This window comes from Dialister hominis (genome assembly GCF_007164725.1).
Taxonomy (GTDB): domain Bacteria; phylum Bacillota; class Negativicutes; order Veillonellales; family Dialisteraceae; genus Dialister; species Dialister hominis.
The window spans coordinates 406173-462638 of record NZ_AP019697.1; the positions used below are offsets into that span (position 1 = coordinate 406173).

The window sequence follows — 56466 nt, forward strand, 5'->3', positions numbered from 1 at the left end:
ATGGGATCAGATCAAATCATTTATTAAAGAAAACATGAAAGTACTATTTTAAGACGAAAGGAAAGATATCATGGAACAGAATGCATTCGCACGTTTTGGAGAAGCACACACAGACACATCCGATAAGGCTCTTGACTGGGACAGTGAGGTCGTAGACAGCGGGGAATCCTTCGTCATCCTCCCTCCCGGAACTTATGATTTCACGGTGCAGAAGCTGGAGAGAAAGCACTATGCCGGAGGGGCAAAGATGCCTCCCTGCCCACAGGCGCAGCTGACATTGACCGTTCACGGCGGGGATAAAGGAGAAGCGCATACCATCACGAATCTTTTCTTAACACAGAAGCAGGCCTGGAAACTGGCGCAGTTCTTTGTGTCGCTGGGGCTGGCGGAACCGGGCGGAAAGCTTCAGATGGACTGGAACAAAGTCATCGGATCATCGGGCAGGCTGGAACTTGCCAATAGAGAATATAACGGAAAATTATACAACGATGTAAGCCGGTTCCTTCCGCCGGGAAAAGCGCCCGCCGGTGCCGCGGGCGGATATAAAGCCGGGACGTTCTGACCATGGAACTGCGGCCGTATCAGAAAGAAGCCGTGCGCGCCGTTGAAAGGGAATGGGAGCAGAAGCATAAAAAGACCCTGCTCGTCATGCCTACGGGCGTAGGAAAGACCGTCGTCTTCGCCCATGTGGCAAAGAACGAGGTTAGGAACGGCTCAAAAGTGTTAATCCTTGCCCATCGGGATGAGTTGCTGACGCAGGCACAGGACAAGATCAAGTCGGCCACCGGCCTGATATGCGCAAAAGAAAAAGCGGATGAAACGAGCCTGGACAGCTGGTACCGGGTGGTAGTCGGGTCCGTGCAGACGATGATGAGAGAAAAACGCTTACAGAAATTTGCACCGGATGCGTTCGGGACCATCATCATTGACGAGGCGCACCACTGTCTGGCATCAAGCTATCAAAAGGTACTCAGCCACTTCCCGGAGGCAAGAGTCCTGGGCGTAACCGCTACACCGGAACGGAACAATCTGCAATGCCTGGGAGAATACTTTGACAGTCTGGCTTATGAGTACACGCTGCCTCAGGCGGTCAAAGAAGGGTACCTCTGCCGGATCAAAGCGCAGACCGTCCCCCTGTCTCTTGACCTGACGGGCGTGAAGATGTCTGCCGGAGATTATGCCGCAGGGAGCCTGGGCACTGCATTGGATCCTTATCTGGAACAGATTGCCGTTGAGATGAAGAAATACTGCGTCGACAGGAAAACAGTCGTCTTCCTCCCGCTGGTAGCCACGGCAAAAAAATTCAAGGCGATCCTTACGCACCACGGATTCCATGCGGCGGAGGTCAACGGCGACAGCAAGGACAGAGAACAGACGCTGAAGGATTTCGAAGCTGGGAAATATAACGTCCTCTGCAACGCCATGCTTCTTACGGAAGGATGGGACTGTCCCTCCGTCGACTGCGTGGTCATGCTTCGGCCGACGAAGATCCGAGCCCTGTACTGCCAGTGTATCGGACGGGGCACAAGGTTGTCCCCGGGGAAAAAGGACCTCCTGGTCCTGGATTTCCTCTGGAACACGGCAAGGCATGACCTATGCCGGCCAGCGTCGCTGATCTGCAAGTCAAAAGATGTGGCGGACCGTGTGACGAAGGACCTCGAAGAGTCCGGAGAGGCTGCCGATCTGGAAGAAGCGGAGCAGAAGGCCGCGGAAGAAGTCATCATCGAGCGGGAAGAGGCACTGGCGAAACAGCTCAAGGCGATGAAAGCCCGGAAACGGAAGCTGGTAGATCCCTTGCAGTTCGAGATGAGCATCCAGGCGGAAGATCTCTCAGGCTACGTTCCGTCTTTCGGATGGGAAATGGCACCCGCCAGCGAAAAGCAGCTGAAGGCTCTTGAACAGTACGGGATCTTCCCCGATCAGATTGAAAATTCGGGGAAGGCTGCCCTGCTTCTGAACCGGCTCGCCAAGCGGAGAAGCGCTGGCTTATCGACACCGAAACAGATCCGCTTCCTGGAAAACAGGGGGTTCCAGCATGTGGGTACCTGGGGATTCGATGCGGCAAACGGCATGATTTCCCGGATTGCTCATAACCGGTGGATGGTGCCGAAGGACATTCATCCGGCATCTTATGTACCGGAACCGGATCTTTTTATACCTGATGGGGGAGTCTTATGACGAAAGGGAATTTTGATCTGAGAGGCCCGCTTGCTTATATCGCTCCATCCACTTGCAGTTACACCGAGTGGCTGCAAGTGGGCATGGCTCTTTCCCATGAAGGCTATCCATGCAGTGTGTGGGAAGAGTGGTCCCGGGATGATCCTTCCCGATATCACGAAGGGGAGTGCGCAAGGAAATGGCAGTCTTTCCGAGAAGATGCTTCAACGATCGTCACGGGAGCCACCATCACGCAGATGGCCAAAGACAGGGGCTGGACGCCGAAGGCAAAAGCACAGGGCCCGGACCGTGCCTTGAACTGGGACGATGAAATATCGACGGACGTCCAGATCATAGACCGCCATTATCTGGAGGCGAAAAAGGAAATCAAGGAACCTGACAGCTGGGACCAGATTGGGGATATGATTGCCTACCTAGATACGGTTTTCCAGCCGGAAGATATCGTATCCCTGTCCATGCAGTCTTATGAAAAAGACGGCCGGATGGTACCTTCCGTAGGAGATGCCGGCATGACAGCCGGGCACTACATCGAGCAGCTCAAAAAGTATCGGCTAAAAGCGCAGGCCGGCGCGATATCGGTCAATGACGCCATTGGGTATGCTCTGGGGGATTACAACCCGGAAGCCGGCGCCTGGATCCGCTTTAATCCCTTCGATGGGCAGGGCGTGAAGAACGCCAATGTTGCCGATTTTCGGTATGCCCTGGTGGAGTCGGACGCTATGGAGCCAGGCCTACAGGAAGCCCTGATCCGTGAACTGGAGCTCCCGGTAGCGGTTCTTGTTTTCTCCGGAAAGAAGTCCGTCCACGCCATTGTCCACATCGATGCGGGAAGCATGGACGAATACAAGAAGCGCGTTCAGAAGCTGTATGAGATCTGCAAAAAGAACGGGCTCAAGGTGGACGATAATGACCGGAATCCCTCCCGGCTGTCCCGCCTTCCCGGTGTCTACCGAAACGGACACAAGCAGTTCCTTATGGCAACCAATATCGGGAAGAGGAATTACACCGAATGGCTGGAATGGGTGGAAGGACTCAATGATGACCTTCCGGATCCGGAGAGTTTGTCCAGCGTGTGGGACAACATGCCCGACCTGGCACCGGCTTTGATTGAAGGCGTGCTCAGAATGGGCCATAAACTGCTTTTAGCGGGCCCGTCAAAAGCAGGTAAGTCATTTGCCCTTATTGAGCTCTGCGTGGCCATAGCGGAGGGTTTGAAGTGGTTACAGACGTTTCAGTGCCGAAGGGGCAATGTACTCTACTGCAATCTGGAGCTGGACCGGGCGTCCTGCCTGCACCGTTTCAAGGATGTGTATACGGCGCTGGGCATTGCTCCGGAGCATCTACAGAATATTGATATATGGAACCTTCGAGGACAGGCGATCCCCATGGATAAGCTGGCGCCCAAGCTGATCCGCAGGGCGCAGAAGAAGAATTACACGGCGGTCATCATCGATCCGATCTACAAGGTCATCACCGGTGATGAAAACAGCGCCGATCAGATGGCGCATTTCTGCAACCAGTTCGACAAGATCGCCACCGAGCTTCACAGCGCCGTGATCTACTGCCATCACCATTCCAAAGGCGGGCAGGGCATGAAGCGATCCGTGGACCGGTCCTCCGGTTCCGGGGTCTTCGCCAGAGATCCGGATGCCATTCTGGACATGATCCCGCTCGTGGTGATGGATGAGAAAAAGACGCCTTTCGACAGGGAGGCAGACAGGGCAGCCGGCATCAAGTCAAAGCCGACCGCTTTCCGCATCACCGGCACGCTTCGGGAATTTCCATCTTTCGAGCCTGTCAATACCTGGTTCACGTACCCGATCCACATCCCCGACGAGGCAGGATTCCTTACCATGGCCGCCGAAGAAGGCAGCCTCGCAGATATCCAGGCGAAGGGAAGGAAGGCAGGGAACCTTGTGAAGAAGGCGGAAAAGGAAAGCCGTGTAGTGCAGGTAGACGAGGCTTATGAAGCTCTGTCGTTTGGCGGACAGGCGGTCACTATCGCTGACATGGCTTCCTACTTCGATGTGTCTGAAAAGTCGGTACGGAGGTATATTGCACAAAATGAAAAATATATTATCAAAACCGGAAATATTTTCCCGAAAGAAGTCGATAATTCGGTCTAATGGTTCTTTAATAAATCGGGACAAAATCGGGACAAACCAGTTTATATATATAGGTTTGTCCCTATGGAAAGTCTGAGGAATGAAAGGGGGAAGGGTGTGGCGAGAAGCTACGCCTCACACCCTCCCCTTTCCTTCCATTCCTATAGCAGGAATGGACAAAGATGAGTGAAAAATGTGTCCCTATGGTGTCCCTTTAACGAGGTGAAGAAAAATGAAGAAGACAATCAAGGACTATCCAAAGGAATTACAGACCAGGAATCATGAACTTATTATGGAAAGAGGTCGAGCAAAAGGACGCAAGGTAATGAGAGAAGCATTCCATGCCAGAATTAAGCACGTGAAGGATTTGCTGGATGGTAGCCTTGACCATTCAGTCCATGATATGGCAAAAGAAATGCATCTTTCTGAAAGGACTATCAAAAACTATATTCGTAGGTTGGGGTATTCAGTTGGCAGAGCAGGAATTCGGAAAAGAGAGGAAGCAGAGTAATGGCAATCAGTATGTTTCTTTCGATGCAGGTCCCTAAAAAGACGTTTCAGGAGAAAAAGGTGGCGGTGGTCAATGGGAAAGCCCGGATCTACAAACCGCCGGAGCTGGTGGAAATTGAGCAGAAGTATATTTCTTCTTTGTCGCCGCATGTTCCTGAAAGGCCTTTGGGCGGGCCGATCGCTTTGAAAACGGTGTTCTGCTTCAGGGCGGATGAAAAACATAAGGCCGGTACGCCGAAGGCCACGAAGCCAGATACGGACAATCTGGTAAAGATGCTGAAGGATTGTATGACGAAGTGCGGATTCTGGAAGGACGATGCGCAGGTCGCTTCCGAATCGATTACAAAGTGTTACGCAGACCATGAAGGGATTTATATTTTGATCAAACCGATAGGGGTGTAGCCAGCATGGCTAAGAACGGTATGAAAAGGGCTGTATTTTTTCAGGGGGACCCGACGTTCAATTCTGTATGGGCCCGGTGGCGGAAGGAGGAGCAGGAAGCAAGAAGGCAGAAAAGGGCCATGCTGCCTTTCCGGGTGATAGGGATCGTCAGAATGTTCATCAGGCGGGCCGGATATGAGCTCCTGTCGGATGTGGTCATCAGAGATAAGAAAAGCGGAGATGTGTACCGCTCTATTACAGAAAGGAGCAGATCATGATAGCCTTTATCGTAGGATTGTTTGTGGGAGCGGCGATTGGGATGCTTGTTTCTGCTTTGTGCGTAGTGGCAAAAAGGAGCGATGATGAGCGTTAAGCGGTTTTTGCAGAGTGTCAGAACACAGAACATTCTGCTTCGGGCCAAAGGAGGCAGGACAGCGCAGGCAAGGGCAAGAGCCAGGAAGGCGGCGCAGTGATGGAAGCGGTGTGGTTTATCTTCGGGGCATTCGTGGGGAGTATCGTAACAGTATTTACCATGAGCTTGTTCCTGGTGAATGGCAGGCATCGGTAATTAAATTTTCCGGCGGGGGGCAGTAAACCTGGAAAGGAGTGCGGGCGTGAGTTTTCAGGAGCTATTGAATCAAGCGTATGAAGAATATGAAATGTACGAACGCTACAAGAAGCAAAAAGAAATGGCTGTGGAAGATATTGCCGGGCCTAAAGGGATTTGCTATGAAGCGGTCAAGGTATCCGGAACAAAAGCTTCCGACCTTGCGGACATTGTAGAAAGGATTGAATCTAATACCGCAGGGATAGCAGAAATAATCAACAAGACACTGGACGAGCTTCAATGCCATAGAAGAAAAGCATATGAATGCCTGAAGTTGGCGCCTAACACTGTGGGCAAGCTGGCCGTGGAAGAACATTATCTCAAAAAGAAGCCATGGGAAGAAATAGCCTTGGAGCAGAACTATTCGAGGGAACATATCAAGAAGCTAGCTTATGAATGCATTCGCAGAGTAGAAGATGTAATGGATAAGGATGATGCGAAATGATGCGGGCAATCCTGCTATAATGATAGTGTGAGATTGAAGGAAGAGTTCATCGCACACGGTTGTCACATCCTTCTTTATTCAGGGTTTTCACGTAAGAGCACGAGCTGATGTCGATAGGCTCGTGCTCTTACGTATCAAAAACCATTTCGGAATTCCGGAATGGTTTTTCTTTTTGGAAATGGAATTCGGAAATGGCAAAGGATTTCTCAAAAGGTATTTACAATTCGAGGCGTTGGCGTGCGGTTGCCAGAGCGTATGCAGAGTCACAGCACTATATTTGCGAGCGCTGTCACAACCGGTCCTTTGCTGGAACAGGAAAGCCGGCGCATTTCATCGTCCATCACAAACGACATCTCAACCCGGAGAACGTGACGGACGATAGCACAGTTTACGGGTGGGATAATCTGGAGCTGCTGTGCATCTACTGCCACAACGCTGTGCACAGCCAGGGGCTGGACCGTGAGTGCCGCTTTGATGATGATGGGAATCCGATTGGAATCGTAAATCATAACAACGGATGACTACCCCCCCCACCTTGGGAAGTAAAAAGTTAACAAAAGTACTCCGGGGGCGGAGAAACGCGTAAAACGAACGCCGCACGCGAAGGGGGTGTAGTTAACAATATGCGCTTATAATGTTTTAAAAATTTAATAAAATTCTAAAGGGAGAAGGTGAAAGTAGTGAGAAGAATCAAGCCGGAAAACCAAATTAAACGAAGAATCAAAGAATTGAATGACATATTTTCAGCCATGGATGAGGATCACAAAAAAGTGGTTACGCCGCTCATTGATTTCGCGGCCCACATGGAAGTGAACCTCAGAAAACTGGATGAAGATCTTGAGAAAGTTGGATTCGTGGAGGAATATTCCAATGGAGAGAACCAGACTGGGAGAAAAGAGTCTACGGAGTCCAGAGCCTACTCCACCATGATAAAAAACTATACCGGTGTCCTCCGAACACTGCTTTCCTGCCTCCCTGAGTCTGCACAGCCTGCAGCAAAGGATGAGCTGGGAGAGTTTCTGAGGAGCCGGATGAAGCGATGAACTACATAGAGAAATACTATGGGCAGATTATCTCCGGTGAAGTGGTAGTCTCCGATAAAGTACGGCGAGTCATGAAGCACCTGGTGGATAAGCTGCACGACAAGAATTCCAAATACATCTACGATGACGACAAAGCGCAGTACGTGATTGATTTCATCCAGACATTCTGCAAGCACTCAAAAGGGCAGTGGGCAGGAAAACCTGTCATCCTGGAACTGTGGCAGAAGGCAATTACGGCGGCGCTTTTTGGGTTCGTTGATAAAAACACGGGGCTCCGTGAATACAAGCAGCTTATCCTTATCGTGGCCAGAAAAAATGGTAAATCCACCTTCGCATCCTGCCTTGGCCTCTACCTTCTGGTAGCTGATGGAGAAGCAGGGCCGGAAATCTACAGCGCCGCCACAAAGAGGGACCAGGCGAAAATCATCTGGAAGGAAGCATGTGCTATGGTGAAGAAGTCGCCGGCACTTCACAAGAAACTGGATCTTCGTGTATCCGTCATCCGGTCAAGGTTCAATGAAGGCTCCTTCGAAGCGCTGGGAAGTGATTCGGATAAGCTGGATGGCTTAAACGTTCATGGAGCGCTGATAGATGAACTGCACGCCCTGAAGGATAAGAACCTCTATGACGTCCTTATCGACGGTATGACTGCCAGGGAACAGCCGGTATGTATCATCACATCCACAGCCGGAACGGTTCGGGATAACATCTTCGACTTGAAATACGAAGAATGCGAAAGAATAATAAAAGGCTATGAGGATAAAGAAGGGTACAAAGATGAAACCATTCTTCCCTTCGTCTACGAACTGGACAAAAGGGGAGAGTGGACGGACCCCGCAAAATGGCAGAAAGCCAATCCGGGCCTGGGTAGCATCAAGAACACCCAGACACTGGCGCAGAAGGTCTACCAAGCGCAGCATGATGCGCTCAGAGTAAAAAATTTACTGTGTAAGGACTTCAACATCCGTGAAACCAGCGGAGAAGCATTCTTTACATTCGACCAGCTAAACAATGAAACCACCTATGACATGAAGGCTCTCAAGCCTAAGTATGGAATAGGTGGTTTTGATTTGTCCGAAACAACGGACCTGACCTGTGCGACAATGCTCTTTTGCGTCCGTGATGATCCGAACATCTATATCAAGCAGATGTACTGGATTCCCGAGGATTTACTGGAAAAACGTGTGCATGAAGACCAGGTCCCTTATGATATCTGGAAGAAGAAAGGATGGCTGCAGACTTCCCCAGGATTTCGCAATGACTACCGCCTTATCCTGCAGTGGTTCGTAGATGAAATGGAGAAGGATGATATCTACCTGTTCAAGTGCGGATATGACCGGTGGTCTGCCCAGTATCTGGTGCAGTCCATGACTGAACGATTCGGAGAAGATATCATGGTGCCTGTGGTCCAGGGGAAAAAGACACTCTCCGGGCCGATGAAGAACCTGGCGGCTGATTTGAAGGCCAAAAGGGTGATTTACAACAATAACCCTATCCTGAAATGGTGTATGGCCAATGTGGCCGTGGACGTGGACAGGAACGACAACATTCAGCCGTGCAAAACAAGCAACCCGAGAAAGCGCATCGACGGCTTTGCTTCACTGCTGGATGCCTACACTGCTTATGAAACTTACAAGGAAGACTACATGAATATGATATGAGAGGGGGTGAAGATTTGAGAAAAATCCAATTAAGAAGCATGATCCGGAACATCTTTGGCAGAATCACCGGCGGCCAGGATGGACTTACCAGGGCAAAGCTGCTGAACGGATGGTCCAATGACTACGTTCCTTTCGACGGAGAGGCCTACGACAACGCCACCGGAAGAAACTGCATTGATACTATTGCGCGCCATGCCGGAAAGCTCCATCCGCGCCACATTGTCCGGAAGAACGGAAACATTGTGAAGAATGCGGACAGTAAGCTGCAGTATCTCCTTTCCACCAGGCCGAACTGGCTCATGCCGGCATCGGAGTTCATTGAAAAGATTGTGGCCCAGTATTACTGCTACAATAACCTCTTCGTGTACATCCAGAGAGACATGAACGGGAATGTGGAGGCTCTTTGGCCGCTGAATTTCAACAATCTGGAGCTTTTTGAGGACAAGAAGGGAAACCTTTACTGCCGATTCACATTCGGAACCGGGGAACAGGCTACGGTTCCCTACGAAGAGATGATTCACATCCGGAGGCACTTCAACCGGGATGACGTTTTCGGAGACCCGGAAGGGAAGATTCTGAGGGAGGATATCAACCTCCTGAAGGCAGTGAAGACGGCAGTCATCAACGTGGTGAAGAATTTCCATAAGCTTCGAGGTATCATCCAGTGGACAGGAACCGTGAGACCGGAAGACCAGGAAAGCATGTGGCGAAAATTCGTGGACAGCTTTGCAGGACCGTCCAACGGTTCCGGCATCGGTTCACTGGATAACAGAGGCAAGTTCCAGCAGCTGACTACAGATACACAGACCTTCGAATCGGGGCAGATGAAGTTTGCCAGGGACAATCTGTATAAGTACTTTGGAGTTTCCGAAGAAATCGTCTCCGGAAAGTTTAAGGAAGAAGAGTATCAGGCATTCTATGAAAGCGTCATTGCCCCGATAGCAATCAAGCTGTCACAGGAATTCACGGAAAAAATCTTCACTCCCAAGGAAAGAGGATTCGGAAATGAAATCGTATTCGAGGGGAACCGCCTGGCCTACATGAGCACCACCTCTAAGGTAAAGATTGCGGAGGCCATGATTCCTGCAGGAGCCATTAAGCGGAATGAAATCCGAGAGTTATTCGGCTATGCCGGACTGCCTGGTAAGGAAGGCGAGGGAATTGTGGTCAGCTTGAACTATGTAAAGTCCAAGGACCAGTCTCTTTACCAGACGGGTAAAGACGATGATTTGAAGGGGGGTGATGGGGATGAGAAAGAAGATTAAGGTACGAAGCATGCAGCTCAGGGCGGTTGATGGTGCGGATGGGGAAAATCTTCATGTCGAGGGTTATGCACTGGTTTTCAATCAGAAAACACTGCTGTGGGAGAGTCCGTACTCCGGCACGAAATACTATGAAGTCATCGCACCCGGGGCCGTTGATGCCAATACGGACATGAGCGACGTCATCTTGCGGTATAACCACTCCGACTCCGCATTGATCCTGGCAAGGACTTCCAACGGAACCCTGCGTCTCAATGTGGATGAGAAGGGGCTCAAGATTGATGCGGATATTGCGCCTACCACGACAGGAAGGGACATTTATCAGCTGATTAAGCGGGGAGACATTTCCAAGATGTCATTTGCTTATACCAGTGATAAAGACTCCGGGGAAAATGATCCGGTGGCAAAGACACAGACAAGGACCATCGACCACATTGATTTCATCATGGACGTCAGTCCGGTGGATTTCCCTGCATACGACGGTACAAGCATTGAAGCCAGAGGCCATGATGCCATGATTGCCGAACTACAGGAGAAGGAAAAGAGTGAAGAACTTCGAAAGAAGCTCATTATAGAAACTTTTTTGTAAAATAAAAGGAGAGAAAAAATGAATAAGAGACTTCTTGAAATCAGAGCAAGAAAAATGGAAATCAGAAAAGCGCTGGAAGGCGAAGGTAAGGTGAACCTGAACGCGCTGCAGGAAGAACTGAAAAAACTGGATGCAGAACATGAGGAAATCGAAGAGCGTGAAAAGATTGCCCAGGGAATTCAGTTCGACAAGGAACCGGAAGGCGTGCAGAAAAGAAGCAAGCCCCAGGCCGCCGTAAAGAAAAATCCATATGAATCCGACGAATACCGTTCCGCATTCATGGAATATGTAACCAAGGGTACGCCGATTCCTGCTGAATTCCGCGATGCCGCTACAACCACAGATGCAGCCGCGCTGATTCCGCCGACTACCCTGAACCGCGTTATTGAAAAGGTTCGTACCTATGGCAATATTCTGCCCCTGGTAACCCGCACGGCCTATAAGACCGGCCTTGCCATCCCGACATCCAACGTAAAGCCGGTGGCTAAGTGGGTAGCAGAAGGGGCTACTTCCGAAAAGCAGAAAAAGGTGCTGGGCAGCATTACTTTCAGCCATTTCAAACTGCGCTGTGCTGTTGCTGTAACCCTTGAAACCGAGAACATGACGCTTTCCGCATTTGAAGATATCATTGTGAACAATGTGGCAGAGGCTATGGTGGTAGCTCTGGAAGAATCTATTATCAACGGCACCGGCTCCGGTCAGCCCACAGGCATCCTGGCGGATAAGTCTCAGGGCGTCACCATCAACGCCGCAAAGCTTGATTATAATACCCTCATCAAGGCAGAAGCCGCCATTCCCCAGGCATATGAAGCAGGTTCTGTATGGGTAATGAGCAAAGCTACTTTTATGTCTTTTATCGGTATGACCGACTCCAACGGCCAGCCCATTGCAAGAGTGACTGCAGGTATCAACGGTGTTCCTTCCAGAGTCCTCTTGGGCCGCAACGTAGAGCTCTGCGACTACCTGCCGGCATTTTCTACTACACTGAATAAAACCGACGTGTTCGCCTTCATTTACCGCATGAAGGACTACGTACTCAACAGCAACTACAGCGTGGCCATGAAGATATATGAAGACAATGACACCGACGATCTTGTAAGGAAGTCAATCATGATTGCCGATGGTAAACCGGTTGATTTCAAATCTCTGGTTATGCTGGCAGGCAATGCTACCGCCTGAGACGGGAGGGAATAAATCATGGCCGTAACACTGGAACAGGCAAAGAACTATCTCAAAGTCGATGAAGATATCACTGACGATGACGAACTGATTTCCTCCCTGATCAGTGCGGCCAGCGATTACGTCGAAAAGACCACCGGGAAGAGGGCGGACGGGAGTCCGCTCTGCGAGCTGTGTGTGAAGCAGCTGGTAGCTCACTGGTATGAGAACCGTGCTGTATACAGCTCTAAACCCGGGGCCATCAACGTTCTGCCGCACACAGTCACGGCGCTTCTTACACACATTGCCCAATGCGAGGCATATCCGGAGGCTGATAAGACATGATTAATGCTGAAATCGGCTCCATGGATAAAAAGATTCACATTCTGCAGTATGTGGACAAGGAAGACGAATACGGGTTGACGCACCAGGAGAAAGTAGATGTCATAGGGCATTCCATCTGGGCAAGGATGGAGCCTTTTCGTGGGAAAGAATACTATGAGCAGTTTAAGGACAAGGTACAGGAGACCATCAAGGTCACTATCCGCTACAGGAAAGGCCTTAACACGAACATGCTGATTTCCTACCAGGGCGTGCTGTATGAAATCCAGACCATCTCCGATGTCTATATGGCTCACGTGAAACTGGAAATCATGTGCCGGCGTCTGCAGAGAGGAGCGGAAGATGAGGATTGAGGAATACACCGCACTCATTGAGAAAGTGCAGAAGGAATTTCCGGAGGAAGCCGAAGCGGAGCTTCAGAGAGGGGCCAGAAAGCTCAGAAGGGAAATCAAAGCCGCGAGCCCGGTTGGACATGCCAAACATCCTCATAAGCTGAAGAACAGCTGGAAGATGGAAATAGCGGGAACATCCGCCAAAACGCTGGAAGCCCACATCTACAGCACGGCTCCTCACTTCCACCTGGTGGAGCGCGGTCACGTATGGAAGACGCCTCATGGCAAGATAAAAGGCTACAAGCAGGGCACCCACTTCATGGAAAAGACCGTGAATGCGGAAGGCCCTGGCATTTATGACGAAATGGGAAGAAGACTGGCGGAAAAGGTAGGTGTGGAACTTGGCTGAAATCGTAAAGATGATTGATATCGTAAAGACAGTGACGCAGATTCTGAAAGATGAATTCAAGTGCACAGTGTACTCCGATGAAGCATTGGAAAATTTCAAAAAGCCCTGTTTCTTTATCGCCGCCATCCCTGTTTCCATTCCGCAGACTACCAATTTCATGGAGAAACACATTTCCATCGTACTGACCTATTTCCCAAAGGACAGCATGAGGGATGAGGTGCATTATCTTGATGTTTTTGACAGAATTCAAAGTTATTTTGCTCTGGGAATGAAGGTGGGAGGCCGTTTCCTTCATGTTGACCGGGTTACTCCGGACAGAGTGGGGGAAGAACAGGATATCCTGCAGATAACCATTGAGATTATCTATCTGGAACAGACAGGGAAGTCGGAATCCGGAGCGGAAATGATGGAGGAAATCGAAGTGAACGGGCTCAATGGAGATGAGACCGTCCATGATTTCATTGATAAGAACAGTTAGGAGGAAATAACTCATGGCTAAACTTGGTATGCCCAGTATTAATATCAGCTTCATTGAAGCAGGTATTGAAGCTATCCAGAGGAGCCAGCGCGGCATTGTGGCGCTGATTCTGGAAGAAGCTGCTGATACCATTACAAATCTGAAGACCGACCACACGGTGGGAGACGATACGGTCAAGGCAATTGAAAATCCATTTACAATCTACACCACCGATGATATCCCGTCAGAACTGTCTGACGAAAACAAGGACTACATCACAAAGTGCTTAATCGGTTACACAAAAACACCGTACCGGGTCAAAGTGCTGCTGGTGGCGAAGAATGCGGAAAACGACACCAAGGCCGATAAATTCGCCGACGCTCTTTCCGTATTGGCAACAGAACGCTGGGACTATCTGGCCATTCCGACCATTACCGACGTCCAGTGTGAAGCTGTGGCCACTTGGGTGAAGACAAACCGAGAAAACAAATTTAAGAAGGTGAAGGCCGTCCTTCCAAACTATGCCGGAGACTATGAAGGCATTATTGATTTCGGCAATACATCAATCAAGACGAAGACCAAGACCTATTCACCGGCGGAATACACGGCGCGCATCGCGGGACTCATCGCAGGTACTCCAATGACCATATCCGCTACTTATGCGCCGCTCGCTGAAGTAATTGACTGCGACCGGCACACACTGGATGAAAACGACGAAAAAGTCAACAAGGGCGAATTCTTCATCTGGTTCGACGGAGAAAAATTCAAGATGTCCCGTGCTATGAACTCCCTGGTAACCACCACTCAGGGAAAGCTGGAGGCCTATCAGACCATCAAGACCGTGGATATCATGGATATGATTTACGACGACATCAGGAAGACCGCGCAGGACAGCTATATCGGTAAATATACCAATGACTACGACAACAAGTGCCTTCTGATTTCCGCTATCCAGGGATATTTCCTTGAATTGGAAAGAGGACGTCTGCTGCAGAAGGACTATTCTCAGGTGGATATCGACGTGGATGCGGTAAAGAATTACCAGATTGTCCATGGCCTTTATACCAAGGATGAACTGGCGAAGATGAGCGACCTTGAAATCAAGAAGCTGGATACCAAGAAGAAGGTATTCCTGACAGCAAAGATTAAGATTCTGGATGCTATGGAAGACATTGAACTTCCAATTAACATCTGAGGGAGGTTAGAAAATGGCAGAAGCATTTAACAGCCAGCAGGTCATGTCCGGCACCCAGGGTGAAGTGTGGATTAACGACAAATACATGGCCCAGGTTACTGCTTTCAAGGCAGAAGTTAATCTGACCAAGGAAGAAGTGAACCAGGTCAAGAAAATGGCTAAACAGTACAAAGTGACAGGATGGGAAGGAAAAGGCAACGTGAAGATGAACCACATGTCCTCCTTCTTCCTGAACCTTATGGCTGAAAACATCAAGAACGCCCATCAGACTGTCTGCACAATCGTAGCAAAACTGGATGATCCGGATGCCATTGGGTCAGAACGGGTAGTCATCAGGGATGCCACCTTTGACAAGATGACTCTCATGGACTGGGAGGCTAAAAAACTGGCCCAGGATGACTATGATTTCACTTTTACTGATTTCGACCTGCTGGATACGGCAGATGAATAGGAGGGGCCATGAATCTTACTGAAGCGCTGTTGAAGGCGGATGTTGCATCCGTCACAGAAGAAGCGACAAAGGACTATGAAATCCCGCGGCTCACGAAGAAATTCCAGACTCCGTTCATCCTGCATCTACAGGAAATCCCGCCCAAAAGGGTGGCTGAGATCCAGTCTCTTGCATTCGAAATGGACGGGAAAGGCAAACTCAGCCAGGGCGATTTATACGCCATGAACATGCTGTATGTATGCGAGGGCGTGACCAATCCGGAATTTGCGGACAAGGAAGTGCTGAAGCACTTTAAGGCGGCAACGAAAAAGGACCTTCTGGCAAAGCTGTTGAATGCCGGTGAGCTCTCAGACGCTTCCGGAGAAGTGCAGAAGCTTTCCGGATTCGATGATGGTGAAGACCAGGAAGATAAAGTAAAAAACTGATTGAAACTGACGGGGAAACGCAGCTGATGTACTGGCTCTATGCCAAACATCATATTCTCCCGTCAGTGTATGCCAACATGGACCTCGGGGAGAAAGTAGTGCTCCGGGCGTTCTATGCAAAAGAAATCGAAGAAACTTTGAAAGAACAGGCAAGGCTGAATAAGACCATGGGGAGGTGAGCTGATGGCAAAAATCATTGATGTCATTATGAGACTGCAGGACCAGGTATCCGGTACACTGGGTAGAATCAGAAGACAGATGGAAGAGACCGGACGGATGCACAGACGTCTGGGCGGAGAAATCAGCCGGACCGGAAGAAACATTGAGAACATTGGCCGGGCCATGCTCCCTATGGCTGAAGGAATGGCCGGAGCAGGAGCATTGGCGCTCAAGACCTTTGCGGACTTTGACTCTACTATCACTATGGCAGGGCTGAAAGCAGGAGCTACAGCAGAAGAAATGGAACAGATGAGGAAGGTGGCGGCTGAAGTGGGCCGCGACTTCCCGATTTCTGCCAATGACGCTGCCAAGGCCATGGATAGATTGGCCGCCAGCGGGCTCAATGCCAACCAAGCTACTGCGTCTCTGCCGGGAATCGTGACAGCGGCTGTGGCATCAGGGGAAGACCTTGGTGCAACGGCTGATGTAATTACATCCGCCATGTCAACATACAAGATGATGACAGGAGATATGGGTGCCAACGCCGCCAAGGTAGCGGATATTATTCAGATGGCTGCCAACAGGTCAAAACTGGATATGGCTGCTTTTGGGACTGCTATGCAGTATGCCGGAGCTCCGGCAAATGCCCTGGGCGTAGACATCGAATCGCTGGCAGCGGCTATGGGCATCATGGCTAATAATGGCATTGAAGCATCCACCATTGGGACATCTCTTAGATCTACCCTTTCAAGACTTGCTTCTCCGCCAAAAGAAGCGGCAAACGCCATTGCACTCCTGGGGCTCAAGACCAAAGATGCATCAGGGAACTTCGTGGGACTGGATAATATTATCGGGCAGATGAGGACTGCTATGAGCGGGATGAGCAACACGCAGCAGGTGGCACTGGCAAAAGCCATTGCCGGCGAAGATGCTTATTCCGGACTGCTGGCACTCATAAAGACTGCTCCAGAGGACTACAAAGCACTGGAAGATGCCATCCGGAATGCCAGCGGCTCATCCAAAGAGGCTTTCAACGTCATGAATAAAACTGCCAAGGGCTCGTTCATGTCCATGCTGGGCAGTGTGGAATCTCTTGCCATTTCCATAGGTGGATTACTGGCGCCAACAATGAAGCAGATAACCGATGTCATTAAAGGTGCCGCCGACTGGATTAATGGGTTGGATGATAGCCAGAAGCAGATGATTCTGAATGTTGGGAAAGCTGTTATAGGATTCGTGGCATTCAACATGGCAGCAGGTAAAGCCATCGGAGTGGCAGGGGAACTGGTCAAAGTCTATGGAGATATCGGTATCGCGCTTCATGGAGGAACCATCCAAAACCGGCTCCTTATGTACTCCGTGCGAGGACTTGCCAGGGTACTGCCGGTGGTAGGCTCCGGACTATTTTCCATTGTGAAAGTGCTGGGAGGCGCAGCATCTTCGGCTATCGTCGGAGCTGTACGACTGCTTACTGCTCTTAGTGGAGGGATACTTGCGGTTGCAAGGGCACTTATTACTGCTGCCATTGCAGGCGGGCCAGTGGTGTGGGCCATTATGACCATTGCGGCGGCCGCCGCATTAATCTATGCAAACTGGGACGCCATAGGGCCTTATTTCAGAAACCTTTTCAATGGCATCGTGAATTTCATCAATGGGCCATTCGCCAGCGCGTGGAATGCGGCGTGGGATGGAATTGTAAGTTTCTTCTCCGGAATTTTCAGCGGGATTGAAGAAGTGTGCTCTTCGGTTATGAATGGAATCAAGAGCGCCATCAATTCCGTAATTTCAGGAATCAACGGCATCAGCGTAGACATTCCGGACTGGGTGCCTGGAGTGGGTGGAGGTCATTTGGGATTTAATATCCCCATGCTCTATACCGGTACTCCAAACTGGAGAGGTGGACCTGCAGTTATCAACGACCGTGGTGGAGAAGTGGTGGACCTTCCATCCGGAGCGAGAGTGATTCCGCATGAGCAGTCTCTGAACCAGGCTTACAGGCAGGGAAGAATGGCCGGAACTAATTCCGGAAACGCCTCCATCACTGTAAATATTTACAATCCGCAGATTAACAGTCAGGGAGATATCAATGAAATGGCCAGAAGAATAGCAGAGCGCATTTACTACGAACTGGCGAAGAATTCCATCAACATGAATGAGGGGGCAGTCTAATGGCAAGCTTTATCGAAAGCGCACTGAGGGCGGTGAACAGCGTTTTCAACGCCCTGGGCTCATACTGCTCTTTCACACTTTACTGCGGAGGAGATGCGGTCATTTTTCCTGTCACTCCGGGTTCCTTCGAGGTTTCGCAGAAATTCAATAACTCTACAGTAACCATAAACTCCATCGGAGAAATCAACATGCTGGGGAAGCCGGGCCTCAGATCCGTAAAGTTTCAGGCCTTCTTCCCGAACAATGATTATGATTTCTCCCTGAACTACTCAATGAGCCCCTATGGTTACGTGGAGAAAATTGCGCAGATGGCCAAAGCAGGACAGCCATGTCGAATCAATATCACGGGAACAGCTATTTCCATGCCATGTACCATTGATGATTTCAGCTATTCCGAGAAAGATGGAACCGGAGATGTTTATTTCTCTATTGAACTGAAGGAATATCGGTATGTTCGGCCTGACTCCGACTTGATAAATGATGTTACTGGATTGAAGAGCCGTACTGAAGAAGCGGAGAAGACCAGAAGCGTCACAGCCTACTCGACGGATGCCATGGAAACTGCCCAGAAGGCCGTGCAGAAAATTCAGAAGGTAACCAGGACGGTGGGAAATGCCAGACGGCAGATAGAGACCTATAAGGCCATCGTAAAATCCGGCGGCATCACTGCAGGCGACGTTCTGACTATCACAGCATCTGAAGTCATGAAGAACGGGCAGCTAATCAAGAGGTTTGGAGGCTAGCATGCTGAAACTGTACTACACAGACCCACCGGGAACAGAGAACGCAGTAAGTTGCCAAGATATTTCCAACTACGTCATTCATGTCACCTGGAGTGGTGATACGGACCAGGCGGCACGAAAGCTTGAATTCACTATCGCATACAACACGGCGGAGAAAGATGCTGCATTTGTACAGCTGAATCTGCTGCTGGGAGGAACAATTGAAGCATCTGATATAGATGAAACGACGGAAACACCGATTTTCATCGGAAGAATTTTCTTCAGAAAGCGGGCATCCGATTCATTCACATTTGAATTTACCTGCTACGACACCATGGTTTATCTGGCCAAAAGCAACATCCGGGCTAACTTCAAAGACATTGATGTTACCAGCGCAGTGAAGCAGGTCTGCGGAAGCATCGGACTTGAAACAGCCGACAACATTCCGTCAATTCCGACCGTAGTGAATTTCATTGCAGATGACAAGAGCGGCACCGAAGTACTGCAGATGCTCTTTGATAAAGCCAAAGCGGAACAGGGGAAAAGCTACAGGGCAATTTCGATAGGCGGGAAAATCACAGTAGTGGAAAGAGGAGAGACCATAGAAAACTACATCGCTGACAGCTCCGTCAATGTGATTTCAGCAGAACACTCCGAGTCACTGGAAGACATGGTGGACAAAGTGGTGGCAGTCAACGATGATGGTTCAGTGGGGCAGATTTTCACAACGGACGATGAAATCGGAAAGTATGGCACAATCCAGAAGATTTATAAAATCCAGCCGCCGAAGAGCGGTGAATCTGTGGACAACGTAACTGCCGCAAAAGCTCTCCTCAAAGCGCCAAAGGAAGAATCTTCTTTGAAGGCCCTGGGAGATATCCAGTGTATTTCAGGGTATGCCATTACGGTTCAGGAAGAACAGCTCAAAGGTAAATTCACTATCAAATCGGATACCCACCATTTTGAAAACGGGATTCACACAATGGACCTGACATTGGAATACATCGGGGAGGCTGAGAAATGAAACTGACAGAAGATCCATACAAAGGTCTGATTGAGCTTCACCGGCGGATAGCCAAAAGAGCGGCTCTGCAGCCGACCGCAGGAATAGGGACAATCATTTCGCCGCCTCCAGGAATCCAAATCAGCTATCATAGATTCATCCTGGATAAAGAGAACATTTACATAGATGAATATTGGCTGCAGGGACATACAAGAACCCATAAAGGGCACATTGTAAGTGAGACACAGCCAAGGGCAGGAGGGAGCGGAGATGCTGAATTCGCTTCCCATACCCATGATATAGACAACGATTACACAGACACACAGACCAAGACTGACACATGGAAACCGGGGGACAAGGTTCTTCTGGTGCCGATTACCACAGAAGATGAAAAGACCACGGCACAGTTTGTGGTGCTGTGCAAACTGGTAAGATTGGACGGTAATTGACTATGGCTAATCCATTTATAGCGGGGCCTCAGAGTGATAACCTTATAAAAGCGTCTCATGAGACATTTCGGGAATTTGCATGGGATTTTGAAAGGAATGATTTCATCCGCGACGACAATGGGCAGTACATCATACTGGAAGGTAATGCAGCGCTGAAGGTGTGGATATATAAATGCCTAATGACAGAACGGTACAGATACCGGGCCTATTTCGATGATTACGGGGCCGAGCTGGAACAATTCATCGGGAAACCGAATGACGGGACAGAAGGGACGGAGCTTTACCGCTACGTGAAAGAAGCTCTTCAGGTAAATCCTCACATCCGTTCAGTTAATGATGTTTTCATGAAGCAGGATAAGAAAAAAGTCACGCTGACCGTTTCCCTTGATACGGATTATGAAAGCCAGTCAGTAGAAGTGGAGGTGTGAAATGGCATTTCAGGCAGAAGACCGGGAAGTAATCCTGGCAAGGCTCATTGAAGCCTATAAAAAATACAGAAAGAATAATGCCAGCGAAGTGGAAGGCACTTTTGCATTCGACGACCTGGCGGCCAACTCCGTAGAATTTCAGAACATCCAGGCAGAAATGGAGCTGCTGATAGAAGCAATGTTCCCGCAGTCATCCTGGGGGGAATACCTTGACCTTCTAGCAGATGAACTAGGGAACGGCATGAAGCGGAGAGCCGCGACAAAGGCCGTGGTAGTACTTACCCTTTCCGGAACGGCAGGGACCGAAGTGAACACAGGAGTACTTTTTGCGACAGACGGGAAAATCAACTTCATCACAACCGAGGCATGCACTATCGGAGAAGATGGCTTATGCACTGTAAAAGCAGAGGCCCAGACGGCTGGGAAAGAAGGGAATGTAAAGGCAGGAACTATCGTCAAAATCCCTGTTTCCATTTATGGTGTGAGCGCAGTCACTAATAAAGAAGACGCTTATAACGGCTATGACGAGGAGACGGACGATTCACTTAGAGAAAGACTTCTGTTCAGGCTGAGACATCCGGTTACGTCCGGGAATGCGAATGAATACGTTGACTGGGCTGAATCTGTCGGAGGAGTAGGTGCTGCAAAGTGCATCCCGCTTTGGAATGGGAATGGAACAGTCAAGGTTATCATCGTGGATGCGAACAATGAACAAGCTAATGATGAGTTACTGAATGCAGTAAAGAATTACATTGAAACAGTAAGGCCAATCGGGGCTTCAGTCACAGTTATAACGCCGGAAATTCTGAAGGTTAGCGTGGCAGCTGAAGTTACTGTAGCATCTGAAGATTATGTTGCTAAAATTACGGAAGCCATTAATGAATATTTCAGAAGAGAAGGGTTCAACTCGAATTATGTTTCCATTGCGCACATCGGGAAGATAATGCTTGAGACAGGAGCTATCAGCGACTATGAATCGCTCACAATTAACGGAGGAATCAGCAACATTAGTGTAGATGATAACCATGTTCCACGGCTTGGGACGCTTACACTGGAGGTAAAATGAATGAGTTTAATCAGAAGTAGGCCGGTAGACATTTCATTATATCTACCAGGATTCCTTACAAAAAGTGCCGAATATAAAGCCGGGCTGGATGCGGAAAGCGGAGAGCATGAAAGAATGCGAATTGTACTGCTTGACATAGAAAAGCAGTTTAATGTCAAAACAGTAGACTGGGGGATAAATCTCTGGGAAGACTTGTACGCGATCAATCAGGATAGAAGCAAAAGCAGCCTAATTAGCAGACGTGATGTTGTGCTTGCTAAAATGGTTCCTCCATCCGTTGTCAATGAGCCTTTTATGGACAGGCTGGTCAATGCTTATGTTGCTGATAAGAAAGCCGAAATCGTAAGCTACATAGACGAATACAGAATTGAGATCCTATATCACGGTGGGCAGATCCTTGATTATGATAATCTTCGGAAATCAATCAGAGAATATTTACCGGCGCATCTGGGATACAAACTGGTTACGTTCACTTCTGGAGATTTATATTTCCATGCAGCCGGAATTGTCCAGAACTATAAAAAGATTACAGTCGATATGGACAGCAGTGTCCATCTGGAGGCCGCTGACACCACAATCCATTATGCAGGACAAGTAGTCCATAATTATAGAAAATTATCTATTTCGGGGGGGTACTAAACCATGGCTAAATTTCCAAGTTTAACATTTACCGAAGCAGGCATGAAGATGCTGATTCAGTCCCAGAACGGGCACACACTCACTTTTACCAAAGGCAAGCTTGGCAGCGGCGTTCTGACAGACAGCGATGACATTACCAAATTTACCGACTTGAAGGCTCCCAAAATGGAGCTCCCGGTGGTAAAGAAAGATGATTCGGGTAAAGAAAAGATTTCCCTTACATTTAACACGTCAAACACGGCTCTTGAAGAAGGATTCGTCTCCAGAGAGCTGGGCGTGTTTGCAAAGCTGGACGACGGGGCCGAAACACTCTACGCATACAGTAACGCCGGAAACGATTATGATTACATCCCAAACAAGGACACACCGACAGATGAAAACAGGTTGGTTGTGAACCTCATCGTAAGCTCTTCTGCAAATATTGCTGTGCTGGTGGATGGCTCCATCGTTTACGCTCACATGAGCGACCTTGACGATAGACTGCAAGTGACCGCTACGGTAGGGAAGCCGGCAAGTATGGACGAAAAAGGCCTTTGGGTGGAAATCAAAGACGGGCTGAGATCTATTCTTCATCGGTGGAATAAGACAACGAATAGCTATGACACACTGCACCCTGAGACGGAATCTGCCCAGATTACCGACTGGCACTCTGGAATTATGGCAAGCCTCGCAAGCAAGACACTTGGGACCGTAGTGGATGCTATTACCACTGATTCAGTACTGGGAAAGCTTATAAAGCTGCTTTTAGATGCTAGCGGAGTAAAGTATTTAATTGATACAAATGGGTATGTATGCTTTGGCAGTCTGTTTGGCGGGCTAATTATACAGTGGGGATTCTACGTTTGTAATGCGAGTCAATCGTACCCGATAGCTTTTAGCATAAATCCATATTGTATTGCGGCGTCGGTGTTAGCTAGTACAACAGACTCAAATTATTACATCATTTCGGTTGATAATGATAGTAATAGATCATTTATCTTGAATGGCTGGAGAGATAACGTTAAACAGGGCGACATTTATGCTGCTGTTATAGCAATCGGGAAATAATGGACAGTGGGGAAATATCTACACGAGCAGTGATGGATTCGGAGCAGTTAATTTTCCTCTATCGTATACGCAAAATTGCTTTGGGATTTATGCCATGGCACAAGACACTGCAGAAACGCATGAACATGTTTCGTACTATCAATTGGGAAAATCTAGTTGTATGTTTTATACAGAAACAAATCAAAGCGGTGGGAAATCGCTGCATTGTTTATACTTTTCTGTCGGATATTAAGCCCAGATGTTCAACAGTGGGGACGTATAGTAAATTCTAATGGTAATACAAATACATATGTAACATTGCCAATCTCCGCAACACACGGCATAGGAGTTCTAAATGTATCTGATGCAGGAACTAGTGATGCCGTGTGGAATGGAGATTTAGTCTCCCAAAACATTATATTGATAACGACATATCGTCCTAATGGCATTTCGACTAAAGGAGTAATGGCAAAATGGATTTTGGTTTATTTTTGAGTAGACAACGTTAAATGGCTATTTCCCTATAGCAATCCAATAACTGCCCTTCGACTCTGTAGGCTGGCCATCGCTAATTATTTGGATTTGATTCTGAGATAGCACTTTTACTACTCTGATAGACCCAGAATTTGAAACTTCGCCATTTGCAGTGGCGACTAACGTATATCCGTTATTATTAAAAGCAATAGGTAAAGCAGTTAGCATACCATTGGATAAAAATCCCCACTGTTTAGTTACTGCCGATGATAAGGCATATACCAGTCACGTTATTGGTTTGAGCCTTAACCCCTATACGTAAAGAGCAGGTGGTCGCCGTAAAGTTTGTACAAGCGCAACTTGCTGGATTGGATACTGGTCCTCCTTGATGGAGGACTGTAACAGCAAGTGCATGTGCCATTTGTACTGGATAAGTTATTGTGGCATCAAAAATTTGTTCGCCGTTTAAGTGAAACGTATCTGTTGTTACCCACTGTAGAGGGATTGTTACGAAACAGGAGAAGTAGGTTAGAGTAAGCAGAGTATGCATGATTTTTTAAAAATAAAATCAATGAAAAACCCGCCAGAACATCAGATATCTACAATCGTAGAAGTGTAAATATATGCTAATCTGGCTGTTTTATCCAGTATCAATAGTAACAACCATCAAGCCACGGATAATGCAGATAATACGGTAATGCGTGCGATTGATTGAGTAGCGTACTAGTAACACTACTTTAGCAGCTCTATGCATTTTCGTAGCTGTCGCAAGCCCTTGTGTGTGTAAACCCTTTCAGTCACATCTCCTCCGGCATGACCTAATACACGCCGTTTTGCTGTTTCATTGGCTCCTGCATTGTCCAGCAGTGTTGCTACAGTATGGCGGCAGTCGTGGGTTGTATGACCATCAGCTTTGATGGAGTGCATGACATCACGCCAAAGCTGGCAATAGCGACTGTAGTCATATTGCTTTCCTTTGGAATCCGCTATCAGATGCACACCGATTGATTTCATACGGTTTGTAATGAGAGGGAAAATCCGATGATGGATGGGGATGGTTCTGATGCCGGAAACGGTCTTGCTTTTTGTAATACGCATGTATCCCTGCCGGAGGTTCACATCATTCTTCTGGAGTGCCAGCATCTCGCCAACACGCATACCGGTGTAAAGCAGAATGAGCACCGTATCAACACCGGGCTCATCGCAGTGTGCCCAAAGCCGATTAATTTTCTGCCGACTGAATGGATGGTGTGGATGTACAGCCTTATTCTTGCCGATTGATAGCAGGGGAGCGTAGCATTTATTTATCAACTCAATTTTCACAGCATATTTTTCAAGTAACGAAATCAAAGAGCGGACTTTCTTCAGAGAACTGTAAGACAGCCCGCTCTTTCGCATGGAATCAAGAATTTTCTGGTAGTCTGCATATTTTAGACTTTGGAATGGCTCATAGTGAAGAGGAACCAAGTGCTTGAATGAATTGGTGTAGCTGTCAAGTGTTGACTGCGATGGTGCGGTGTTGACCGTATGAGCAGGAAGCCAACGGTAATAGAGCTCAGCAAGCGTTATCTGATGACCTGGAAGGGAGCGATGGAAATGAAATTTATTGTAGTCAGCTTGAAAGATTTCAGCTTCAACCTGCGTGGAAAAGTACTCGACAGGCTTTTGCTTCCCATGAACGCTGATAACAAATACAAATGGCCTCCTCCGATTGCCGGAGAGCTTTTTGATTGAACCATATCCATTTGGTTTACGCATTTTAAAATCACCTCATTTTTATTGTTAAGGAGATAACTTATGAACGCAACAAATGTTGATTATTACATCGTCGGCTTTAAGTCGGACGGTAGCCGTGCCGCCGGTAAAATTTGTATGTTTGATCCAATTAAACATCCGGATAAGCTGGAAGCCGAAGCAGAAAAGATGAAAGCGGATAATGCCGATATTGTGACAGTAAAAGCCGTCACAACCGAAGATTACATGAACCTGCTTGGAAATAATACTAATGGGAAAGAGTACATCCTGAGCGGTGAAACCTTCGTGCCTAAGCCAGATTATGTACCCACCGAAGCCGAGGAAAAGCAGGCCGCCATCGCTACTATAAAAGCAAAGTATCATCCAACACTGGATAGTTTGGTAGAAGCTAGGGTAAAAGCGGCCATGCTGGGCGCCGACACCACTAAGATTGACAGCCAGTACAAAACTACCCTTGCCAACATGGCAACGGAAATCAAGAACGCATAGAGGAGGGATAAATCATGGAATTTTGCGAATATTGCGGTAACCTTTTAAATGAAGACGGGCGCTGCCCATGGGATGGATGCCCGCACAATGCTATTTTGGACGCCATGGCAGAAGCCAAAGCAGCCGATGAGAAGAAAGATAAGAGTGAGGACAAAACCTGATGGAATTCATGGGGCAGATTTACTGGTACGCTTACAAATCAATTTGCAACATTACAACAGGATGGCCATTCAAACTGGCTGGCGGAGCAGTGCTACTAGTCGTTGCACGGCATGCCGCCTTATTTACGGCTTTTTCACTGCTCGTTGTACTTGATTTATTCGCTAAATTCATTGCGTTGTCTTACGAGATGATAAAAACTCAGGGCACTGAAAGCCCATCGCTGCTGGAATCAATCAAAGCGATCCCAGAAGCACATCGGCAGCGGATTATCAACTCGCATGAGATGAAGACGCAGTTTTCCGGGAAAGTTATTGTCTACATCATTGCTGTTATGGCAGCTGGAATTGTAGATTTTATAGTTGGCCATGCAAACTTTAGTCAGATAGTCATCGCTTACCTGGCATCGACGGAGCTTCTGAGCATTATCGAAAATCTTGACGATGCAGGTGTATCCGCCGTGCATGATTTAGTCGGGTTAATCAAAAGAAAGAGGGCGTAAAGATGAATGTTATCGATTTATCAGACTGGAATGAAAATGTCGACTGGTCCCGTTTCATTGACCACGGCATTGGCGGTGTAATCGTGAAAATTTCAGAGGGCCGCACTCTTAGCGAACTGTTTGCAAAGAATATTGCGGGAGCCGCTGCTCGTGGGCTCCCGTGGGGCGTCTATTGTTTCTCTCATGCACAAACGACAGAACGGGCGAAAGAAGAAGCCCAGACAGTAATCGACGCATTGGATACTTTAGGATATGGAACACCGGACTTAGGAATCTGGCTCGACATCGAGGCTCCAGAAGTAGTAGGGCAGAATGCTGATGACGTGACCGCAATTTGCAGCGCATTCATATCCGCTTGCAATGCCGCCGGCTATAGCGCCGGGATCTATGCGAGCCTCTCAACATTGACAGACTGCATCAACGTTAATGATCTGGCAGACTATGTGCCGTACTGGTGCGCTCAGTATGCCGAAAAATGCGACTTCCTGGATTATTACCCTGACAATAGACTTACAGGGTGGCAGTGCACAGACAGCTACATTATAGACGGGAACACTTATGATCTGTCAGTTTGGTACTAGGGGAGGCTTGGAATTGTGGAAAATAAAAAACAGAAGCTGTGTGCTGCTACTCTTGCTTGCGTTGTGCTTCTTGCCGGCCTTGTGTGGTTCCTCTGTGCAGGCAGAAGCGATGTATCAGATATCAGAAGGGGAGCTCAATCAGTTACAGAGCAACTTGACCGAGCTGAAAGCGGACAACGAGAACAAGCAGGATCTCTTGACAGAGCAGCAGAAGCAGCTTCAGATAGTCAACGAGCAGCTGGAGAAATCCAGAGCATTGAACGAAGAGACGCAGACCTCATTAGCGGAAGCCAATCGATCATTGACAGAGTTAGAGAAAGAGGCACAGCACAAGATACAGGTGAAGACTAGACAGAGGAACCTGTGGATTTCTATTGCCGCCATCTGTGCTGTTGCGGCCATTGCTAAATAAAGGCAGAAGAAGAGCGGATGCAGAGATGCATCCGCTCTTTTTTAATGCTTCTAATCGAAATGATAAAATCAATATGTAACAGGCTATCAAAAAATCCTGTATTTATCGAATAATTGTGAAAACTGGCCTTACTATTTATATAGTTGGGGCTGATCGGGGTATGTATCTACCTGCATTGGGCCCATCGAAAACTAATGCCTCACCGCCTCCGATAAATGATAGGGTAAAAGTCGGCAACTCCTCAACGGTCAAAAGTCAAGAGGGGTATGGTGGCAAAAGGTGGCAGAAGAATACAAATTTTGTACTCTCCATGTCCCATGTCACTCACAAGTCAAGCACATGAGGATTCCCATGGCCTCTGCGTTATCCCGCTTTCAGTTCCAACGGTTAAGCACAGGTTACTCACACTTTATTGATGGCTTTCCTCAAATCCGCCAAGGTTTTATGTGTGTAAACGCCTTTCGTCACTCCCGTGCGGGCGTGTCCGAGTATCATCTTGACGGCCGTTTCATTGGCCCCTGATCTGTCGAGCATGGTGGCCAGCGTGTGGCGGCACTCATGGGGCGTGTGGTGCATGTTCAGCTCTTTTATGGCGTGGTCAAAGAGGCGGCTCTTTTCTTTTTACGGCAAAAAAACGGCAAAAATCTTATGATATTTTATAGTTTTTAATGGTAAATACGAAATGGCTGCAACCGCTGATTTTATCGGTAAATACTATTTTTATTGTAATTTGTGACGGTACACGGCATGCATAAAATAAGTTATACACTAATTGGACAGATTGTGGAATGAAAAAGGACGATATGATATAGGTTTCTTTTGTATTTTCAAAATAGAGGCCTTTTTAAGCAAAAATGAAACCGAATTTGATTAGTTGTATGATTCTTATTGTCAACTGTGTAAAAACGCGTTTAAATGGCTTTATAACGCATTTTATGGTATAATATAAACGTAAATCGTTTAATTTTTTTGAGGGCGCGGACTTTCCGCGTTCTTTTCATGGCATCTTTTTCAGATGCCGGAGCAAGGCAAAGGAGTTTTTATGGAGGATTGGAAAGAAGGTAAAATCATCTCGACGCCCCTTGAGGCGCAGATGAAAAATTCCTACATCGACTATGCGATGTCCGTCATCGTGACGCGCGCACTGCCTGATGTCAGGGATGGCTTGAAACCGGTTCACCGCCGCATCCTGTATGCGATGAATGAATCGGGCATGCTGCCGGGCAAGGCTTACAAGAAGTCCGCCCGTATCGTCGGCGATGTCCTCGGTAAGTATCACCCGCACGGCGACACAGCAGTGTATGAATCCGCTGTCCGCATGGCGCAGGATTTCTCTACCAGATATCCGCTGATCGACGGCCACGGCAACTTCGGTTCTGTCGACGGCGACTCCGCGGCTGCTATGCGTTATACCGAAATGCGTATGGCAAAGATCACGGTGGAAATGCTCCGCGACATTGATAAGAATACGGTCGATTTCGTACCGAACTACGATGGATCCCTGCAGGAACCAGTCGTTCTTCCGTCCAGAATTCCGAACCTTCTCGTCAATGGTTCTTACGGCATCGCTGTCGGCATGGCAACGAACATTCCGCCGCACAACTTGAATGAAGTCATCGACGGCCTCTGTGCTATGATCGACAATCCGGAAATCACGGTCGATGAGCTGATGAAGTACATCAAGGGCCCGGATTTCCCGACGGCTGCTATCATCCAGGGCCACAAGGGCATCGAAGACACGTACCGCACCGGCCGCGGCAGCATCACTGTCCGTGCCAGAACGGATATCGAAGAAATGCCGCATGGCAAGAACCGTATCGTCGTAACGGAAATTCCGTACCAGGTCAACAAGGCGCGCCTCATTGAGACAATCGCCGACCTGTCCAGACAGAAGGTCCTGGACGGCATCACGGCTCTGCGCGATGAATCCGACAGAACGGGCATGCGTATTGCTATCGAGCTCCGCGCTGACGTGAACCCGGAAATCATGCTGAACAATCTCTTCAAGCATACACAGATGCAGATCAACTTCGGTGCTATCATGCTGGCGCTCGTTGACGGACATCCGCGTATCCTGAATCTGCGCCAGATCCTGTACTACTACCTGAAGCATCAGGAAGAAGTCGTCACCAGAAGAACGCAGTATGAACTGGACAAGGCAAAGGCCAAAGCCCACATTTTGGAAGGCTTGCTGATCGCTCTTGATCATATCGATGAAGTCATCCGTACGATCAGAGAGTCCCGCACGGACGACATCGCAAGAGCTTCCCTGATGGAAAAATTCGGCCTTTCTGAAAAACAGGCTACCGCGATCCTCGATATGCGTCTCAGAAGACTGACCGGTCTGGAACGCGACAAGCTGGAACAGGATTATAAGGATGTGTTGGAAACGATTGATTACCTGACCGATCTCCTCTCCAGCCGTGACAAGCTGATGGGCGTAGTCAAGGATGAACTCCTCGATGAGAAGAAGAACTTCGGCGATGAACGCCGTACGGAAATCGCTGAAGCTTCGAACGATTTCACGATGACCGATCTCATCCCGGATGAACCGATGACGATTACGCTGACAAAGCAGAACTATATCAAACGCATGGATTCCGCTGATATCCGCGTCCAGAGAAAGGGCGGCCGCGGCGTATCCGGCATGAAGATGAAGGATGAGGACTATGTCTGGAAGCTCCTCAGCACCTCCACTCATAACAGGATCCTCCTCTTCACGAACAAGGGCAAAGTCTACATGAAGACAGCCGTCGAATTCCCGAAGTCGGGCAGAACGGCAAGAGGCAGCGCTCTCATCAACTTCATCCCGGGTCTTGCTCCGGATGAAAGGGTGACCGAGCTCCTCGATATCGATGCAGGCGATAAGGATATGAAGTACCTGCTCATGGTCACGAAGAAGGGCTATATCAAGAAGACGGAAATTTCCGAATACAAGAACATCAACAAGAACGGCCTGATCGCTGTCCGTCTGAATGATGGCGACCGTCTCGTCACTGTCCTTGCTGTCAAGGGTGATGAGGAAATCATCATCGGCACCCGTCAGGGCATGGCTATCCGCTTCTCCATCGGAGACGATGAAGTCCGCACGATGGGCCGCGCTACCGCAGGTGTCCATGCAATCCGCCTCTCTGATGACGACGGCGAGCTCGACGAAGTCGTAGGCGCAGTTCTTGCTACGGATAAGGATATCTTCACGATTTCCGCTGACGGCAATGCGAAGAGAAACAAGTCCTCCGCATACCATCTCCAGGGAAGAAACGGACGCGGTGTCCGCAACTTCAAGAAGGGGTACGAAGTCGTCGCTCTCGTAGCCGCTGATGACAATGATGAACTCGTCGGTGTATCCGAACAGGGCATCACCATCAAGACAAAGGCCAGTCAGATCTCCAGCAAGAAGGCAAGAGCCGGCCAGGGCGTCATCCTCCAGAGACTGGAAGACGGCGACCGCATCGCATCGATCGATGTCATTTCCAGCGATGACGACGTCGATGAAGACGAAGAATAATCTTTTCATATAGTATAAAGAGACAGATGTGAGATACTGCAAATGGTATTTCACATCTGTTTTTTTATTGTCATTGCTGCCTTGTCAGCTGTCTTTTGCCGTTTGTCCTTCTCATTTAAAAAATATTTAGGAAAATTTTCATAAAAATGCGCTTCTGGAAATGCCCATAAAAAGGGAAGAAATGAGGTCTCATGTTTCATTTTCTTCGATATAACAGGCCTTCCGGGGCATGCATTTCCGCCACGCCCGATTCTATCGGGAACTTGATAGTTCTTATGCATAACTACCATATATAGGATGCAATTAATGAATTTGACACCATATAAAGTATTTGGTACTATAGTCATGCACTAAGAAATACATATCCCAGACACCCGGGCGTCTGGTCAGAAACATCTGAAATTATCTTATAAAAAATATCCATTAAAGTGGGGGATCGTTATGAATCACTGGTACGATAATGAAATCAGCCAAGGCATCTTGAGAGAGAAGTATTATCACAAGGGTGAAACAAACCCTGAACAGTTCATGGACCGCGTCAGTTCTATTTTTGATGATGACCTGCGTCCAAGAGTGAGAGGATATCTGGAAGAAGCTTCCTTCTGTCCGGCAGGCCGCGCTCTCTATGCTGCAGGCTCCAAGGGCAAGTTCAAAGTTTCCCTTTCCAACTGCTATATCCTTCCTTCTCCGAAGGATGATCTGGAATCGATCTTCAAGTCCAACTACGAGATCGCCCGCATTTTCTCTTACGGCGGCGGCATCGGCATCAACATTTCCGGCCTTCGTCCAAAGGGCAGTGAAGTAAGAAACGTTGCAAGAACTTCTACAGGCGCTGTTTCCTTCATGAAGATTTTCAACGTGACTGGCGAAGTCATCAGCCAGAACGGCAGAAGAGGCGCTATGATGGTCGGACTGAACTGCGATCATCCGGACATCTATGAATTCCTGCATATCAAACAGAATGAAGAAAAGCTGTCTTCTATGAACATTTCCATCCTCTTCACGGATGAATTCATGGAAGCTGTCAAGAATGATACAGACTACACTCTCCGCTACCATGTAGAATCCACCGGCGAAAATATCGAACGCGTCATCCGCGCAAGAGATTTCTTCATGGAATTCTGCGAAACCCAGTGGGACTGGGGTGATCCGGGCGCGCTTTTCTCTGACCGCCTGAATGATTACCATCTGCTGGCCGGCTATCCGGAATACAAGATTGAAATCACCAACCCATGCGGCGAATTCGGCGGCAATGCTTACAACGCATGCAACCTGGCAAGCATCAATCTCTACAGCATGATCGATGACAAGTTCAGCGATGAACCGAAGCTGAATGAAGAAAAATTCCGTCAGACTGTTTATGACGGCATCGCAGCTCTCGATGAAATTGTTTCCTATGGCTATGACATTCAACCGCTCGATGAAAACAGAACCTGCATCGACGACTGGAGATCCCTGGGACTTGGCCTCTTCGGCGTAGCAGATGCTCTCGTTGCCATGAAACTGAAATATGGCAGCGAAAAGGCAAATGCATTCATGGGCGAAGTCATGAAGATGATGCTCCTGACAGCTCTCCGCTCTTCCTGCGACAGAGCCAAGAAGCTCGGCACCTTCGGCAAGTACCGCTGGGAAGCTACCAAGCAGTCCCCAGTCATGGATCTTGTGAAGGAACTGGATCCGGAGCTGTATGAAGACATTCATCAGCATGGCCTCAGAAACGGCACACTGCTTGCCATTGCTCCTACCGGCACCATCTCCCTCCTGATGGGCAGCTATTCTGGTGGATGCGAACCGCTCTACAAGATTTCCTACGAAAGAACCACGCATAAGATGGAAGATGTACACGGCAGCTTCCGCGTCTATGCGCACAGCGTCAAGGACCTCCTTGAATACCACAACCTTCCGCTCAACCTGACCGATGAAGAAATCATCGAACGTTTCCCGTGGATCGTAGAAAGCCATGAAGTGCCTTTCGATGACCGCGTGAAGCTCCAGGCAGTCATGCAGAAGTATGTAGACAACTCCATTTCCAGTACCGTCAACCTGAAGCACGATGCAACTCCGGAAGATATCTTCCAGATCTACATGGATGCATGGGAAAGCGGATGCAAGGGCATCACAGCATTCCGCGACGGCTGCCGCCGCGGCAACATCCTGGGCGTCGATGAAAACGCCAAGGCTGATGAAAAGAAAGCTGACGGCAAGGTAGAAAAGGTTAATTTCGAACCTAAGAAACAGGAACCGACCTGCCCGCACTGCGGATCCCACCAGATCCACGTCGAAGGCCACTGCACCACCTGCAACGAATGCGGATGGTCCACCTGCAGCCTCGTCGAAGGAGCTTGATGAATAACTAAACAAAAAAGGGGCTGTGACAAAATGGTTAATCATTTTGTTGCAGCCTCTTTTTTGCGTCTTTATTTCATCATTTTTAGCTCTGCTGTAAGCCTTTTACGTAAAAATGCGCGTAAGCCCCCTTACCCCCATAAGACTTTTAATTATATTGTCTTAGGCGGCAATCCTTATACGCATTATTTTTGTGATGTATTTCCTTAAATTATAGCCAAGTGCTACCAGGTATAACTCGGCTTTTACAGAATCTATCCCTTTTCTGACGATTCTTTTGTACCATCTGTCATGTTTCATGATTCCAAAAGTTCCTTCAGCCTGGATTGACCGGTTCATTCTTAGCAGGGCTCCATGGATGCTTTCCAGATTATCCTGAACCTCCTGGTACATGTTATTCCGTTCTCTGCTCAATGAGATTCTTTTGTTCTTCGGGGTCTTTTTACATTGCTCTGCCAGCGGGCATCCTTGGCAGTCTTCGCATTCAAATACTTCCTCCTGCCTGCCGTATAAGTTCCCTCTGACCAGATGTCTATAGATAAATTTGAAAGCCCTGTCATTTGGACAACGGATGGTTCCATTCTCATCAACTCTAAAGTTTATTGGCCGAAACGGATTGGTATGGTATTTCTTGTCTTTCGTTTCTTTCTTGTACATGGGGAATTTCATATACTTTTCCATACCGTGCTGCTCGCAATAGATGTAATTGTTGAAAGATCCATATCCTGCATCTGCCACAGGATACTTAGGATAAGCCCCATAGACTTCGTGGAATTCCTCCATCAGCGGTACGAAGCAATCCATATCTGAACGATACTGGTTAACATCAATTACGGCAATAAATTCATCGGCAACACCTATTTGGACATTGTATGCAGGCAGAAGCTGATCATTTCCCATGTAGTCCGACTTGATTCGCATGAATGTTGCATCCGTATCGGTCTTCGAATAACTGTTTCTGGAAGTACCGCATATCTGTATCTTCTCAACATATTCTTCAAGTTTTGATGTATATGCCTTAAGCTGCTCATACTTGCGTTGATGATCGGACTTGCGATGCCCGCTTCCATGAACAAAGGCCGTCTCATCAATCTGCCAGATTTCTTTTAATTTATCCAATACCAGACGCAGATAGTCCGGAGCGTATTCTGTATTGATGTTTACACTCATATGGTCATACTTAAGATCATCATTGAGTAACTCAAAAAGGCTGGTAATCTTGGCAAAAAGCTTGTAGCGGGATTTTTCAGCGGATTTCTTCCATACCCAGCTGTATTTATTTGCGTTCGCTTCAAACTTGGAACCGTCAATATATATATGCTGCAAATCCACGTTGAGTTTGCCGCAGAGTTCTTTCGTAATTGAATAAAAGATATCCTTGAGAGAATACTTAAGAAAGCCCTTCACGAAATGACAGAATGTCCGATAGGATGGGGCTTCATAATTCATCAGGTACATATATCTGATATTAACCCTGCAATTATCTTCAAGTTTTCTAAAAGAGCAATATCCTTCTTCTGCGAAACCATAGATGATCGTTTTCAGCATGTTGACGGGATTATACCTGGGTCTGCCAGCGCCACGCGTCGGTATGTAACGAAGGTACTTTTTAAGATCGATTTCCTCCATAAATCTGTCATACATTAAAACAGGATCATCGACATTGAGAATCTCAGAGGGAAACATTGGCAAAATGCCTTGTTCTGCGGTAAAATGATTGCTAGTGTTGTTATTTTTCATTGTAAAAAATTATAACACGAAAGGCTCTGCCCCGGACCAAATGATCCGGGGCAGAGCCCTTTTTGTTGGGATGAATTTTGTCACATCCCCTTTTTATATTGTCACATACGGATCAGCGGAATTATTTCAGCATCTGATCGAAATCATTATTCAGTTTCTTCTCGGACTGGCTCAGCTGGTTTTCTGTGGATGCAACCCATGCTTCGTTGTTGGCAAGGTCCTTCTTTGCCATCTCGATCATCTTATTGAGTTCAGATGGCTGCGGCCCGCCTTTGACGGCGCGGTTGTGAACGATAGCAACGGGATCCTTTGCATTCTTCCATTCTTCTGCTGTCATCGGGAAGGTCTTCGGGATGGATGGGTCTTCCTTGGCAACATCGGCTACGGATTTAGCATAGATGGTCTTGGCATCTTCATAGGAGAAGTCAGCCGGAGTGATGTTGTTGGCTCTTGCATAGGTAACGACATCAGAAGCGAAGTGGTGGCCTACGCGGAAGGGGATGCCGTATTTCTTCATGAGCTGGTCGGCAATTTCCTGCGAGCAGGTCCAGTCAAGATTCAGTTCTTCGAGCGAACGGTCCGGATGGATGACAAGGTTGTTCAGGATGCGGTCGAATTCGGAGAGGACTTTCGTTGCCTGCGGTACGATGTCCATTCTTCCACTCAGACGTCCGTCAGCCATGCCGGCAGGAATGTTGTGGGAGCGGAATGCTGCTTCGACAGACATGCCAAGGAGCGTGGAAGCGTCAGTGCGGCAGGAGTTCAGGATGCCGGGATTTCTCTTCTGCGGCATAGCGGAGGAGACATATGTATTTCCGCCGCCTTCTTTAAGAAGAATCCACGGACGCGGCTGTGCGTACTGCTGCATGATTTCTTCAATGAAGCTTGTCGTGTGGATGGCGATGGCATTCGTGATACCGCCTGTTTCAATCGGCGCTTCCTGCGGGAAAATCTGTCCTGCATCGTACGTATTGTAGGCGATGGAGTCAAAGCCGAGGTAATCGGCCATGCGGTCGCGGTCAAGCGGCCAGCCGGTGCCGTTCAGGACCATGGAGCCCATCGGAGAGCGATTGAGGCGGGCATAATATTCTCTGACACGCTGCATGTCGCGGTTGTATGCATTGGCATAAGCGATGAGGTGGTGAGCCAGGCTGTTTGGCTGGGCAGCGACGCCGTTCGTATAGTTCGGGATGATGGTGTCCTTGTTTTCTTCAGCCAGCTTGATCAGGGAACGCTGCACGTTGTCGAGCTCTTTGGCCATGGCCATGAGATGTTCTCTCTGTTCCATGATGCCGACGGTCGTCAGCATATCCTGGGAAGAACGGCCGGCATGGATCTTCGTGACTTCCGGGCCTGCTGCCTGGATGAGGTATGGTTCGAAAGCGACGACATTCGTCGGACGCGGGCCGCCCGGCTTGTTTCCTTCATCAAGGACCTTCTGGATGCCATGGGCAATGTTCTTGCCTTCAGCAGGGGTCAGGAGCCCTTCATCGGTATTGATGATATCAGAAGCTTTATTGATCTGGCCGAGCCAGTAAAAGTTGTCTCTGGGTGTCTGGTCAGCAGCAAAAATGATCGAGCCGGACATCAGCGCGCAGAGCGTGAGCGCCATCAATGATTTTTTCATAGAATCTCCTTTCAAAACAGCAGGCATGAGCCTCGATGTAAACAAAATCTGTACTTATTATAACAACGGTAGACGTGTACTAAGTCAATGAAAGTATTTATAAGAAGAGATAGAAGAAATAGTTATATATGGTAATATAATGTAATAATATATAAAACCAATATGTAAAACGACAGGGAAATTTTCCGGTGAGTTTCAGAAGATTTCCCGCTCCATTTTCGTGGCTTTTGCGGCCTTAAAAAGAAATTTCAAAAAAGATGAGGATGTAAAGTTATTTTGCTTGACATGGCACTCTCCTCCCTGTATAATGATAAACGTTATGGTGATGCTATGTCTTTAGAAAATGTAGTTCAGAACGGCGAGCTCCTTGATTGTTACGGCGAGCTCCTGACGCCAAGGCAGCGTGAATGCCTGGACTTGTATTACAATGAGAATCTCACGTTGGCTGAGATTGCGGAATATTTTCATATTTCCCGCCAGGCGGTGCATGATGCCATGCGCCATGGCGAGGAGCAGCTCCGGACGTATGAGTCCGCCCTTCATCTGGCGGAGGCAAGGATCCGGAGACAGAAAGCGGCCGAATCGCTGGAGGGTATGATCCCTGAAGCGAAGAAGAGCGAAGCGGAACCGCTGCTGCGGATTTTGACGGAATGAAGGTGACCAGATGCCATTTGAAGGTTTAGGAGATAAGCTGCAGTTGGCTTTTAAGGATCTCCGCGGGAAGGGCAAACTTTCCGAGAGTGATATCGACGCGGCGCTCCGCGAAGTCAGAAGGGCTCTTCTGGAAGCGGACGTCAATTTCAAGGTAGCGAAGGATTTCATTGCTCATGTGCGTGAAAAAGCGATGGGCGAGGAGGTCTTCGGCAGCCTGAAGCCAGACCAGACGGTTATCAAAATCGTCAGGGATGAGCTGACAGAGCTTCTGGGCGGGACCCAGAGCAAGATCACGCTCTCCTCTACGGGCATGACGGTGATCATGCTTGTCGGGCTGCAGGGCGCCGGCAAGACGACGACCGCCGGCAAGCTTGCGCTGATGTTCAAGAAGAAGGGACATCGTCCGATGCTGGCAGCCTGCGACGTATATCGTCCGGCAGCTATTAAACAGCTCGAAGTCCTTGGTGAACAGACGGATGTGCCGGTTTACCGCATGCCTCCGAATGTGGATCCTGTCCACATCGCAAGGTACGCTGTCGACACGGCTAAGTCATACAACCGCGATATCGTCATTCTCGATACCGCAGGGCGCTTAACGATCGATGAAAAGCTGATGGCCGAGCTGAGAAATATCAAGGCTGAGGTTCATCCGCAGGAGATCCTTCTGGTGCTCGACTCCATGACTGGTCAGGACGCTGTCAATACGGCAAAGGCTTTCGATGAGAGCCTGGGCATTGACGGGACCATCCTGACGAAGATGGATGGCGATGCCAGAGGCGGCGCTGCTCTTTCCATTAAGAGCGTAACGGGCAAACCGATCAAGATGATCGGCGTATCCGAAAAGCTCGACGGCGGGCTGGAAGATTTCCATCCGGACCGTATGGCAGGACGTATCCTCGATCTGGGCGATCTCGAGACTTTGATCGAAACCGCACAGAGAAATATGGATCAGGATTCGCTGAAGGATGCAGCAGGAAAGATCAGGAAGGGTGAGTTCACTCTCGATGATTTCCTGAAGCAGCTCAAGCAGATCAGAAAGCTCGGCTCTTTCCAGAGCATTCTGGGCATGATCCCGGGGATGGGCAAGTTCAAGGATCAGCTGAAGGATGTCGATCTTGACGGCAAGGAAGTCAAGCACATCGAAGCTATCATCCTTTCCATGACACCGGAGGAAAGGGCGAATGTCAAGATTCTGAACGGCAGCCGCAGAAAGCGTATCGCTGACGGCGCTGGCGTGAAGATCCAGGACGTCAACCGTATGATGAAGCAATTCCAGGAAATGCAGAAAACCATGAAGAAAATGAAGAATAAGAAGATAAATCCATCCAAGATGGGCGGCCTCGGTGGTCTCCCCGGGATGTTCCATAAATAATCGAGATCATTTCAAGGAGGTGAAATTATGTTAAAAATTCGTTTGACCCGTATGGGCGCTAAGAAGAATCCTTTCTACCGCATCATCGTCATCGACTCCAAGGAAGCTAGAAACGGCGCTCCGACCGATACCATCGGCTGGTACGATCCGGCTAAACTCGACGCTCCGGTAAAGATTGATGAAGAAAAGACTCTGTCCTGGCTTGGTAAAGGCGCTCAGCCGACCGACACTGTTCGTTCCATTCTGAGAAAGAACGGCATCCTCGCTAAGTTTGCTGAAGCAAAGAAATAAGGGGGACGCACCATGAAAGAATTAGTGGAAACACTCGTCAAGGCTCTTGTAAAGAACCCTGACGCCGTCTCTGTCACCGTAGTCGAAAAGGGCAGCCTGGAAATTTATCAGGTCCATGTTGCCCCGGAAGACATGGGCAAGGTCATCGGCAGAAAAGGACGCATTGCCAATGCGATCCGTACCGTTGTCAAGGCAGGTGCTTTGCGTGAAAACCGCAGAGTGGCTGTCGATATTATCTAAGAGGTGTCGCAATGGATGAAATGCAGATTCTTGTCCCTGTAGCCGTTAAGTCAAAGCTGACTGAACAGCTGAAGGCAACGCTCCTCGCTGAGATCGAACAGAATCTCAAGCGTGTAGACCATGATATGTCCCAGCTGGATTTCGAAGCTAATGGAAAACTGGCAGAACAGGCAAAGATTAACGTACAGGCCGTAGCACCCCTTCGTGCTCAGTACGAGGCTCAGAAGGTCCAGATGCAGCAGATGAAGGATAAATTCCTTGCTGATAAGGATCATCTCGAAAGACTCACCATCGGCGCAGAACTCAACCGTGCTCCGATGAACCGTCTGGTTACCATTCATATCGGTGACGACATGAATGAACTGCTCGACGGTGAAATCCTGGTTGAAGACGGAAAGATCGTTGAATTCCGCAACTGATATGAAACCCGATGAACTGATAGTTGTCGGCCGAATCGTAGCCCCGCATGGTGTGCGGGGTGATTTGCGTATTCTTCCCGATACGGACCGGCCGGAAATCTTCAAGACGCTCAAGCGTCTCAAAATCGGCGGGAAGTTTTATAAGCTGCTTTCGGGACGTCCGCATAAGAATGTATACATTCTTCATGTGGAAGGTGTGGACGACAGGAACATGGCCGAAACGCTGATCGACAAGATCGTCGAAGTGCCGTTTTCTGAACTGCCGGAAAGACCGGAGGGCACGTACTACTATTTCCAGCTCGTAGGGCTTGAAGTAGTGGATGAAGCGGGCTCTCACGTCGGAAAGCTCAAGGAAATCCTCGAGACCGGAGCTAACAACGTCTATGGCGTTGAAACACCGGACGGCAAGGAAATCTATCTTCCGGCCATCCCTTCATGCATCCTTAAAGTCGACCTCGACGAAGGACGCATGACAGTGGCTATGCCGGAATGGGAATAAGCGGACTCCCCCTCTCTGGGGAAGACGCTGTCTTCCCGAAATAGAGGGCGAGAATGAAAATAGATATATTATCCTTATTTCCCGAGTTCGTTCAGGCGTTCTTCGACCAAAGTATCATCAAGAGAGCGCTGGATGCGGGACGTATGGAGATGGCGGTCACGAATCCCCGTGACTATACCATGTACCGCCACCGTCAGGTGGACGATACGATCTACGGAGGCGGGGCGGGCATGCTCATGATGTGCCAGCCCATTTTTGACGCAGTGCATCATGTGCTTCCTGAGAAAGGCCCCCGCGACCGGGTGATTTTCCTGTCACCTGCGGGAAAGACTTTCAATCAGGAAAAAGCCAAGGAACTATACCGTGATTATGACCATCTGGTGCTCATCTGCGGGCACTATGAAGGCGTGGATCACAGGGTCGAGGAGTATCTGGCAGACGAACTGATTTCGATCGGAGATTACGTTCTGACCGGCGGAGAGCTGGGTGCCATGGTCATCAGCGACGCAGTGGCCCGCATGATACCGGGAGTCCTTGGAGATGCGGGAAGCGCAGCAACCGATTCGTTCTATGAACCGATTCTGGAATATCCGCAGTATACGAAACCGGCTGACTACAACGGCTGGAAGGTCCCTGAAGTGCTCCTTTCCGGGCATCACGCAAATATTGCGCGATGGAGGAGGAAAGAGGCGCTTCGCCGCACCCTCGAATGCCGTCCGGATCTTTTAAGCGGGCTCAAGATGACCGCGGAAGATAAGAAGCTGCTGGCGGAGATCAAACGCGAGAAGGAGGATCAGTGATGGCACCTGTATATATAGGACTGATACACTATCCGATTTATAACAAACATATGGAAGTAGTCACTACGGCTCTTACCAACTATGACCTTCATGATATTGCCAGAACGGCCAAGACGTATGACGTGAAACGCTATTTCATCGTGCATCCGGTGGAAGCACAGCGTGAAATGGCAAACCGCATCATGAACCACTGGAAGACCGGCGGCGGTGTGAAGTACAATGTGAACAGGAAAGAAGCTTTCGAAGAGACGGAACTGGTTCCCACCCTCGAAGAAGCGATTTCCCGCATCGAAAGCGAGACAGGCAAAAAGCCTGCCATCGTCACCACCGATGCCCGTGTGTATCCGAATACGGTCTCCTACTGTGAAATGCGCAGGAAAATCCACGAAGAAGATACACCGATTTTCATCCTTTTCGGGACAGGCTTCGGCATGACCAAGGAAATGATGAAGCAGTTCGATTACATTGTGGAACCAATTTACGGGGCAGGCACGTACAATCATCTGTGCGTACGCAGCGCCGTAGCCATCATCCTCGACCGCCTTCTGGGCGAACCCTGGTGGAATAAAAAGGAGGAATAATTTTATGTCCGGACATTCTAAGTGGGAAAACATTAAGCGCAAGAAAGGCAAAACAGACGCCATCCGCGCAAGAATCACCACTAAAATTTCCAAGGAAATTACAATCGCAGCCCGCATGGGCGGCGGTGATCCAGTCGGCAACATGCGTCTGAAACTGGCTTTGACAAAAGCTAAGCAGAACAATGTACCGAAGGAAAACATTCAGCGCGCTATCGATAAGGGCGTTGGCGCTGCCAGCGGCGCAGGCTTCGATGAAGTAACCTATGAAGGTTACGGACCCGGAGGCGCTGCTGTCATCGTCGAATGCAACACCGATAACCGCAATCGCGCTGCAGCTGATATCCGTCACGCATTCACCCATCATGGCGGTTCCGTAGGAACCCCGGGCTGCGTATCCTGGATGTTCAAGAAGAAAGGCACCATCTTCGTCAGCAAAGAAGCTGCTGATGAAGACACCGTCATGATGGTAGCACTCGATGCAGGCGCTGAAGACGTAGCAGTCAATGAAGACTCTTACGAAATCACAACCGCTCCGGAAGACTTCCTGACCGTATCCGATGCTCTTGAAAAAGAAGGCATTGCGGCAGAAGCATCCGAAGTCGCTATGGTTCCGGACAACTACGTCAAGCTGGAAGGCGATGCAGCCCAGACAATGGCCCGCCTCACCGGCGAACTGGAAGAACTCGATGATGTACAGGAAGTGTACACCAACGCAGAACTTCCGGAAGACATGGAATAATCCGCAAAGAAAGAACCGTGAAAATGATCCGTCATTTTCACGTTCTTTTTTTTATGCCGGGATTCCCAAATCGAACCGGCCGCCCGCAGCAGCCTGGCAAAGAGAAGCTGTTTCAAATCTTCCTCCCTCTATTTTGAAAATTTTCAAAATATTTTTGATGTAACTATTGACGTTACAGCTAAATGGTGGTATATTTAATGTAACAAAGATAGTTACATCAAATATTTCAAACATTCAAGGAGAAACTCAAAATGAAATTAGCAGTTGTTGCAGCAAATGGTAAAAGCGGTCGTCTTATTGTGAAGGAAGCTGTCGCACGCGGACTTGACGTTACCGCAGTCGTACGCGGAGAGAACGAGACAGAAGCTCTGCATACTTTGAAGAAGGATATCATGGATCTCACAAAAGAAGATCTGGCAGGTTTTGATGTCGTCATCGATGCTTTCGGCATCTGGGATCCGAATAAGATGGATCAGCACAGCGCGACGCTCGGCCATCTTTCTGATATCCTTTCCGGCAGCAAGACAAGACTTCTGGTCGTCGGCGGGGCAGGCAGTCTCTATGTCGATAAAGATCACAAGACCATGATTTCCGATCTCCCGGATTTCTCAGAAGCGTATCTTCCAACTGCAGTCGGCATGAAGAATTCTCTCAATGCTTTGAGAAAACGTGACGATGTCAGATGGACATATGTCAGCCCGGCTGCTGAATTCATCGCTGACGGAGAAAGAACGGGGAAATACATCCTTGCCGGCGAAGAATTCACCACCAACGAAAAGGGCGAAAGCAAGATCTCCTATGCAGACTATACGCTCGCCATGGTCGATGAAGCTGTCAGCGGCAGCCACATCCATCAGAGGATCAGCGTACTTGGAAAGTAAGACAGTAAAATAAGGAAATAAGGATGGCTGAACAAGGCCATCTTTATTTTTTAAAATCAGTAGCTAAAAATAAAAATGCATTTCGACAGATATAAAAATATTCTAAGGCAGGATCGTTGACTCGGAAATAGGGCGGTGCTATGATAAATGTAACAAGAGATGTTACAGCATCAGAAGGGGAAGGCTCCTGCTTCGTCTCTCTGGCACCTTTTCTATTTCCGGCTGGTTTCCAGTCTTTAGAATCATTTCTTATGTATTCATTGATCAAGAAAAGGAGAACATCATGAAAATCACAATTTTTGGCAAAGGCAACATGGGCAAGGCAATCGGAGACAATTTCGATGCATGCGGCAATGAAGTAGAGTATGCAGGCCGCGAGTTTATCGGTGAACTGGGCGATATCATCGTTCTGGCTGTTCCATACACGGCAGTGGACGGGATTCTCAGAAAATGGGGTCCGAAGATGAAGGATAAGGTACTCATCGACATCACCAATCCGGTTGATTTTGAAACAATGGATCATAAGCTCGTTCCGGACGGCACTTCCGCTGCTGAACTGATCCAGGAAAAAGCACCGGGCGCATTTGTCGTCAAAGCATTCAACACGAATTTCGCTAATACACTGGCTACCGGCAAGGTAGGCTTCCATGAACAGACTGTCGTTCTCATGGCTTCCGATTTCCTGAATGCAAAGGATAAGGTCGCAGAGGCTTTGACTGGCTGCCGTCTGAAACTGATGGATGCCGGCAAGCTTCGCCGCGCAAGAGAAATGGAAGCTATGGGTTTCCTGCAGATTTCCCTGGCTTCTGCCGGAAAACTGTTATGGACCAGAGGCTTTGCCATCATCGACTGATCAGGGGATTGATATCATCCACGGGACAGTGTACACTAGCAGGACATGGAGGAGGTAACTGAACATGCAGATATCCAGCCGCTTCACCATTGCTGTCCATATGCTGTGCTATATCGCACTGTTTCAGGATAAGGAGAAAGTGACCAGTGACATCATGGCAGGAAGCATTAATGCGAATCCGGTCGTGGTGAGAAGGCTGCTTTCGCAGCTCAAACAGCGCGGGATGGTCACAGTCAACCGCGGCAGCGGCGGAGCTTTTCTGGCAATGAAGCCGGAAGACATTGATTTTCTTCAGATTTACAGGACGGTGGAAACAGTGAAAAAGGAAGGTATCTTCCATTTCCACGAAAACCCGAATCCCAACTGTCCGGTGGGACGGGGGATCCATCAGGCGCTCGACTCGAAACTGATGCGTGTCCAGGAAGCTATGGCGCGCGAAATGAAGTCGATCACGCTTGCTGATGTGCTGAAGGATTTTCCAATCGAAAAATAAAAGAAAAAGAGTTGTTCATGCAATTGCATGGGCAGCTCCTTTTTGCATTTAGGACACAAATATCGCACTATTTTCGCATTTGATCAATAAGATTGTCATTTTCTTTACAAAATCGGGTTGTTAAATGATAAAAACTCATTTATAAAGCGGAGTTTATACTTTTTTAGAAAGTATATATAAGAATCACGAATTATGTTGTATACTATTCTTGTGGCAGACACTTTATATGACGGATTTATGAAATAAGCATACACATAAAACCGCTGACTGCCCGAATTCAGGAAACTGTAATAGAGTGGGAGGAGATTCAATATGTTTCGTTTTACATTACCGAGAGATATCTATGTAGGCCATGGCGCTATTGAACAGCTGTCCGTTTTAGAAGGACATAAAAAAGCTTTCATCTGCACCGGTGGTCATTCCATGCGCCGTGGTGGTTTCCTGCAGAAGACTGAGGAAGCACTGCACAAGGCTGGCATTGAAACATACACCATGGAAGGTATCGATCCAGATCCGTCCATTGAAAAAGTAAGAGAAGGCGCTAAGGCCATGGAAGAATTCGGCCCGGACGTTATCATTGCTATCGGCGGTGGTTCCCCAATCGACGCTGCTAAAGCTATGTGGGTTTTCTATGAATACCCGGAATTGACATTCGAAGAAGTACAGAAACCATTCTCCCTGCCAACTCTCCGTCAGAAAGCTATTTTCGTTGCTATTCCGTCCACATCCGGCACCGCATCTGAAGTCACTTCCTTCTCTGTTATCACGGACTACTCCACCGGCATCAAATATCCGCTGGCTGACTTCAACCTGACACCAGATCTTGCTATCCTCGACCTGGACCTGCCGCAGACAATGCCGAAGAAGCTCTGCGCTCATACTGGCATGGACGCTCTGACACATGCAACTGAAGCATATGTATCCAAATTTGCCAACGGCTTCACCGATCCGCTTGCTAAGCAGGCTGTATCCGATATTTTTGACAGCATCATCGATTCCTACAATGAAGATACCGATGCACGCGACAAGATGCACATCGCACAGTGCATGGCTGGTATGGCTTTCTCCAACGGCCTCCTCGGCATCACGCACTCCCTGGCACATAAGATCGGCGCCGTATTCCATATTCCGCATGGCTGCGCAAACGCAATCCTGATGCCGTATGTCATCCAGTTCAACAAGAAGGCATGCCTTGCCCGTTATGCTGACCTTGCACGTGTAGCAGGACTTCCGGGACACACAGACGCTCAGCTCGTTCAGTCCTATGAAGAAGCTATCCGCTGCCTGAACCGCAAGATGAATATTCCGCTGAATATCCATGACTATGGTGTTCCGGAAGAACTGTATCTGGAAAAGAAAGAAGCCATCGCTCACAACGCAGTCCTCGATGCATGCACACCAGAAAACCCGAGAGAAGTCGACGACGCTCTCATGGGCTGCATCCTCGAATGCGCTTACTATGGCAAACCGGTCAACTTCTAATCCCATTCGATGGAATAATGAACATAAAGGGGCTGTGACAAAATCCAACAAAATGCTGTTTTTGCTTTTCTTCGAACGAAGTTCGGCTTAAGGGTGTTAACCTTGCTCCGAAGGAGAAGGTCCCGGCGAAGCCGGGGAATACAGTAGTTCTCGAGCAAAGCGAGGTTTTGAGGTTTTCAGATAAAACAGATAGATAAATATGTTGGATAATCCCCCAAAATCGAATATAACAATGCAAAAGGGGCTGTGGCAAAATGAGGCTTATAGGACATTTCGTGTTGTTTTTATAGTCGATGAGCCCTGCGTTTATCGGGCTCCATCGGCATTTTAAGACTTTCAGTAATTCTTAAAGGGTGGACAAAACGTGTTGGTAAAAAGCCTCAAACCCCTGAAAAATACAGGCTAAAATGGGATTTTATCTTTTCAGTGTGAATAATCTTCTGGAAAGATTATCGTTATGAAAAATAGATGCCCTTATTGTGTCTTTATCTGCTGCTGATGCGGAAAAGTGCGCATTTGAACACAAACCTGGAAGTGCTGAGAATATGGGCGCTTTTACGCTTCCTGCTAATTGTGATGAGATGGATTACAGTGCAGCTCGGGCGTATTTCAGTATGCCCCGTATTCTGCCCTTAATACAAGCATAATATAAATTTTTACCAACACGTTTTGTCCTATAACCCCAAAATGATTACACATTTTGTCATAGCCCTTTTTTTGTCTGTAATTCGCCCGTGAAAAAATCCCTGCCGGAAGGCAGGGATTCTGGTGCGAGCGAAGGGACTCGAACCCTTATGCACGGGGCGCAGGATCCTAAATCCTGTGCGTCTACCAATTCCGCCACGCTCGCATGATATGCTTTCTATTATAAATCAGGAGAGTGAAAAAGGTCAATAGGACAGGCTTTTCCGAAGGATTTCTGCATAAGCAGTAGAAAAGAATACGAATTTTTTCTATCGAAATTGATTTATATAGAATGAGATTATGGTATAATAGGAACAGGAAGTTTTTTAGGAAAGGGTTTAAGGAACGGAGGCTTTTAAAATGAAAAAATACGTTTGCAAAGTTTGCGGCTGGATTTATGATGAAGCTTTAGGTGATCCGGACAATGGAATCGCTCCGGGAACCAAATTCGAAGACCTGCCGGCTGACTTCGTCTGCCCGCTGTGCGGTGTAGGCAAGGATGAATTCGAAGAAATCGAATAATTTTTGCTGGTGAAGAGCGGCGTCCTTACGGGCGCTGCTTTTTAGCTATCTTGATTGTCAATGATTGTTATTTTATTTCACAAAATTACTTGACAATAATTGTTAATGGCGCTATTATAATAACGTAAACAAAAGAGAGGCCGTCAAGGCCGTGATGACCTCACTCATTGTTGCCGTTCTTTCTCAACAAGTCAACACCTCGGAAAAGCCTCCTGCCAGGAGGTTTTTTCAATGCCTGAAAACAGAAGATCCAATCAAAAAAGAGGCTATAGCAAAATGATTCTTCATTCTGCTATGGCCTCTTTTACGTTCAAGTCCGCCTCCTGTGCATGGCAGAGGAGGTATCAGGATTCCGCTGGGAAGGGGAATTCATAGACTATTATCATCTTATTTTTGCGATTTGTCAATCTCAAGAAGGAGCTGCGTCCTGCTGTGGACGTGGAATTTCTTGTACAGCTCTGTCAGATGTTTCTTGATTGTAGTGAGTTCATCGGCGATTTCCTTGTTCGTCCAGCCATCCCTGACGCGGCTGATGATCAATTGTTCTCTTGGTGTCAGCGTCGTCTCCTCCAGTGCTTTTTCTGAGATCGGAGTGATTGCCATTTTCCTTGCCTGCTGCAGGAATTGGGCGTAGACAGGATCAGAAGCGAGCGGAAGGAGCAGGGGCTTCAGTATGTTGTAATGTTCAATGAAAGGCATGATGAAGTAGTCCTGCAGGGACTCATGCAGAGCGGACTTCAGGAGCGCTGATGCTTCCTGTGCTTTCCCGAAGTACTGGAGCGCACCGATGCATGCAATGGCATCGTAGCAGCGGCTCATCTGCGAAGCATTCGCTGACGGATAGGGATCCTTCGTTTCTGTCGTATGGAGGATCAGATTATACTTCTTGAGGCTCAGATTCAGCCTGTGACGGACAGACTGTCGCATCGTCCGCAGGGCATTGTACTCAGGGAGCTCATTGATGGTGTCGATCAGGCGCTCCTGCTTGGGAGACGGTTCTTCCAGAAGCGATGACATATGGATGGCAACCATATCGAGGGATGTTTTCGTCAGGTCATCAGAGATAGCAGCTTTGAGCTTCTTGTACAGCTTCTTCCAGTCCTTGAATTCATAAGCTGTTTTTCGGATGAGAGCAACGCGCGGGTAAAGGAACAGGGCTATAATGGCGCGCTGCTGCCGATCGATGGTATTCCAGGGAGACTTGAGGAAATGAAGAAGGATTTCGTCAGCTGTATCAATATTTCCCTGCATATAGTTCAGTTCGGCTTCAGCGGAAGAGTGCCAGAGTCGTCCGTCGCAGTCTTTGATGATAAGGCCGCAGATATCATAGATGCTCTGCAGTGTGTGGACATTTTCCAAAAGTGTGCCGCTCCTCCTGTAATAAAAGCCAAGCTGTCCCACGACGCCCCTGAAAATGCCCTGGAAGTAGTCGCGCGGCAGCTTCACTTCATTTTCCTTGCAGAAGGAAAGGAGTTTTCGAAGATCAGCTTCTACCATACCTGAATCAGGCAGGGAATCGAGAGCTTCCAGGAAGAGGAAGCGTGCATTTTCTTCCGATGATGGTTCCCAGTCTGCCGGGAGATTGATCATCAGGATGTCTCTTTCTTCGCGGGCATCCTGCTGCGAAGCGATCAGGTTGATAGCCAGGAGGATGAGAGCGCAGGCATTGAAATTCCTTGCTCTTTCAACAGGCGTCGCATTGCGAAGAATTTGACGAAGTTCCTGCGGAGAATGTTTGTATAGGACAGAAAGCCCGCCTTCTGAAATGATGCGGAGCGCCGTGGGATAAGCTTTCCCCTTAAGCGCCAGTGTCAGTGCATAGCCGTAATTCTTTTCATGCAGTTCCCATTTGGCTGCCCGCATGTATGCGTTCTTCTGCCAGTGCCAGGATTCAGCCTTGAATTTTCCCTGCAGGTACTCGGGGAAGACGGGATGGAAAGCGTACGTTCCTTTGGAATGCTCGTAAGCCATGAACGGATTTCTTGCCCAGTGGACGAGAAGACGCTTCATCGTCTTTGCATTCTGGCAGATGAATTCAGCCTGCGTCTTGGAGAATCTGGGGAAAAGGGAAAAAATCGTGCAGACTTCCTGCTCCTTCTTTGAGAGAGAGAGGGATGTCTGTTCAATCAGGTGGTAAAGGGTATCCTTATCCTTGGAAGAAAAGAGAGAAATATCAGGCGTGCGAAGTTTCCTGAAATTTCTGATGCCTTTGCTGATTGCGAAAAGTTCATTGTCCTTGACAGCTTCATAGGCAATAGAATGGTTCAGATAAGCGATTTCCCATTTTCCTTCAGAATTTTTGCGGAAGACAAAAGCGCAGCGCTGGTAAGCCCGCAGGTACATTTTATAGGATGGGTCTGTTTCCTCAAGAGCAGAAATCTGGACAAGCCAGAGTTTTTCATCAAGAGGATAAATCAATTCCCTTTCTTCGCTCATGTGGCAGGGAATCAGCTGGTCTTTTCCCTGACGGAAAATGCGAGCGACGGTGTCCCGGCCGACCGCATTCATTTCACGTCCGGCGCCAAGCCAGACGACATCGGGTGCAAGATGGTCTATGAGCGGTTCTATATCCATGTCCTCGATATAGGCATGAAGGATATGCCTGCCAAGGATTAGAACTTCTTCAGAGGTATCCATGAGTCCTCCTTTTTGCCATAAGTCTGGTCATTCATTGAGAGAGCAATCGTGCTCTATTCTAAAAGTGTATACTAAGGTATACTACCTAAGTACTTTTTCTCTTTATATACTATAAATGGAAAACTAGGCTTTGTCTACAAATTATATGTTTTGTATGACTAAAAAGTTTTAGTACTTATCAAAAAATCAATTGGAGGAGTGATTTTTTACGATAAGTCAAGTGGGGGGACGGAGGATGCGGCAATAAAAAAAGATGATCTCTGGAAGTGGATCATCTTTTTTTATTGTATTGATTGTATGAACTGCAGGAAAAAACCGCCCTGGCCTGGGCGGTTTCAATGTTTCAATTATTTTGCAGCTGCTGCATCATCAATGACAGCGGTGCAGTGCGGGCAGCGGGTAGCATCGTCAGCGATAGCTTCGCGGCAGAACGGGCACTTGCGGACTTCCTTGGCCGGAGCCTTCGGGAAGAAGTGATTCATCTGCTTGATGATGAGGAAAATAACGAATGCAACGATCAGGAAGTCAATGACGGAATTAATGAATTCGCCATAAGCGATGACCGGAACGCCAAGTTCCTTTGCTTCTGCTACGGTGGAAACCGGAATCGAGCTCAGCGGGATGAAGAGATTGGAGAAATCAATCCCTCCCAGAAGATAGCCGATTGGCGGCATAATCACGTTTGTCACCAAGGACGAAACGATTTTCCCGAAAGCGGCACCAATAACAACGCCGACAGCCATATCGACTACATTGCCGCGGAGTGCGAACTCCTTAAATTCTTTGAGCATACCCATGAGGGAAACATCTCCTTTCACTCTTCTAGAGCGCATTGATATTGTTAAATTTATTGTAGCATACTTTTTTACAACATAGTAATAGAAAAATTGAAAAAATTCGAACAAGTTTTTAGTTATTTTTATGAAGTACAATAAAAAACGCATAAGTTGACAAATTTTCAACACGAAAGTTATTATTTATTAGAAAATAATGTGAATGAGGGTGGAGGGCAATGGATAAATCAGGATAAGATGTCTTGTAAAACCGCCTCAAAAGGTTGAAACGATTTATTGTAACTTATGAATCACGCAATCCATAAATGCATATCCATAAAAATGCATCAATTCATATTGAACACTAAATATTATTTTCATATATATTATTTATTAAAATGGAAATTAATACCAATTTATCACAGGCTATTGAATTTAGCGTTTTGAGTGGGTAAAATGTGAACATAAGCCGTGCACAAAAGGAGTGAAAGATCAACCGGTGCACAGCAGGCCGTCCGGAGGAATGGACGGCTCTGCCTTTTGTTGATCACGAGGGAGGACTCTATGAAACATATACGCAAAGTATTGGTAGCAAACAGAGGCGAAATCGCCATTCGAGCGTTCCGAGCCTGCAGGGAACTTGGCATCCGCACGGTAGCCATTTATTCCAAGGAAGATATTCTGTCCCTGCACAGAAACCGCGCTGATGAAGCATACCTGGTAGGCGCTGGCGATAAGCCGGTCGATGCTTACCTGGATATTGAAGATATCATCCGCATCTGCAAGGAACACAATGTAGATGCTGTCCATCCGGGCTACGGCTTCCTTGCTGAAAATGCGAAACTGGCTCAGCGCTGCGAAGAAGAAGGCATTACATTCATCGGACCGCACGTAGAACACCTCATCATGTTCGGCGACAAGGTCAATGCCCGCATCCAGGCTGAAAAAGCAGGCATCCCGATGATTCCGGGTACCAAGGGCGCTGTCCATGATTTCTCTGAAGTCAAGGAATTTGCTGAGAAGTACGGTCTGCCTGTCATGATCAAAGCTGTCAATGGCGGCGGCGGACGCGGCATGCGTAATGTCGACAGGATGGAAGATCTGGAAGAAGCGTACAACCGCGCTCGTTCCGAAGCGAAGATGGCATTCGGTGATGATGAAGTCTATGTAGAAAAATGCATCATGAACCCGAAGCACATCGAAGTCCAGATTCTTGGTGATGAACACGGCCATGTCGTTCATCTTTTCGAAAGAGACTGCTCCATCCAGCGCCGTCATCAGAAGGTCATTGAAATGGCTCCTGCATGGTCTCTTCCGCAGAGCCTGCGCGACAAGATCAATGAAGCAGCTGTCAAACTGATGAAGAATGTCAATTATGTCAATGCAGGCACTGTTGAATTCCTCGTCGACCAGGATGAAAAGCATTTCTACTTCATCGAAGTCAATCCGCGTGTACAGGTAGAACATACCGTCACTGAAATGATCACGGACGTCGATATCGTAAAGACACAGATCCTGATTGCAGAAGGCTACTCTCTGGAAAGTCCGGAAATCGGCATCGGCAAGCAGAGTGAAATCTGGTTCAAGGGCGTTGCCATCCAGTGTCGTATTACGACCGAAGATCCGCAGAACAACTTCATGCCGGACACAGGCAAGATCATTGCATACCGTTCCGGCGGCGGCCCGGGCATCCGTCTCGATGCCGGCACCGCATATACAGGCGCAGTCATTACGCCGTATTATGATTCCCTCCTCGTAAAAGTCACCGCGCATTCCCTCCATGCAAAGGACACGATTCACAAAATGCTCCGCTGCCTGGATGAATTCCGCATTTCAGGCGTCAAGACAAATATTTACTTCCTGCAGAATATGCTCCGTACCCGCGATTTCCAGGAAGGTCTCTGCGACGTCAACTACATCGACAGAAACCCATGGCTGCTGCAGGAACCGGATACCGTTTCCGACAGAGGCACAAGACTTCTGACCTACATCGGCGATATCACGGTCAATGGCTATGCAGGCGCAGGCCATCAGGACAAACCGGACTTCGCTCCTGCTCCGGTGCTCGATGCTTCTCATGAAACTGCACCGAAGGGCACCCGCCAGCTCCTTGATGAACTGGGACCGGAAAAATTCGCTAAATGGGTCATGGACCGCAAGGAAGTCATGTTCATGGATACCACCTACAGAGATGCGCACCAGTCTCTGCTCGCTACCCGCGTAAGAACGCATGATATCATGAACGCCATCCATTACACCGCTGTCCATGTACCGCAGCTTTTCTCCTTTGAAAACTGGGGCGGCGCTACATTCGACGTAGCTTACCGTTTCCTCGATGAAAGCCCTTGGGACAGACTGCGCCAGATGAGAGAAGCAGCTCCGAACATTCTCTTCCAGATGCTGATACGCGGCGCCAACACGGTCGGATATACGAACTATCCGGAAAATGTTGTCCGTCACTTCATCGACCAGGCTGCTGATGCAGGCGTCGACGTATTCCGCGTATTCGACTGCCTGAACCAACTGAACCACATGACCGTCTCCATCGATGAAGTCAGAAAGAAAGGCAAGCTCGCAGAAGCATGCTTCTGCTACACCGGCGATATCATGGATCCGAACCGTCAGAAGTACTCCCTGAAGTACTATACGGATCTCGCCAAGGAAATGGAAAAAGCCGGCGCAAACATCATTGCTATCAAAGATATGGCAGGCCTCCTCAAACCGGAAGCTTCTTATGCCCTGATTTCCGCACTGAAGGATGCAGTAGACCTTCCGATCCACCTCCACAGCCATGAAGGCGGCGGATGCACGCTCTACTCTTATGCAAAGGCCGTCGATGCCGGCGTAGATATCGTCGACGTCGCAACAGGCGCTCTTTCCGGCGGCACAAGCCAGCCGTCCATGACATCCATGTACTATGCGCTGCAGGATAACCCGCGCCAGCCGCACCTGGATATCGATGCACTCGAAACCATCGATCGTTACTGGCAGGGAGTACGCCCGTACTATGCAGGCGTCGATTCCAAGATGTGCAGCCCGAACACCACACTCTACCAGCATGAAATGCCTGGCGGACAGTTCAGCAACCTGCGCCAGCAGGCAACCGCTGTAGGCCTCGGCGAACGCTGGCCGGAAGTCTGCCGCATGTATGCAAGAGTCAACATGCTCTTCGGCGATATCATCAAAGTTACACCGTCCTCCAAAGTTGTCGGCGATATGACACTCTTCATGGTTCAGAACAACCTGACCGAAGAAGACATCTATGAAAAGGGCGCAGCACTCGATTTCCCGCAGTCCGTTGTTGATTTCTTCGACGGCAAGCTCGGCATTCCGTACGGCGGATTCCCGGAAAAACTCCAGAACATCATCCTTCGCGGAGCCAAACCGCACCTTGAAAGCCATCCGGCTGATGTAGACTTCGAAAAAGTCAAATTTGAAATGAAGGAAAAACGCCTCCCGACCAGGGAAGAAGACGTATCCTCCTACTGCATCTACCCGAAAGTATTCTCCGACTACATGGAACGTTACCATAAGTACGGCGACCTCTCCATCCTCGACACACCGACATTCTTCTTCGGCATGAAACCGGGCGAAGAAATCTGCGTCAACGTCGAAGAAGGCAAGATGCTGCTCCTCCGTCTGAACAACATCACAAAACCGGACGCAGAAGGCAACCGCGAGCTCCAGTTCGAACTGAACGGCATGCCGCGCGAAATCAAGATCCACGACAAGCACGTCGCAGAAGCAAGCGCTTCCTCCCAGAAAGCCGATAAGGATGTTCCAGGCGAAGTAGGCGCAACCCTCTCCGGCTCCGTCGTCAAACTCCTCGTTGAAAAAGGCGCCTCCGTCAAGAAAGGCGACCCGATCGTTGTTACCGAAGCCATGAAGATGGAAACCACCATCACCGCTCCGATCGACGGCATCATCAGCGAAATCCGTGTCAAAGCAGGCCAGAGAATCGAATCCGGCGATCTGCTCATGATTATTGAATAAGAATAAACATTCAAGTGAAAAGGCTGTGAAATGCAATTACGCATCTCGCAGCCTTTTTGTTATGGCTATAAGTATATAAGAATAAAGGAAGCAATCGCCGTGAAGAATAGAAATGAAAAAGAAAGGTGTGAAGACAGAAGAGCGAACACGGATCCGCATCGCTTATATCTTTTACTATTTATAATGCCAAAAAGGAGGGCATGAGCTCTTTTGAAAGAGGGGATGTCTTTTTATATTTCCTCCATCATTTTTCTTTGGAAATGCCGGTTCAAAGTCAATATAGTATCTTGCGTTTTGACAGTTTGAATGCTAAAATGAGCTAGAACATTTCAAATTGAATTTGTCAAGAGAAAATTAAGTATAAAGATAAATGGCGGATTGTATAATTAAGTTGAACACTTAAAAATCCATAGCGAACCCTTGTGGTAAAATGTAGTTACACAAAAAACACAACCACAAAGGAGAATCGCTATGGATCAAAATCATTTTACCACGGATACGTTACGCAAAAAAGGGGCTCATTTAACTTTTGAGGAACGAGTCATTATCCAAACGCGTCTCCGCGACAAGCAATCGTATCGGAGCATAGCCCGTGAGATTGGGTGCTGTGTCAATACGGTACGCAACGAGGTGAAGCGTGGCAAGGTTCTTTGCTATAACGGCAAGGTGGAACGCTATCGCGCAGCAGACGGGCAAAGCACCTATGAGGCGCATCGCGAAAACTGTGGTCGCAAATGCGACGCCATAGCAAAGGGAGCATTCCTCGACTATGTGCAGAAGAGACTTCAGGAACATCACTGGTCGCTCGATGCCTGCTTTGGCAGGGCACTGGTTACGGGAGAATTTCAACGTGGCGAGATGGTCTGTACGAAAACCCTGTACAACTATGTCACGCTGGGGCTCCTAGGAAAAATCAAGAGTATTGACCTGCCCTTGCGCGTCAAGCGAAAAAACGCCAGGAAGCGGGTTCGTGAGCGTAAGAAGAAGTTCGGACGCAGTATAGATGAGCGCGATCCTTCTGTGGATGAGCGTCAGGATTTCGGGCATTGGGAGTGTGACCTTGTACTGGGATCTCGCTCAAAGGACGAAGTACTGCTGACTCTGGTTGAGCGCAAGACACGCTGTTCCCTCATCAGAAAACTGCCCAACAAGGAAAGTGCCTCTGTAATAGCAGCCTTCAGAAAATTGAAGGATGGAATGTTCCGCGGCTGTTTCAGCCGAGTGTTCCTCAGCATTACGACAGACAATGGCAGTGAGTTTTCCAGCCTGTCGGAGCTAGAGAAACTAAGTCACACACGGATCTATTATGCGCATCCGTACTGCTCCGGCGACAAAGGTACGAATGAGAATCACAACGGCTTATTCCGTCGATTTCTTCCCAAAGGGAAGAAAATCCAGGATTACCCAGTGGAACACATTTCCAGAGTAGAGTGCTGGGCCAACACCCTGCCAAGAAAAATACTCGGCTATAAGACACCCGAGGAGTGCTTTAGGGAAGAAATGCTTGCAGCACTTACTGCATAAAGGTTCGCCGGGTGTTCAACTTATTATTGCAATTCGGGTATAAAGATAAATTCAATAGCAAGAAAAAACATTTTTATAAAAGAAAATAATTTAAGCTCATTATTCAAGTTTTCTCGATACTATTTAAGAATCGAAAGGTTGCAATTTTATGTCTTTTATAGTAAAATTTAACTTTGCAACGGTTCTTATTTGTATATAGTAAATAGTCAAGAGTCTTATAGGAGA

At 48.2% G+C, this 56466-nt stretch carries 64 protein-coding genes and 1 tRNA gene (1 of these 65 cut by a window edge); 55 read left to right on the forward strand and 10 right to left on the reverse strand.

All coding sequences use genetic code 11. The features are described from left to right. From Dia5BBH33_RS01885 to Dia5BBH33_RS11475, 32 genes are all read left to right on the forward strand, one after another. Positions 1 to 52, forward strand: the 3' portion of a protein-coding gene (locus tag Dia5BBH33_RS01885; protein WP_143332250.1) for an ATP-binding protein. It extends 1037 nt beyond the left edge of the window; 52 of the gene's 1089 nt are visible here — the last part of the coding sequence; the start codon falls outside the window, past its left edge; the stop codon is at positions 50 to 52. An 18-nt stretch (positions 53 to 70) separates the two neighbouring features. Then, positions 71 to 562: a DUF669 domain-containing protein gene (locus Dia5BBH33_RS01890; RefSeq protein WP_143332251.1), complete on the forward strand. Its 492-nt coding sequence runs from the start codon at positions 71 to 73 to the stop codon at positions 560 to 562. A gap of 2 nt (positions 563 to 564) precedes the next feature. Next, a complete protein-coding gene (locus Dia5BBH33_RS01895) occupies positions 565 to 2178 on the forward strand; it encodes a DEAD/DEAH box helicase (RefSeq protein ID WP_143332252.1) in 1614 nt (537 codons plus the stop codon). After that, a complete protein-coding gene (locus Dia5BBH33_RS01900; RefSeq protein ID WP_143332253.1) occupies positions 2175 to 4304 on the forward strand; it encodes an AAA family ATPase in 2130 nt (709 codons plus the stop codon). Before Dia5BBH33_RS01895 ends, Dia5BBH33_RS01900 begins: the two co-directional genes overlap by 4 nt. 211 nt (positions 4305 to 4515) lie before the next feature. After that, positions 4516 to 4794 (forward strand): hypothetical protein, encoded by a 279-nt coding sequence (locus tag Dia5BBH33_RS01905; protein WP_143332254.1) that lies wholly within the window; start codon positions 4516 to 4518, stop codon positions 4792 to 4794. Then, positions 4794 to 5195 (forward strand): RusA family crossover junction endodeoxyribonuclease, encoded by a 402-nt coding sequence (locus Dia5BBH33_RS01910; RefSeq protein WP_143332255.1) that lies wholly within the window; start codon positions 4794 to 4796, stop codon positions 5193 to 5195. The genes Dia5BBH33_RS01905 and Dia5BBH33_RS01910 overlap by 1 nt, the downstream gene beginning before the upstream one ends. Positions 5196 to 5200: 5 nt before the next feature. Next, positions 5201 to 5452, forward strand: coding sequence for a hypothetical protein (locus tag Dia5BBH33_RS01915; RefSeq protein ID WP_143332256.1), 252 nt, complete (start codon positions 5201 to 5203; stop codon positions 5450 to 5452). Further along, positions 5449 to 5547, forward strand: a complete 99-nt coding sequence (locus tag Dia5BBH33_RS11455) for a DUF3789 domain-containing protein (protein ID WP_408609026.1) — start codon at positions 5449 to 5451, stop codon at positions 5545 to 5547. The genes Dia5BBH33_RS01915 and Dia5BBH33_RS11455 overlap by 4 nt, the downstream gene beginning before the upstream one ends. A gap of 241 nt (positions 5548 to 5788) precedes the next feature. Further along, positions 5789 to 6226 carry a hypothetical protein gene (locus Dia5BBH33_RS01920; protein WP_143332257.1) on the forward strand — a complete coding sequence of 146 codons (438 nt, stop codon included), beginning with the start codon at positions 5789 to 5791 and terminating at the stop codon, positions 6224 to 6226. 191 nt (positions 6227 to 6417) lie between these two features. Next, on the forward strand, positions 6418 to 6747 hold the full coding sequence (locus Dia5BBH33_RS11460; protein WP_143332258.1) for an HNH endonuclease: 330 nt from the start codon (positions 6418 to 6420) through the stop codon (positions 6745 to 6747). Between the two features lie 159 nt (positions 6748 to 6906). Next, positions 6907 to 7269, forward strand: coding sequence for a hypothetical protein (locus Dia5BBH33_RS01930; RefSeq protein ID WP_143332259.1), 363 nt, complete (start codon positions 6907 to 6909; stop codon positions 7267 to 7269). Further along, positions 7266 to 8930: a terminase large subunit gene (locus tag Dia5BBH33_RS01935; protein ID WP_143332260.1), complete on the forward strand. Its 1665-nt coding sequence runs from the start codon at positions 7266 to 7268 to the stop codon at positions 8928 to 8930. The genes Dia5BBH33_RS01930 and Dia5BBH33_RS01935 overlap by 4 nt, the downstream gene beginning before the upstream one ends. Positions 8931 to 8944: 14 nt before the next feature. After that, on the forward strand, positions 8945 to 10195 hold the full coding sequence (locus Dia5BBH33_RS01940; RefSeq protein ID WP_162501745.1) for a phage portal protein: 1251 nt from the start codon (positions 8945 to 8947) through the stop codon (positions 10193 to 10195). Then, positions 10179 to 10781, forward strand: coding sequence for an HK97 family phage prohead protease (locus Dia5BBH33_RS01945; protein WP_198419624.1), 603 nt, complete (start codon positions 10179 to 10181; stop codon positions 10779 to 10781). Before Dia5BBH33_RS01940 ends, Dia5BBH33_RS01945 begins: the two co-directional genes overlap by 17 nt. An 18-nt stretch (positions 10782 to 10799) precedes the next feature. Next, positions 10800 to 11960, forward strand: coding sequence for a phage major capsid protein (locus Dia5BBH33_RS01950; protein WP_143332263.1), 1161 nt, complete (start codon positions 10800 to 10802; stop codon positions 11958 to 11960). An 18-nt stretch (positions 11961 to 11978) separates the two neighbouring features. After that, positions 11979 to 12284, forward strand: coding sequence for a head-tail connector protein (locus Dia5BBH33_RS01955; protein ID WP_143332264.1), 306 nt, complete (start codon positions 11979 to 11981; stop codon positions 12282 to 12284). Then, positions 12281 to 12634, forward strand: coding sequence for a phage head closure protein (locus Dia5BBH33_RS01960; RefSeq protein ID WP_143332265.1), 354 nt, complete (start codon positions 12281 to 12283; stop codon positions 12632 to 12634). Before Dia5BBH33_RS01955 ends, Dia5BBH33_RS01960 begins: the two co-directional genes overlap by 4 nt. Beyond that, positions 12624 to 13022 (forward strand): HK97 gp10 family phage protein, encoded by a 399-nt coding sequence (locus tag Dia5BBH33_RS01965; protein WP_143332266.1) that lies wholly within the window; start codon positions 12624 to 12626, stop codon positions 13020 to 13022. The genes Dia5BBH33_RS01960 and Dia5BBH33_RS01965 overlap by 11 nt, the downstream gene beginning before the upstream one ends. Continuing rightward, positions 13015 to 13500: a phage tail terminator family protein gene (locus Dia5BBH33_RS01970; RefSeq protein ID WP_143332267.1), complete on the forward strand. Its 486-nt coding sequence runs from the start codon at positions 13015 to 13017 to the stop codon at positions 13498 to 13500. Before Dia5BBH33_RS01965 ends, Dia5BBH33_RS01970 begins: the two co-directional genes overlap by 8 nt. A 13-nt stretch (positions 13501 to 13513) precedes the next feature. Beyond that, positions 13514 to 14674: a phage tail sheath subtilisin-like domain-containing protein gene (locus Dia5BBH33_RS01975; RefSeq protein WP_143332268.1), complete on the forward strand. Its 1161-nt coding sequence runs from the start codon at positions 13514 to 13516 to the stop codon at positions 14672 to 14674. 13 nt (positions 14675 to 14687) lie between these two features. Then, a complete protein-coding gene (locus tag Dia5BBH33_RS01980) occupies positions 14688 to 15125 on the forward strand; it encodes a phage tail tube protein (protein WP_143332269.1) in 438 nt (145 codons plus the stop codon). An 8-nt stretch (positions 15126 to 15133) separates the two neighbouring features. Beyond that, positions 15134 to 15550, forward strand: coding sequence for a phage tail assembly chaperone (locus Dia5BBH33_RS01985; RefSeq protein ID WP_143332270.1), 417 nt, complete (start codon positions 15134 to 15136; stop codon positions 15548 to 15550). Between the two features lie 26 nt (positions 15551 to 15576). After that, positions 15577 to 15729: a hypothetical protein gene (locus tag Dia5BBH33_RS11005; protein ID WP_162501746.1), complete on the forward strand. Its 153-nt coding sequence runs from the start codon at positions 15577 to 15579 to the stop codon at positions 15727 to 15729. A 4-nt stretch (positions 15730 to 15733) separates the two neighbouring features. Beyond that, entirely contained in the window at positions 15734 to 17878 is a 2145-nt protein-coding gene (locus tag Dia5BBH33_RS01990; protein WP_143332271.1) for a phage tail tape measure protein, read from the forward strand. Next, positions 17878 to 18621 (forward strand): hypothetical protein, encoded by a 744-nt coding sequence (locus Dia5BBH33_RS01995; protein ID WP_143332272.1) that lies wholly within the window; start codon positions 17878 to 17880, stop codon positions 18619 to 18621. Before Dia5BBH33_RS01990 ends, Dia5BBH33_RS01995 begins: the two co-directional genes overlap by 1 nt. 1 nt (position 18622) lies before the next feature. Next, entirely contained in the window at positions 18623 to 19624 is a 1002-nt protein-coding gene (locus Dia5BBH33_RS02000; protein WP_143332273.1) for an XkdQ/YqbQ family protein, read from the forward strand. Then, on the forward strand, positions 19621 to 20052 hold the full coding sequence (locus Dia5BBH33_RS02005) for a DUF2577 family protein (protein ID WP_143332274.1): 432 nt from the start codon (positions 19621 to 19623) through the stop codon (positions 20050 to 20052). Before Dia5BBH33_RS02000 ends, Dia5BBH33_RS02005 begins: the two co-directional genes overlap by 4 nt. Before the next feature lie 2 nt (positions 20053 to 20054). Further along, positions 20055 to 20480 carry a DUF2634 domain-containing protein gene (locus Dia5BBH33_RS02010; RefSeq protein ID WP_143332275.1) on the forward strand — a complete coding sequence of 142 codons (426 nt, stop codon included), beginning with the start codon at positions 20055 to 20057 and terminating at the stop codon, positions 20478 to 20480. A gap of 1 nt (position 20481) precedes the next feature. Beyond that, a complete protein-coding gene (locus Dia5BBH33_RS02015) occupies positions 20482 to 21546 on the forward strand; it encodes a baseplate J/gp47 family protein (protein WP_143332276.1) in 1065 nt (354 codons plus the stop codon). Continuing rightward, entirely contained in the window at positions 21547 to 22185 is a 639-nt protein-coding gene (locus Dia5BBH33_RS02020) for a putative phage tail protein (protein ID WP_143332277.1), read from the forward strand. A gap of 3 nt (positions 22186 to 22188) precedes the next feature. Beyond that, positions 22189 to 23232 carry a gp53-like domain-containing protein gene (locus tag Dia5BBH33_RS02025; RefSeq protein ID WP_143332278.1) on the forward strand — a complete coding sequence of 348 codons (1044 nt, stop codon included), beginning with the start codon at positions 22189 to 22191 and terminating at the stop codon, positions 23230 to 23232. Between the two features lie 16 nt (positions 23233 to 23248). Further along, positions 23249 to 23464 (forward strand): gp53-like domain-containing protein, encoded by a 216-nt coding sequence (locus tag Dia5BBH33_RS11475; RefSeq protein ID WP_456298280.1) that lies wholly within the window; start codon positions 23249 to 23251, stop codon positions 23462 to 23464. A gap of 260 nt (positions 23465 to 23724) precedes the next feature. On the opposite strand, the gene Dia5BBH33_RS11480 is transcribed toward Dia5BBH33_RS11475, so the two are convergent. Next, positions 23725 to 23913, reverse strand: coding sequence for a gp53-like domain-containing protein (locus Dia5BBH33_RS11480; protein WP_456298277.1), 189 nt, complete (start codon positions 23911 to 23913; stop codon positions 23725 to 23727). Between the two features lie 504 nt (positions 23914 to 24417). Next, on the reverse strand, positions 24418 to 25443 hold the full coding sequence (locus tag Dia5BBH33_RS02030; RefSeq protein WP_143332279.1) for a tyrosine-type recombinase/integrase: 1026 nt from the start codon (positions 25441 to 25443) through the stop codon (positions 24418 to 24420). Positions 25444 to 25482: 39 nt separating this feature from the next. Here Dia5BBH33_RS02030 and Dia5BBH33_RS02035 point away from each other — a divergent pair, with 39 nt between their 5' ends. The 5 genes from Dia5BBH33_RS02035 to Dia5BBH33_RS02050 are packed head-to-tail and all read left to right on the forward strand — an operon-like array spanning position 25483 to position 27583. Next, the gene (locus Dia5BBH33_RS02035) at positions 25483 to 25929 is read left to right on the forward strand and encodes a hypothetical protein (protein ID WP_143332280.1); all 447 of its coding nucleotides are present in this window, start codon (positions 25483 to 25485) and stop codon (positions 25927 to 25929) included. A 14-nt stretch (positions 25930 to 25943) separates the two neighbouring features. Continuing rightward, complete coding sequence (locus Dia5BBH33_RS11145) at positions 25944 to 26090, forward strand: hypothetical protein (RefSeq protein ID WP_162849328.1); 147 nt, start codon at positions 25944 to 25946, stop codon at positions 26088 to 26090. After that, positions 26090 to 26590, forward strand: a complete 501-nt coding sequence (locus Dia5BBH33_RS02040) for a phage holin family protein (protein WP_143332281.1) — start codon at positions 26090 to 26092, stop codon at positions 26588 to 26590. Before Dia5BBH33_RS11145 ends, Dia5BBH33_RS02040 begins: the two co-directional genes overlap by 1 nt. Positions 26591 to 26592: 2 nt before the next feature. Further along, on the forward strand, positions 26593 to 27171 hold the full coding sequence (locus Dia5BBH33_RS02045) for a glycoside hydrolase family 25 protein (protein ID WP_143332282.1): 579 nt from the start codon (positions 26593 to 26595) through the stop codon (positions 27169 to 27171). 13 nt (positions 27172 to 27184) lie between these two features. Beyond that, positions 27185 to 27583: a hypothetical protein gene (locus Dia5BBH33_RS02050; RefSeq protein ID WP_143332283.1), complete on the forward strand. Its 399-nt coding sequence runs from the start codon at positions 27185 to 27187 to the stop codon at positions 27581 to 27583. A gap of 402 nt (positions 27584 to 27985) precedes the next feature. Here Dia5BBH33_RS02050 and Dia5BBH33_RS02055 read toward each other — a convergent pair whose 3' ends face one another. Continuing rightward, entirely contained in the window at positions 27986 to 28159 is a 174-nt protein-coding gene (locus tag Dia5BBH33_RS02055) for a tyrosine-type recombinase/integrase (protein ID WP_143332284.1), read from the reverse strand. A 466-nt stretch (positions 28160 to 28625) separates the two neighbouring features. Between Dia5BBH33_RS02055 and gyrA the strand changes: the two genes are divergently transcribed. Then, positions 28626 to 31091: a DNA gyrase subunit A gene (gyrA, locus tag Dia5BBH33_RS02060; RefSeq protein WP_108849996.1), complete on the forward strand. Its 2466-nt coding sequence runs from the start codon at positions 28626 to 28628 to the stop codon at positions 31089 to 31091. Between the two features lie 50 nt (positions 31092 to 31141). Here gyrA and Dia5BBH33_RS02065 read toward each other — a convergent pair whose 3' ends face one another. Continuing rightward, complete coding sequence (locus Dia5BBH33_RS02065; protein ID WP_143332285.1) at positions 31142 to 31372, reverse strand: hypothetical protein; 231 nt, start codon at positions 31370 to 31372, stop codon at positions 31142 to 31144. A gap of 160 nt (positions 31373 to 31532) precedes the next feature. Between Dia5BBH33_RS02065 and Dia5BBH33_RS02070 the strand changes: the two genes are divergently transcribed. Continuing rightward, the gene (locus tag Dia5BBH33_RS02070) at positions 31533 to 33437 is read left to right on the forward strand and encodes an adenosylcobalamin-dependent ribonucleoside-diphosphate reductase (RefSeq protein ID WP_108849994.1); all 1905 of its coding nucleotides are present in this window, start codon (positions 31533 to 31535) and stop codon (positions 33435 to 33437) included. Positions 33438 to 33599: 162 nt separating this feature from the next. Here Dia5BBH33_RS02070 and Dia5BBH33_RS02075 read toward each other — a convergent pair whose 3' ends face one another. After that, positions 33600 to 35177 carry an IS1182 family transposase gene (locus tag Dia5BBH33_RS02075; RefSeq protein ID WP_143332102.1) on the reverse strand — a complete coding sequence of 526 codons (1578 nt, stop codon included), beginning with the start codon at positions 35175 to 35177 and terminating at the stop codon, positions 33600 to 33602. A gap of 121 nt (positions 35178 to 35298) precedes the next feature. Next, a complete protein-coding gene (locus Dia5BBH33_RS02080) occupies positions 35299 to 36804 on the reverse strand; it encodes a lyase family protein (RefSeq protein ID WP_022381492.1) in 1506 nt (501 codons plus the stop codon). Between the two features lie 285 nt (positions 36805 to 37089). Here Dia5BBH33_RS02080 and ylxM point away from each other — a divergent pair, with 285 nt between their 5' ends. The 10 genes from ylxM (at position 37090) to Dia5BBH33_RS02130 (ending at position 43280) form a co-directional block, all read left to right on the forward strand. Continuing rightward, on the forward strand, positions 37090 to 37458 hold the full coding sequence (gene ylxM, locus Dia5BBH33_RS02085; protein WP_232518111.1) for a YlxM family DNA-binding protein: 369 nt from the start codon (positions 37090 to 37092) through the stop codon (positions 37456 to 37458). A gap of 10 nt (positions 37459 to 37468) precedes the next feature. Next, positions 37469 to 38830: a signal recognition particle protein gene (gene ffh, locus Dia5BBH33_RS02090; RefSeq protein WP_143332286.1), complete on the forward strand. Its 1362-nt coding sequence runs from the start codon at positions 37469 to 37471 to the stop codon at positions 38828 to 38830. A 27-nt stretch (positions 38831 to 38857) separates the two neighbouring features. Then, positions 38858 to 39121 carry a 30S ribosomal protein S16 gene (rpsP, locus tag Dia5BBH33_RS02095; protein WP_022382028.1) on the forward strand — a complete coding sequence of 88 codons (264 nt, stop codon included), beginning with the start codon at positions 38858 to 38860 and terminating at the stop codon, positions 39119 to 39121. A gap of 12 nt (positions 39122 to 39133) precedes the next feature. Further along, the gene (locus Dia5BBH33_RS02100; RefSeq protein ID WP_022382029.1) at positions 39134 to 39361 is read left to right on the forward strand and encodes a KH domain-containing protein; all 228 of its coding nucleotides are present in this window, start codon (positions 39134 to 39136) and stop codon (positions 39359 to 39361) included. An 11-nt stretch (positions 39362 to 39372) separates the two neighbouring features. Beyond that, a complete protein-coding gene (locus tag Dia5BBH33_RS02105; protein ID WP_143332287.1) occupies positions 39373 to 39780 on the forward strand; it encodes a YlqD family protein in 408 nt (135 codons plus the stop codon). 1 nt (position 39781) lies between these two features. Then, positions 39782 to 40279, forward strand: a complete 498-nt coding sequence (gene rimM / locus Dia5BBH33_RS02110) for a ribosome maturation factor RimM (RefSeq protein WP_022382031.1) — start codon at positions 39782 to 39784, stop codon at positions 40277 to 40279. Positions 40280 to 40332: 53 nt separating this feature from the next. Beyond that, positions 40333 to 41079 carry a tRNA (guanosine(37)-N1)-methyltransferase TrmD gene (gene trmD / locus Dia5BBH33_RS02115; protein ID WP_022382032.1) on the forward strand — a complete coding sequence of 249 codons (747 nt, stop codon included), beginning with the start codon at positions 40333 to 40335 and terminating at the stop codon, positions 41077 to 41079. Continuing rightward, a complete protein-coding gene (locus Dia5BBH33_RS02120; RefSeq protein ID WP_022382033.1) occupies positions 41079 to 41660 on the forward strand; it encodes an RNA methyltransferase in 582 nt (193 codons plus the stop codon). Before trmD ends, Dia5BBH33_RS02120 begins: the two co-directional genes overlap by 1 nt. A gap of 4 nt (positions 41661 to 41664) precedes the next feature. Beyond that, entirely contained in the window at positions 41665 to 42399 is a 735-nt protein-coding gene (locus Dia5BBH33_RS02125) for a YebC/PmpR family DNA-binding transcriptional regulator (RefSeq protein WP_022382034.1), read from the forward strand. A 251-nt stretch (positions 42400 to 42650) separates the two neighbouring features. Beyond that, positions 42651 to 43280, forward strand: coding sequence for an NAD(P)-dependent oxidoreductase (locus Dia5BBH33_RS02130; RefSeq protein ID WP_143332288.1), 630 nt, complete (start codon positions 42651 to 42653; stop codon positions 43278 to 43280). 43 nt (positions 43281 to 43323) lie between these two features. Here the strand turns inward: Dia5BBH33_RS02130 and Dia5BBH33_RS11010 are convergent, their stop codons facing one another. Further along, complete coding sequence (locus Dia5BBH33_RS11010) at positions 43324 to 43548, reverse strand: hypothetical protein (protein WP_162501747.1); 225 nt, start codon at positions 43546 to 43548, stop codon at positions 43324 to 43326. Between the two features lie 15 nt (positions 43549 to 43563). On the opposite strand from Dia5BBH33_RS11010, the gene Dia5BBH33_RS02135 reads away from it, so the two are divergent. From Dia5BBH33_RS02135 to Dia5BBH33_RS02145, 3 genes are all read left to right on the forward strand, one after another. Continuing rightward, a complete protein-coding gene (locus Dia5BBH33_RS02135) occupies positions 43564 to 44133 on the forward strand; it encodes an NADPH-dependent F420 reductase (protein ID WP_143332289.1) in 570 nt (189 codons plus the stop codon). A 64-nt stretch (positions 44134 to 44197) separates the two neighbouring features. After that, positions 44198 to 44626, forward strand: a complete 429-nt coding sequence (locus tag Dia5BBH33_RS02140; RefSeq protein ID WP_022382037.1) for an Rrf2 family transcriptional regulator — start codon at positions 44198 to 44200, stop codon at positions 44624 to 44626. 312 nt (positions 44627 to 44938) lie between these two features. Then, positions 44939 to 46108 (forward strand): iron-containing alcohol dehydrogenase, encoded by a 1170-nt coding sequence (locus tag Dia5BBH33_RS02145; RefSeq protein WP_022382038.1) that lies wholly within the window; start codon positions 44939 to 44941, stop codon positions 46106 to 46108. A 766-nt stretch (positions 46109 to 46874) separates the two neighbouring features. On the opposite strand, the gene Dia5BBH33_RS02150 is transcribed toward Dia5BBH33_RS02145, so the two are convergent. Then, positions 46875 to 46958: transfer RNA gene (locus Dia5BBH33_RS02150), tRNA-Leu, on the reverse strand. A 194-nt stretch (positions 46959 to 47152) separates the two neighbouring features. Here Dia5BBH33_RS02150 and rd point away from each other — a divergent pair. After that, positions 47153 to 47314 (forward strand): rubredoxin, encoded by a 162-nt coding sequence (gene rd / locus Dia5BBH33_RS02155; protein WP_022381544.1) that lies wholly within the window; start codon positions 47153 to 47155, stop codon positions 47312 to 47314. Positions 47315 to 47701: 387 nt separating this feature from the next. On the opposite strand, the gene Dia5BBH33_RS02160 is transcribed toward rd, so the two are convergent. Together Dia5BBH33_RS02160 and mscL are read right to left on the reverse strand one after the other, a co-directional pair. Beyond that, a complete protein-coding gene (locus tag Dia5BBH33_RS02160; protein WP_143332290.1) occupies positions 47702 to 49951 on the reverse strand; it encodes a LuxR C-terminal-related transcriptional regulator in 2250 nt (749 codons plus the stop codon). A 347-nt stretch (positions 49952 to 50298) separates the two neighbouring features. Beyond that, positions 50299 to 50748: a large conductance mechanosensitive channel protein MscL gene (gene mscL, locus Dia5BBH33_RS02165; protein WP_108849987.1), complete on the reverse strand. Its 450-nt coding sequence runs from the start codon at positions 50746 to 50748 to the stop codon at positions 50299 to 50301. 540 nt (positions 50749 to 51288) lie between these two features. Here mscL and Dia5BBH33_RS02170 point away from each other — a divergent pair. Continuing rightward, a complete protein-coding gene (locus tag Dia5BBH33_RS02170) occupies positions 51289 to 54717 on the forward strand; it encodes a pyruvate carboxylase (RefSeq protein ID WP_108849986.1) in 3429 nt (1142 codons plus the stop codon). Positions 54718 to 55188: 471 nt separating this feature from the next. Beyond that, the gene (locus Dia5BBH33_RS02175) at positions 55189 to 56241 is read left to right on the forward strand and encodes an IS30 family transposase (RefSeq protein WP_108849579.1); all 1053 of its coding nucleotides are present in this window, start codon (positions 55189 to 55191) and stop codon (positions 56239 to 56241) included. The last annotated feature ends 225 nt before the right edge of the window (positions 56242 to 56466 follow it).

Coding starts and splice junctions, on each gene's coding strand:
- Dia5BBH33_RS01890 (WP_143332251.1), top strand. CDS start 71: ATGGAACAGAATGCATTCGCACGTTTTGGAGAAGCACACACAGACACA.
- Dia5BBH33_RS01895 (WP_143332252.1), top strand. CDS start 565: ATGGAACTGCGGCCGTATCAGAAAGAAGCCGTGCGCGCCGTTGAAAGG.
- Dia5BBH33_RS01900 (WP_143332253.1), top strand. CDS start 2,175: ATGACGAAAGGGAATTTTGATCTGAGAGGCCCGCTTGCTTATATCGCT.
- Dia5BBH33_RS01905 (WP_143332254.1), top strand. CDS start 4,516: ATGAAGAAGACAATCAAGGACTATCCAAAGGAATTACAGACCAGGAAT.
- Dia5BBH33_RS01910 (WP_143332255.1), top strand. CDS start 4,794: ATGGCAATCAGTATGTTTCTTTCGATGCAGGTCCCTAAAAAGACGTTT.
- Dia5BBH33_RS01915 (WP_143332256.1), top strand. CDS start 5,201: ATGGCTAAGAACGGTATGAAAAGGGCTGTATTTTTTCAGGGGGACCCG.
- Dia5BBH33_RS11455 (WP_408609026.1), top strand. CDS start 5,449: ATGATAGCCTTTATCGTAGGATTGTTTGTGGGAGCGGCGATTGGGATG.
- Dia5BBH33_RS11460 (WP_143332258.1), top strand. CDS start 6,418: ATGGCAAAGGATTTCTCAAAAGGTATTTACAATTCGAGGCGTTGGCGT.
- Dia5BBH33_RS01935 (WP_143332260.1), top strand. CDS start 7,266: ATGAACTACATAGAGAAATACTATGGGCAGATTATCTCCGGTGAAGTG.
- Dia5BBH33_RS01945 (WP_198419624.1), top strand. CDS start 10,179: ATGAGAAAGAAGATTAAGGTACGAAGCATGCAGCTCAGGGCGGTTGAT.
- Dia5BBH33_RS01950 (WP_143332263.1), top strand. CDS start 10,800: ATGAATAAGAGACTTCTTGAAATCAGAGCAAGAAAAATGGAAATCAGA.
- Dia5BBH33_RS01955 (WP_143332264.1), top strand. CDS start 11,979: ATGGCCGTAACACTGGAACAGGCAAAGAACTATCTCAAAGTCGATGAA.
- Dia5BBH33_RS01960 (WP_143332265.1), top strand. CDS start 12,281: ATGATTAATGCTGAAATCGGCTCCATGGATAAAAAGATTCACATTCTG.
- Dia5BBH33_RS01965 (WP_143332266.1), top strand. CDS start 12,624: ATGAGGATTGAGGAATACACCGCACTCATTGAGAAAGTGCAGAAGGAA.
- Dia5BBH33_RS01975 (WP_143332268.1), top strand. CDS start 13,514: ATGGCTAAACTTGGTATGCCCAGTATTAATATCAGCTTCATTGAAGCA.
- Dia5BBH33_RS01980 (WP_143332269.1), top strand. CDS start 14,688: ATGGCAGAAGCATTTAACAGCCAGCAGGTCATGTCCGGCACCCAGGGT.
- Dia5BBH33_RS01985 (WP_143332270.1), top strand. CDS start 15,134: ATGAATCTTACTGAAGCGCTGTTGAAGGCGGATGTTGCATCCGTCACA.
- Dia5BBH33_RS11005 (WP_162501746.1), top strand. CDS start 15,577: ATGTACTGGCTCTATGCCAAACATCATATTCTCCCGTCAGTGTATGCC.
- Dia5BBH33_RS01990 (WP_143332271.1), top strand. CDS start 15,734: ATGGCAAAAATCATTGATGTCATTATGAGACTGCAGGACCAGGTATCC.
- Dia5BBH33_RS01995 (WP_143332272.1), top strand. CDS start 17,878: ATGGCAAGCTTTATCGAAAGCGCACTGAGGGCGGTGAACAGCGTTTTC.
- Dia5BBH33_RS02000 (WP_143332273.1), top strand. CDS start 18,623: ATGCTGAAACTGTACTACACAGACCCACCGGGAACAGAGAACGCAGTA.
- Dia5BBH33_RS02005 (WP_143332274.1), top strand. CDS start 19,621: ATGAAACTGACAGAAGATCCATACAAAGGTCTGATTGAGCTTCACCGG.
- Dia5BBH33_RS02010 (WP_143332275.1), top strand. CDS start 20,055: ATGGCTAATCCATTTATAGCGGGGCCTCAGAGTGATAACCTTATAAAA.
- Dia5BBH33_RS02015 (WP_143332276.1), top strand. CDS start 20,482: ATGGCATTTCAGGCAGAAGACCGGGAAGTAATCCTGGCAAGGCTCATT.
- Dia5BBH33_RS02020 (WP_143332277.1), top strand. CDS start 21,547: ATGAGTTTAATCAGAAGTAGGCCGGTAGACATTTCATTATATCTACCA.
- Dia5BBH33_RS02025 (WP_143332278.1), top strand. CDS start 22,189: ATGGCTAAATTTCCAAGTTTAACATTTACCGAAGCAGGCATGAAGATG.
- Dia5BBH33_RS11480 (WP_456298277.1), bottom strand. CDS start 23,913: ATGCTAACTGCTTTACCTATTGCTTTTAATAATAACGGATATACGTTA.
- Dia5BBH33_RS02030 (WP_143332279.1), bottom strand. CDS start 25,443: ATGCGTAAACCAAATGGATATGGTTCAATCAAAAAGCTCTCCGGCAAT.
- Dia5BBH33_RS02035 (WP_143332280.1), top strand. CDS start 25,483: ATGAACGCAACAAATGTTGATTATTACATCGTCGGCTTTAAGTCGGAC.
- Dia5BBH33_RS11145 (WP_162849328.1), top strand. CDS start 25,944: ATGGAATTTTGCGAATATTGCGGTAACCTTTTAAATGAAGACGGGCGC.
- Dia5BBH33_RS02040 (WP_143332281.1), top strand. CDS start 26,090: ATGGAATTCATGGGGCAGATTTACTGGTACGCTTACAAATCAATTTGC.
- Dia5BBH33_RS02045 (WP_143332282.1), top strand. CDS start 26,593: ATGAATGTTATCGATTTATCAGACTGGAATGAAAATGTCGACTGGTCC.
- Dia5BBH33_RS02055 (WP_143332284.1), bottom strand. CDS start 28,159: ATGCACCACACGCCCCATGAGTGCCGCCACACGCTGGCCACCATGCTC.
- gyrA (WP_108849996.1), top strand. CDS start 28,626: ATGGAGGATTGGAAAGAAGGTAAAATCATCTCGACGCCCCTTGAGGCG.
- Dia5BBH33_RS02065 (WP_143332285.1), bottom strand. CDS start 31,372: ATGCATAAGAACTATCAAGTTCCCGATAGAATCGGGCGTGGCGGAAAT.
- Dia5BBH33_RS02070 (WP_108849994.1), top strand. CDS start 31,533: ATGAATCACTGGTACGATAATGAAATCAGCCAAGGCATCTTGAGAGAG.
- Dia5BBH33_RS02075 (WP_143332102.1), bottom strand. CDS start 35,177: ATGAAAAATAACAACACTAGCAATCATTTTACCGCAGAACAAGGCATT.
- Dia5BBH33_RS02080 (WP_022381492.1), bottom strand. CDS start 36,804: ATGAAAAAATCATTGATGGCGCTCACGCTCTGCGCGCTGATGTCCGGC.
- ylxM (WP_232518111.1), top strand. CDS start 37,090: ATGGCACTCTCCTCCCTGTATAATGATAAACGTTATGGTGATGCTATG.
- ffh (WP_143332286.1), top strand. CDS start 37,469: ATGCCATTTGAAGGTTTAGGAGATAAGCTGCAGTTGGCTTTTAAGGAT.
- rpsP (WP_022382028.1), top strand. CDS start 38,858: ATGTTAAAAATTCGTTTGACCCGTATGGGCGCTAAGAAGAATCCTTTC.
- Dia5BBH33_RS02100 (WP_022382029.1), top strand. CDS start 39,134: ATGAAAGAATTAGTGGAAACACTCGTCAAGGCTCTTGTAAAGAACCCT.
- Dia5BBH33_RS02105 (WP_143332287.1), top strand. CDS start 39,373: ATGGATGAAATGCAGATTCTTGTCCCTGTAGCCGTTAAGTCAAAGCTG.
- rimM (WP_022382031.1), top strand. CDS start 39,782: ATGAAACCCGATGAACTGATAGTTGTCGGCCGAATCGTAGCCCCGCAT.
- trmD (WP_022382032.1), top strand. CDS start 40,333: ATGAAAATAGATATATTATCCTTATTTCCCGAGTTCGTTCAGGCGTTC.
- Dia5BBH33_RS02120 (WP_022382033.1), top strand. CDS start 41,079: ATGGCACCTGTATATATAGGACTGATACACTATCCGATTTATAACAAA.
- Dia5BBH33_RS02125 (WP_022382034.1), top strand. CDS start 41,665: ATGTCCGGACATTCTAAGTGGGAAAACATTAAGCGCAAGAAAGGCAAA.
- Dia5BBH33_RS02130 (WP_143332288.1), top strand. CDS start 42,651: ATGAAATTAGCAGTTGTTGCAGCAAATGGTAAAAGCGGTCGTCTTATT.
- Dia5BBH33_RS02135 (WP_143332289.1), top strand. CDS start 43,564: ATGAAAATCACAATTTTTGGCAAAGGCAACATGGGCAAGGCAATCGGA.
- Dia5BBH33_RS02140 (WP_022382037.1), top strand. CDS start 44,198: ATGCAGATATCCAGCCGCTTCACCATTGCTGTCCATATGCTGTGCTAT.
- Dia5BBH33_RS02145 (WP_022382038.1), top strand. CDS start 44,939: ATGTTTCGTTTTACATTACCGAGAGATATCTATGTAGGCCATGGCGCT.
- rd (WP_022381544.1), top strand. CDS start 47,153: ATGAAAAAATACGTTTGCAAAGTTTGCGGCTGGATTTATGATGAAGCT.
- Dia5BBH33_RS02160 (WP_143332290.1), bottom strand. CDS start 49,951: ATGGATACCTCTGAAGAAGTTCTAATCCTTGGCAGGCATATCCTTCAT.
- mscL (WP_108849987.1), bottom strand. CDS start 50,748: ATGGGTATGCTCAAAGAATTTAAGGAGTTCGCACTCCGCGGCAATGTA.
- Dia5BBH33_RS02170 (WP_108849986.1), top strand. CDS start 51,289: ATGAAACATATACGCAAAGTATTGGTAGCAAACAGAGGCGAAATCGCC.
- Dia5BBH33_RS02175 (WP_108849579.1), top strand. CDS start 55,189: ATGGATCAAAATCATTTTACCACGGATACGTTACGCAAAAAAGGGGCT.